Origin of the sequence: Fodinibius salsisoli (assembly GCF_026229185.1) — a bacterium.
Classification (GTDB): domain Bacteria; phylum Bacteroidota; class Rhodothermia; order Balneolales; family Balneolaceae; genus Fodinibius; species Fodinibius salsisoli.
Window position 1 is genome coordinate 514,813 of the sequence record NZ_JAGGJA010000001.1, and the last position, 56,058, is coordinate 570,870.

63 protein-coding genes (2 of these 63 cut by a window edge) are annotated in these 56,058 nt (G+C 45.5%); 37 read left to right on the forward strand and 26 right to left on the reverse strand.

Translation table 11 applies throughout. The annotated features are described in order from the left end of the window. The 6 genes from J6I44_RS02040 to J6I44_RS02065 form a co-directional block, all read right to left on the reverse strand. A protein-coding gene (locus J6I44_RS02040) for a hypothetical protein (RefSeq protein ID WP_265764277.1) crosses the window boundary here: on the reverse strand, positions 1-37 show its start. The gene continues 236 nt to the left of window position 1, outside the view; only the first 37 of its 273 coding nucleotides appear in the window; it begins with the start codon at positions 35-37; its stop codon lies beyond the left edge, outside the window. A 788-nt stretch (positions 38-825) separates the two neighbouring features. Continuing rightward, positions 826-1,539 carry a ribonuclease H-like domain-containing protein gene (locus J6I44_RS02045; RefSeq protein ID WP_265764278.1) on the reverse strand — a complete coding sequence of 238 codons (714 nt, stop codon included), beginning with the start codon at positions 1,537-1,539 and terminating at the stop codon, positions 826-828. 34 nt (positions 1,540-1,573) lie between these two features. Further along, positions 1,574-2,563 carry a Gfo/Idh/MocA family protein gene (locus J6I44_RS02050; protein WP_265764279.1) on the reverse strand — a complete coding sequence of 330 codons (990 nt, stop codon included), beginning with the start codon at positions 2,561-2,563 and terminating at the stop codon, positions 1,574-1,576. Positions 2,564-2,569: 6 nt separating this feature from the next. Beyond that, positions 2,570-3,361 carry a DUF5995 family protein gene (locus tag J6I44_RS02055; protein ID WP_265764280.1) on the reverse strand — a complete coding sequence of 264 codons (792 nt, stop codon included), beginning with the start codon at positions 3,359-3,361 and terminating at the stop codon, positions 2,570-2,572. A gap of 171 nt (positions 3,362-3,532) precedes the next feature. Then, positions 3,533-5,581, reverse strand: coding sequence for a S9 family peptidase (locus J6I44_RS02060; RefSeq protein WP_265764281.1), 2,049 nt, complete (start codon positions 5,579-5,581; stop codon positions 3,533-3,535). A gap of 235 nt (positions 5,582-5,816) precedes the next feature. Then, positions 5,817-7,697, reverse strand: a complete 1,881-nt coding sequence (locus tag J6I44_RS02065; protein WP_265764282.1) for a PAS domain-containing sensor histidine kinase — start codon at positions 7,695-7,697, stop codon at positions 5,817-5,819. A 199-nt stretch (positions 7,698-7,896) separates the two neighbouring features. On the opposite strand from J6I44_RS02065, the gene J6I44_RS02070 reads away from it, so the two are divergent. Continuing rightward, the gene (locus J6I44_RS02070; protein ID WP_265764283.1) at positions 7,897-8,517 is read left to right on the forward strand and encodes an ABC transporter ATP-binding protein; all 621 of its coding nucleotides are present in this window, start codon (positions 7,897-7,899) and stop codon (positions 8,515-8,517) included. Continuing rightward, positions 8,517-9,311, forward strand: a complete 795-nt coding sequence (locus J6I44_RS02075; RefSeq protein ID WP_265764285.1) for an ABC transporter permease — start codon at positions 8,517-8,519, stop codon at positions 9,309-9,311. Before J6I44_RS02070 ends, J6I44_RS02075 begins: the two co-directional genes overlap by 1 nt. A 6-nt stretch (positions 9,312-9,317) precedes the next feature. Here J6I44_RS02075 and J6I44_RS02080 read toward each other — a convergent pair whose 3' ends face one another. Continuing rightward, positions 9,318-9,863, reverse strand: coding sequence for a DUF3124 domain-containing protein (locus J6I44_RS02080; protein WP_265764286.1), 546 nt, complete (start codon positions 9,861-9,863; stop codon positions 9,318-9,320). A 390-nt stretch (positions 9,864-10,253) separates the two neighbouring features. Here J6I44_RS02080 and J6I44_RS02085 point away from each other — a divergent pair, with 390 nt between their 5' ends. The 3 genes from J6I44_RS02085 to J6I44_RS02095 all read left to right on the forward strand — a co-directional run bounded on the left by J6I44_RS02085 (position 10,254) and on the right by J6I44_RS02095 (position 15,410). Next, a complete protein-coding gene (locus J6I44_RS02085) occupies positions 10,254-10,940 on the forward strand; it encodes a response regulator transcription factor (RefSeq protein ID WP_265764287.1) in 687 nt (228 codons plus the stop codon). Next, positions 10,937-12,199: a sensor histidine kinase gene (locus J6I44_RS02090; protein WP_265764288.1), complete on the forward strand. Its 1,263-nt coding sequence runs from the start codon at positions 10,937-10,939 to the stop codon at positions 12,197-12,199. The genes J6I44_RS02085 and J6I44_RS02090 overlap by 4 nt, the downstream gene beginning before the upstream one ends. A gap of 748 nt (positions 12,200-12,947) precedes the next feature. After that, positions 12,948-15,410, forward strand: a complete 2,463-nt coding sequence (locus tag J6I44_RS02095) for a TonB-dependent receptor (RefSeq protein WP_265764289.1) — start codon at positions 12,948-12,950, stop codon at positions 15,408-15,410. Positions 15,411-15,582: 172 nt separating this feature from the next. Here J6I44_RS02095 and gnd read toward each other — a convergent pair whose 3' ends face one another. From gnd to J6I44_RS02110, 3 genes are all read right to left on the reverse strand, one after another. After that, a complete protein-coding gene (gene gnd / locus J6I44_RS02100) occupies positions 15,583-17,010 on the reverse strand; it encodes an NADP-dependent phosphogluconate dehydrogenase (RefSeq protein ID WP_265764290.1) in 1,428 nt (475 codons plus the stop codon). A gap of 72 nt (positions 17,011-17,082) precedes the next feature. Further along, entirely contained in the window at positions 17,083-17,574 is a 492-nt protein-coding gene (locus J6I44_RS02105; RefSeq protein WP_265764421.1) for a gluconokinase, read from the reverse strand. 18 nt (positions 17,575-17,592) lie between these two features. After that, complete coding sequence (locus J6I44_RS02110; protein ID WP_265764291.1) at positions 17,593-18,375, reverse strand: hypothetical protein; 783 nt, start codon at positions 18,373-18,375, stop codon at positions 17,593-17,595. 222 nt (positions 18,376-18,597) lie between these two features. On the opposite strand from J6I44_RS02110, the gene J6I44_RS02115 reads away from it, so the two are divergent. Next, on the forward strand, positions 18,598-19,581 hold the full coding sequence (locus J6I44_RS02115) for a collagen-like domain-containing protein (protein WP_265764292.1): 984 nt from the start codon (positions 18,598-18,600) through the stop codon (positions 19,579-19,581). A gap of 69 nt (positions 19,582-19,650) precedes the next feature. Here the strand turns inward: J6I44_RS02115 and J6I44_RS02120 are convergent, their stop codons facing one another. Beyond that, positions 19,651-20,013, reverse strand: coding sequence for a hypothetical protein (locus J6I44_RS02120; protein ID WP_265764293.1), 363 nt, complete (start codon positions 20,011-20,013; stop codon positions 19,651-19,653). A gap of 85 nt (positions 20,014-20,098) precedes the next feature. On the opposite strand from J6I44_RS02120, the gene J6I44_RS02125 reads away from it, so the two are divergent. Continuing rightward, the gene (locus tag J6I44_RS02125; RefSeq protein ID WP_265764294.1) at positions 20,099-20,302 is read left to right on the forward strand and encodes a hypothetical protein; all 204 of its coding nucleotides are present in this window, start codon (positions 20,099-20,101) and stop codon (positions 20,300-20,302) included. A gap of 22 nt (positions 20,303-20,324) precedes the next feature. On the opposite strand, the gene htpX is transcribed toward J6I44_RS02125, so the two are convergent. Both htpX and J6I44_RS02135 read right to left on the reverse strand, forming a co-directional pair. Further along, complete coding sequence (gene htpX / locus J6I44_RS02130) at positions 20,325-21,191, reverse strand: zinc metalloprotease HtpX (protein ID WP_265764295.1); 867 nt, start codon at positions 21,189-21,191, stop codon at positions 20,325-20,327. A gap of 148 nt (positions 21,192-21,339) precedes the next feature. Further along, entirely contained in the window at positions 21,340-21,930 is a 591-nt protein-coding gene (locus J6I44_RS02135; RefSeq protein ID WP_265764296.1) for a TetR/AcrR family transcriptional regulator, read from the reverse strand. A gap of 310 nt (positions 21,931-22,240) precedes the next feature. Between J6I44_RS02135 and J6I44_RS02140 the strand changes: the two genes are divergently transcribed. The 10 genes from J6I44_RS02140 (at position 22,241) to J6I44_RS02185 (ending at position 31,164) form a co-directional block, all read left to right on the forward strand. Next, a complete protein-coding gene (locus J6I44_RS02140; protein ID WP_265764297.1) occupies positions 22,241-23,506 on the forward strand; it encodes an NfeD family protein in 1,266 nt (421 codons plus the stop codon). A gap of 28 nt (positions 23,507-23,534) precedes the next feature. After that, the gene (locus tag J6I44_RS02145; protein WP_265764298.1) at positions 23,535-24,380 is read left to right on the forward strand and encodes a slipin family protein; all 846 of its coding nucleotides are present in this window, start codon (positions 23,535-23,537) and stop codon (positions 24,378-24,380) included. A gap of 2 nt (positions 24,381-24,382) precedes the next feature. Next, complete coding sequence (locus J6I44_RS02150) at positions 24,383-25,393, forward strand: Vgb family protein (RefSeq protein ID WP_265764299.1); 1,011 nt, start codon at positions 24,383-24,385, stop codon at positions 25,391-25,393. Between the two features lie 800 nt (positions 25,394-26,193). Further along, positions 26,194-26,799 carry a choice-of-anchor V domain-containing protein gene (locus tag J6I44_RS02155; protein ID WP_265764300.1) on the forward strand — a complete coding sequence of 202 codons (606 nt, stop codon included), beginning with the start codon at positions 26,194-26,196 and terminating at the stop codon, positions 26,797-26,799. Between the two features lie 264 nt (positions 26,800-27,063). Beyond that, positions 27,064-27,483: a DoxX family protein gene (locus J6I44_RS02160; RefSeq protein ID WP_265764301.1), complete on the forward strand. Its 420-nt coding sequence runs from the start codon at positions 27,064-27,066 to the stop codon at positions 27,481-27,483. Positions 27,484-27,527: 44 nt separating this feature from the next. Further along, on the forward strand, positions 27,528-28,043 hold the full coding sequence (locus J6I44_RS02165; protein ID WP_265764302.1) for a YdeI/OmpD-associated family protein: 516 nt from the start codon (positions 27,528-27,530) through the stop codon (positions 28,041-28,043). Between the two features lie 18 nt (positions 28,044-28,061). Then, entirely contained in the window at positions 28,062-29,015 is a 954-nt protein-coding gene (locus J6I44_RS02170; protein ID WP_265764303.1) for a helix-turn-helix transcriptional regulator, read from the forward strand. 34 nt (positions 29,016-29,049) lie between these two features. Then, entirely contained in the window at positions 29,050-29,526 is a 477-nt protein-coding gene (locus tag J6I44_RS02175; RefSeq protein WP_265764304.1) for a DUF6157 family protein, read from the forward strand. A gap of 334 nt (positions 29,527-29,860) precedes the next feature. Continuing rightward, positions 29,861-30,355 carry a DinB family protein gene (locus J6I44_RS02180; protein ID WP_265764305.1) on the forward strand — a complete coding sequence of 165 codons (495 nt, stop codon included), beginning with the start codon at positions 29,861-29,863 and terminating at the stop codon, positions 30,353-30,355. Between the two features lie 77 nt (positions 30,356-30,432). Continuing rightward, entirely contained in the window at positions 30,433-31,164 is a 732-nt protein-coding gene (locus J6I44_RS02185) for a DNA alkylation repair protein (RefSeq protein ID WP_265764306.1), read from the forward strand. A 20-nt stretch (positions 31,165-31,184) separates the two neighbouring features. Here the strand turns inward: J6I44_RS02185 and J6I44_RS02190 are convergent, their stop codons facing one another. After that, positions 31,185-31,808, reverse strand: a complete 624-nt coding sequence (locus tag J6I44_RS02190; protein WP_265764307.1) for a CGNR zinc finger domain-containing protein — start codon at positions 31,806-31,808, stop codon at positions 31,185-31,187. Positions 31,809-31,936: 128 nt separating this feature from the next. Between J6I44_RS02190 and J6I44_RS02195 the strand changes: the two genes are divergently transcribed. From J6I44_RS02195 to J6I44_RS02210, 4 genes are all read left to right on the forward strand, one after another. Next, complete coding sequence (locus J6I44_RS02195) at positions 31,937-32,497, forward strand: DinB family protein (protein WP_265764309.1); 561 nt, start codon at positions 31,937-31,939, stop codon at positions 32,495-32,497. 8 nt (positions 32,498-32,505) lie between these two features. Further along, the gene (locus J6I44_RS02200) at positions 32,506-32,841 is read left to right on the forward strand and encodes a hypothetical protein (protein WP_265764310.1); all 336 of its coding nucleotides are present in this window, start codon (positions 32,506-32,508) and stop codon (positions 32,839-32,841) included. A gap of 124 nt (positions 32,842-32,965) precedes the next feature. Continuing rightward, a complete protein-coding gene (locus J6I44_RS02205) occupies positions 32,966-33,793 on the forward strand; it encodes a bifunctional transcriptional activator/DNA repair enzyme AdaA (protein ID WP_265764311.1) in 828 nt (275 codons plus the stop codon). Then, entirely contained in the window at positions 33,786-34,052 is a 267-nt protein-coding gene (locus tag J6I44_RS02210; RefSeq protein ID WP_265764312.1) for an Ada metal-binding domain-containing protein, read from the forward strand. The genes J6I44_RS02205 and J6I44_RS02210 overlap by 8 nt, the downstream gene beginning before the upstream one ends. Positions 34,053-34,480: 428 nt before the next feature. Here J6I44_RS02210 and J6I44_RS02215 read toward each other — a convergent pair whose 3' ends face one another. Beyond that, positions 34,481-34,897, reverse strand: coding sequence for a thiol-disulfide oxidoreductase DCC family protein (locus tag J6I44_RS02215; protein ID WP_265764313.1), 417 nt, complete (start codon positions 34,895-34,897; stop codon positions 34,481-34,483). A gap of 139 nt (positions 34,898-35,036) precedes the next feature. On the opposite strand from J6I44_RS02215, the gene J6I44_RS02220 reads away from it, so the two are divergent. After that, positions 35,037-35,792 carry an SDR family oxidoreductase gene (locus tag J6I44_RS02220; RefSeq protein ID WP_265764314.1) on the forward strand — a complete coding sequence of 252 codons (756 nt, stop codon included), beginning with the start codon at positions 35,037-35,039 and terminating at the stop codon, positions 35,790-35,792. Between the two features lie 120 nt (positions 35,793-35,912). Here J6I44_RS02220 and J6I44_RS02225 read toward each other — a convergent pair whose 3' ends face one another. From J6I44_RS02225 to J6I44_RS02255, 7 genes are all read right to left on the reverse strand, one after another. Next, positions 35,913-36,215 (reverse strand): type II toxin-antitoxin system RelE/ParE family toxin, encoded by a 303-nt coding sequence (locus tag J6I44_RS02225; RefSeq protein ID WP_265764315.1) that lies wholly within the window; start codon positions 36,213-36,215, stop codon positions 35,913-35,915. Continuing rightward, a complete protein-coding gene (locus J6I44_RS02230; RefSeq protein WP_265764316.1) occupies positions 36,216-36,500 on the reverse strand; it encodes a type II toxin-antitoxin system Phd/YefM family antitoxin in 285 nt (94 codons plus the stop codon). A 446-nt stretch (positions 36,501-36,946) separates the two neighbouring features. Continuing rightward, entirely contained in the window at positions 36,947-37,759 is an 813-nt protein-coding gene (locus J6I44_RS02235) for a hypothetical protein (RefSeq protein ID WP_265764317.1), read from the reverse strand. Positions 37,760-37,917: 158 nt separating this feature from the next. Beyond that, on the reverse strand, positions 37,918-38,139 hold the full coding sequence (locus J6I44_RS02240) for a hypothetical protein (RefSeq protein ID WP_265764318.1): 222 nt from the start codon (positions 38,137-38,139) through the stop codon (positions 37,918-37,920). Beyond that, positions 38,129-38,533 carry a hypothetical protein gene (locus J6I44_RS02245; protein ID WP_265764319.1) on the reverse strand — a complete coding sequence of 135 codons (405 nt, stop codon included), beginning with the start codon at positions 38,531-38,533 and terminating at the stop codon, positions 38,129-38,131. The genes J6I44_RS02240 and J6I44_RS02245 overlap by 11 nt, the downstream gene beginning before the upstream one ends. A 77-nt stretch (positions 38,534-38,610) precedes the next feature. After that, positions 38,611-38,775 (reverse strand): hypothetical protein, encoded by a 165-nt coding sequence (locus J6I44_RS02250; RefSeq protein WP_265764320.1) that lies wholly within the window; start codon positions 38,773-38,775, stop codon positions 38,611-38,613. Positions 38,776-39,433: 658 nt separating this feature from the next. Continuing rightward, entirely contained in the window at positions 39,434-40,324 is an 891-nt protein-coding gene (locus J6I44_RS02255; protein ID WP_265764321.1) for a DNA-3-methyladenine glycosylase family protein, read from the reverse strand. Positions 40,325-40,660: 336 nt separating this feature from the next. Here J6I44_RS02255 and J6I44_RS02260 point away from each other — a divergent pair, with 336 nt between their 5' ends. Next, on the forward strand, positions 40,661-41,332 hold the full coding sequence (locus J6I44_RS02260) for an SDR family oxidoreductase (protein WP_265764322.1): 672 nt from the start codon (positions 40,661-40,663) through the stop codon (positions 41,330-41,332). Between the two features lie 28 nt (positions 41,333-41,360). On the opposite strand, the gene J6I44_RS02265 is transcribed toward J6I44_RS02260, so the two are convergent. Both J6I44_RS02265 and J6I44_RS02270 read right to left on the reverse strand, forming a co-directional pair. Next, positions 41,361-42,053, reverse strand: a complete 693-nt coding sequence (locus J6I44_RS02265; protein WP_265764323.1) for a hypothetical protein — start codon at positions 42,051-42,053, stop codon at positions 41,361-41,363. Between the two features lie 10 nt (positions 42,054-42,063). After that, positions 42,064-42,255 (reverse strand): hypothetical protein, encoded by a 192-nt coding sequence (locus J6I44_RS02270; protein WP_265764324.1) that lies wholly within the window; start codon positions 42,253-42,255, stop codon positions 42,064-42,066. A 407-nt stretch (positions 42,256-42,662) separates the two neighbouring features. Here J6I44_RS02270 and J6I44_RS02275 point away from each other — a divergent pair, with 407 nt between their 5' ends. The 7 genes from J6I44_RS02275 (at position 42,663) to J6I44_RS02305 (ending at position 45,701) form a co-directional block, all read left to right on the forward strand. Next, positions 42,663-42,992 (forward strand): ArsR/SmtB family transcription factor, encoded by a 330-nt coding sequence (locus tag J6I44_RS02275; RefSeq protein WP_265764325.1) that lies wholly within the window; start codon positions 42,663-42,665, stop codon positions 42,990-42,992. Then, positions 42,989-43,465 carry an SRPBCC family protein gene (locus J6I44_RS02280; RefSeq protein ID WP_265764326.1) on the forward strand — a complete coding sequence of 159 codons (477 nt, stop codon included), beginning with the start codon at positions 42,989-42,991 and terminating at the stop codon, positions 43,463-43,465. The genes J6I44_RS02275 and J6I44_RS02280 overlap by 4 nt, the downstream gene beginning before the upstream one ends. A 12-nt stretch (positions 43,466-43,477) precedes the next feature. Further along, positions 43,478-43,930 (forward strand): SRPBCC family protein, encoded by a 453-nt coding sequence (locus J6I44_RS02285; protein WP_265764327.1) that lies wholly within the window; start codon positions 43,478-43,480, stop codon positions 43,928-43,930. An 82-nt stretch (positions 43,931-44,012) separates the two neighbouring features. Next, positions 44,013-44,279: a hypothetical protein gene (locus J6I44_RS02290; protein WP_265764328.1), complete on the forward strand. Its 267-nt coding sequence runs from the start codon at positions 44,013-44,015 to the stop codon at positions 44,277-44,279. 47 nt (positions 44,280-44,326) lie between these two features. After that, positions 44,327-44,704, forward strand: coding sequence for a VOC family protein (locus tag J6I44_RS02295; protein ID WP_265764329.1), 378 nt, complete (start codon positions 44,327-44,329; stop codon positions 44,702-44,704). A 12-nt stretch (positions 44,705-44,716) separates the two neighbouring features. Then, positions 44,717-45,145 (forward strand): SRPBCC family protein, encoded by a 429-nt coding sequence (locus J6I44_RS02300; protein WP_265764330.1) that lies wholly within the window; start codon positions 44,717-44,719, stop codon positions 45,143-45,145. Positions 45,146-45,161: 16 nt separating this feature from the next. Then, positions 45,162-45,701 (forward strand): SRPBCC family protein, encoded by a 540-nt coding sequence (locus J6I44_RS02305; protein WP_265764331.1) that lies wholly within the window; start codon positions 45,162-45,164, stop codon positions 45,699-45,701. Positions 45,702-46,366: 665 nt separating this feature from the next. Here the strand turns inward: J6I44_RS02305 and J6I44_RS02310 are convergent. Then, complete coding sequence (locus J6I44_RS02310; RefSeq protein ID WP_265764332.1) at positions 46,367-47,905, reverse strand: SulP family inorganic anion transporter; 1,539 nt, start codon at positions 47,903-47,905, stop codon at positions 46,367-46,369. 327 nt (positions 47,906-48,232) lie between these two features. Here J6I44_RS02310 and trhA point away from each other — a divergent pair, with 327 nt between their 5' ends. The 7 genes from trhA (at position 48,233) to J6I44_RS02345 (ending at position 55,810) form a co-directional block, all read left to right on the forward strand. Then, the gene (gene trhA / locus J6I44_RS02315; RefSeq protein ID WP_265764333.1) at positions 48,233-48,883 is read left to right on the forward strand and encodes a PAQR family membrane homeostasis protein TrhA; all 651 of its coding nucleotides are present in this window, start codon (positions 48,233-48,235) and stop codon (positions 48,881-48,883) included. A gap of 66 nt (positions 48,884-48,949) precedes the next feature. Then, positions 48,950-49,513, forward strand: coding sequence for a Crp/Fnr family transcriptional regulator (locus J6I44_RS02320; protein WP_265764334.1), 564 nt, complete (start codon positions 48,950-48,952; stop codon positions 49,511-49,513). A gap of 74 nt (positions 49,514-49,587) precedes the next feature. Continuing rightward, entirely contained in the window at positions 49,588-50,166 is a 579-nt protein-coding gene (locus tag J6I44_RS02325) for an NAD(P)H-dependent oxidoreductase (RefSeq protein WP_350356667.1), read from the forward strand. Positions 50,167-50,202: 36 nt separating this feature from the next. Beyond that, entirely contained in the window at positions 50,203-50,784 is a 582-nt protein-coding gene (locus J6I44_RS02330) for a Crp/Fnr family transcriptional regulator (RefSeq protein WP_265764336.1), read from the forward strand. Positions 50,785-51,143: 359 nt separating this feature from the next. Beyond that, entirely contained in the window at positions 51,144-51,884 is a 741-nt protein-coding gene (locus J6I44_RS02335) for an SDR family oxidoreductase (protein WP_265764337.1), read from the forward strand. A 424-nt stretch (positions 51,885-52,308) separates the two neighbouring features. Next, the gene (locus J6I44_RS02340; protein WP_265764338.1) at positions 52,309-55,149 is read left to right on the forward strand and encodes a TolB-like translocation protein; all 2,841 of its coding nucleotides are present in this window, start codon (positions 52,309-52,311) and stop codon (positions 55,147-55,149) included. A 52-nt stretch (positions 55,150-55,201) separates the two neighbouring features. After that, positions 55,202-55,810: a DUF2911 domain-containing protein gene (locus J6I44_RS02345; RefSeq protein WP_265764339.1), complete on the forward strand. Its 609-nt coding sequence runs from the start codon at positions 55,202-55,204 to the stop codon at positions 55,808-55,810. Between the two features lie 98 nt (positions 55,811-55,908). On the opposite strand, the gene J6I44_RS02350 is transcribed toward J6I44_RS02345, so the two are convergent. After that, positions 55,909-56,058: the 3' portion of an AtuA-related protein gene (locus J6I44_RS02350; RefSeq protein WP_265764340.1), read on the reverse strand. It continues 201 nt past the right edge of the window; 150 of the gene's 351 nt are visible here — the last part of the coding sequence; its start codon lies off the right edge, out of view; its stop codon occupies positions 55,909-55,911.

The window sequence follows — 56,058 nt, forward strand, 5'->3', positions numbered from 1 at the left end:
CGATTCTAATGTCCGAATCCATCGCGTTCGCATTCACCAGCTCTTGTTCTTTATAACCACTTTTGTGTCGACAAAAGTGGAGCAAAAACGACCGGCTAAGAATACTGTAATCGCTATAACCTTCGAGTGGAATAATTTTGATGGTCCATCACATATGGAAGCTATTCCCTCTGTCTTTACCGGTACAAAATTATTCTGATCACCCTCGGTATCGCACAGTATTCATTATGCCGGCGGTTAGGTCTCTTGGGGTCGAAAGGAGTCTGCTCCTCCAGCCTAACGAATCATGGGCGGAGGGGGAAGGATGATCAGGACCATTTCACACCGGTGCCCTTTCCAAGGCAACCCTATACCGTGATGGACCATTGAAATGATCCCATCCGAGACCGGAGCGTCCCGAATTACTCGGGATCAGCCGGTGATTTTTTGCGTTTCGTTTTTTGGCCAGCCAAAAAATGGAACAAGGGAAATAGCCGTTGCTTATTCTTTTTTCGCCTTTTGCCGCGCCCCGTCCATACGGGGGCTTGGCCCTTCCGAAGGGTCGGAACCAGCAAGCTGGGGCTCGTCGCTTCTTTTCGGTAATGAAAAACAACAATTTATGACAACCGTGCCTTTGGTTTCTCCGGCCTTCGGATTGTGAAGGTGTTGGGTTGCCGGGAGCAACGAGAGTCAGAAAGAATGGAACAGGTAACGGTTATTCCTTCTTCTTTTAACGTGATGGTGGCTGTAGATACTCATCGGATGAGTAACAGGATCTTTTTTATGGGCTGAGCAGTCTCACTCATCCGATGAGTGGTTAGCTTATTTCACAATTGAGAGTCCTCGCTATCCCTCATTATCAAGCCAGCCACTTAATTTTGAGCGGCTCCACGGGTTATCCATCCACGAGGTATCCGGAAGCGGCAGGTCCATGGCCTCTTCAACGGTAAGCCATCCCGAGGGAAGATAAAAAGACGCTTTTTTACCTCTTTGTGTAATCCACTGGAAGGAATTTCGGCGGGCGCTTTTTTCAGCGACATCCAGGGTCAGCCTGCAATCCTGCGCAACATAATCCAGCACTTTTTGATGCGCTCCCTGCTTCCAGAGCAGCGGCGCCCGGGAACCGTCCATTCCCTCCGGTTTGCTTTGGCCTATCGCCTGTGCGGCGGCGTTGAGGCCCACTCCAAATCCCTTTCCGCAAAAGATATGGAACATCATATCCACATGCCGGCGGGCTATCTTTTTGCAATCTGCTATACGGCCGGACTCCTCCGCAAGGATATCAAAATCGAACCCCAGTCCGTTATGCGTAAGAAGGGTATAGCCCGACTTTTGGCGATCCAGCAGCAGATCTACCAGCTGGGATAAGTCAAAACCGGTCATCTTAGCCGCAGGATTATCGTCCCCATCTTTTGAGTAAAATAGTTCGGCTTCGTCGCTGTCGGTTGCCCAAAGTGCCGCACAAGAGATCCCGAGCGGGCGATGGTCATGCAGGTCTGAGTTATCATCCGGCAATATTTTGGCCGTTTCTATATCAAATGCCACGTATTGGTGTTTCATAAAAGGGTACGCCTAAGGTTAGGTGTAAAAGGGGTTAATATTGAATCCAAGCCTCCTCATTACTGCTCTGGACTACGGCATCCACTACCTTCATATTGGCCAGGGCATCGTCCAGGGGAGTGGGCACGGGGGTATCCTCGATGACGGCCTTTGAAAACCGATCGCCCTGCGCCGTATACTGGTTACAGGTCTCAAAACTGATTTCTTCGGTCTCTGAGCCTTTGGTCAGCACTATTGTTGTCGGTCGATCTACCGGCGCATTAAAGGGCATGGGGATCTTGATCTTGCCCTCTGAACCCATAATCGTCACTTTCTGGTGAGGTGCCATCTGCGTGCCACAGGTGAAGGTGGCCGTTCCTCCAGCAAACTGAAGCATGCCGGAAGTAAGCCGGTCGATTCCCAGTGTTGGATCAACCTCCATTGCTCCCGTTACCTTGGTCGGTTCGCTTCCAAAGATAAAACGTGGGACTGAAATGCAGTAGCAACCGATATCCATGAGGCTACCCCCGCCGATATCGGGTTTATTGCGGATATTGTCGGGATCATCGTTGTAATAAGAGAAGAAAGAATGAACCGTTTGAAGGGTTCCCACCACCCCGTTATCCACCAGCTCTTTAACTTTTCTCCACCGCGGATGGTGCCGGTACATAAAGGCTTCCATCACTTTCAGCTTCGGATGTGATGCCGCGGCCTCCTGCAGCCGTTGGGCATCGGCGACATTAAGGCCGAGGGGTTTCTCGCAGAGTACATGCTTGCCGGCCTGCAACGCTTTGATAGACCAGTCCACATGCAGATGGTTGGGCAAGGGATTGTAAATAGCGTCAACTTCAGCAAGGTCCAGCAGCTCTTGGTAAGAGCTCACCGACGTTTCGATACCCAACGCCCCGGCGGCCTCCTGGGCTTTACCAGCGCTGCGCGATGCTATGGCCACGACCTCACTGTATGTTCCCTGCTGCATGGCGGGAATGACTTTTTCAACTCCAATTTTAGCGGTACTTAAAATGCCCCATCGAACTTTCTGCATAATAGGCTATGGATTCTTTTGTTGAATGTTATGAATGACGCTTCCCACATCTTTGGTCTCAAAATAACGGATTACCCCCAGCACCTTCGGCAGGAAAAATCCGGGCGGGTTAGAAACGAGACGCGCCAGGCTGGTCATTTTCTGGTCAACCCCGGCAATGATATCCGCCTTGTGGCTCTGGGGCGCTTCCGTAAGGCGCACCGCAAAATTCCAGGCCTGCCCGCGGGCTTTGTTGATACTAAAATTAATGATGGCTTCGTCGTTATTTTTTCCCATCCAATCTAATAGAAAAACCATTGGGGAGACCCGGCTTATTCGCCCCTGTATTTCATCCACCAGCTCTTCCAACAACTGATTGATAAGCATGAAGTCGGCTTTCAAATCCTGGATGTTTCCATCCCGAGAAAATTCGGCTGCGGCGATCCCCAGATCATAATTGATGTGGGCATTCATGCCGAGTAGGATATACTGGAGAATAAGTTGGTTATCCTTAGCCGGACTAAAAGCCTGCTCCCAGACTTCAGGCACTTCCTCGCCATTACGATACTGCCAGTAGGCCTCAATATATTTTCCCGCAAATGCGACATCAAAGAGCTCCATCCGGTCATTATCATCAAACCGTCCCTCCTCAATGCCTTGCTTAACTTTGGCTGTGGTCCGCCGGTAAACATAGGCGAAAAGAGCGGCCGTACTATTCTCTTTAATACTCAGATCGATGATTTGATCCAGGGCGGCAAGAACATCATCAATGTCAGTGAATTCCGGGGATTCAATGGGGTTATGTAGCTGGTCGGGCATATCCCTGCAAAGACTTAAGAAGTTCTATCCATAATGTGCGATGCTCTGCAAATGGTACGAGGAGTTTACTGATTTAGCAAACGAATTTATGGCTGCCCGGTCCAATTCTATTATTCAGTTTAGAGCCAGAATATTGCCAGGACCTGCATCCAGGGGAATAATAATGTACCCTTACAGTTTTGCCTGTACCGGCACCGCCTCGCTTTCAAATTCCGTATCCGGGCGCTCCTCCGATTCTCCCTTTATGTATTTATTAAACCAGCGCATCATTCGCTGATTATAATCATACCGGGCCGTGGCATTTTTATTGCCATGCCCCTCACCAGGGTAGAGCACCAGGCGAACCGGGGTGTTGGTCCGTGTTTTGATATGCCGGTAAAGCTCATAAGACTGGCCGGGATCGACCCGGGTATCCTCTTTTCCCGCAGCTATGAGAAGGGGTGTTTCTGTTTCTCCCGCATGGTAGATAGGGCTCCGGCGCAAGAAGAAACCATAGTCTTCCCAGATTCGTTTTCGGGAATGGACCAGGTACAGTTCCTCGGGAATATCGCTGGTTCCCCATTTTGAAATATTGTTACTCACGCCCACGAACATGACCCCAGCCGCAAAATGATCAGTATATTTTGTTGAGAGCCAGCCCGTAGCGTATCCGCCGTAGGATCCACCCGTTACACCAACTTTGGAAGAATCCACGAGGCCGCCTTTTACCAATTCATCAACACCTGCTACGATATCATCAAATTCCTTTCCGGCAGGATCGCCCTGGCTGCTTTTGGCAAAGGTTTCTCCCCGGCCCGTGCTGCCGCGATAGTTGGGATAGAATACAAAATAGTTCTGGGCTGCCCCCACCTGGCCGGGCTCAGAATAACTGGTCACCCATCCATTGTTATAATGACTTTCAGGGCCTCCGTGCACTACTGTAATCAACGGGTATTGCTGCTCTTTCTGATGATCAAGGGGGAAGACAAGAATACCCTGGAGCTCCGTTCCATCGTCGGTCGTCCAGCTAACCGGTTGCTGACGGGTTATGTCCACTTCCTTTAACCAGCTATTATTATACGTCAACCGCTCTAACTTGCTGTTTTGCGGCTGGAAGTAGTAGAGCTCTGACGGATGGGCGGACGAGTCTGCAATGAAAACAGCCGCTCCATTGGAGGCCCGGTCATAGGCCGACAAATTTGAACCACCCCGGTCAATAATTGTTGTCCGGTTGGTGCCGTCGGCATTTACATATCCATAGGTTGACCATACGCCCTCGCTCGACAGGTAGGAGAGGGTGCTGTTATCGACCCATTGAAACTGCTCAAACTTCCCGTTGTAGTGGGGTTGAAGCTGTGTGGGAGCTCCTCCCTGGGCAGAAGCAATCAGCAAACGACCGGCGATGGGATCATGTACATCCGACCCGGCCAACATAGCCAGCTTTGTGCCATCCGGGCTCCAGGCCACCTTTCCCAACTTTGCCTTATGGTCGACGGTAGCCAGAATATTTTCTCCCTGGCGGTCAACAACTGCAATTTTCTGATTCATGAAATAGTCGTCAATAAGCGGACTGGGGGCTATGGCAATCGCCAGCTTATCGCCGGCAGGGTTCCAGTGCACTTGGTATATCGATCCTTCTGCCTGCAGTTGAGTTGGATCATTTCCCTCCGCTACATTTGTAACAAATCCTCTGCGCTGCTTCAAATTTTCTTCATAAATCTCCGGTTCATAGGGCAGAACAGAGGCCTCTTCCTGAGCTGTGTCGGGGGCCATAAACGCTAAATGATCGCCATCCGGGGCCCACGTATATCCAACGATATCGGTTGGAAAAGAGAGAATACGCCGGGCCTCGCCACCAGACATGGCTATTTCAAATAACCCTGTGGTTTCATCTTCTTCGCGTTTACTTAAAAAGGTAATCGTTTTTTTCTTGGGCCGGAATGCAATGTTTCCAACATCCAGTGTTGTTATAAAAGCAGAAGCTTCCTGGGTATCCAGGTTATACAAATAGAGACTACTCTCAACCGGCTTATTTTTCTTCCGTGGATCGGCTGGTCGGCTTAATGTGTAAGCCGCTTTCGTTCCCGATGGGGATAATACGACATCCTCAACTTGCTGCAGCTGTGCCAGCTGCAGAGGCGTTAATCCTTCTTTACCGGACTGTGCAAATAGTAGGCTGGGAATGAGAAAAAATAGCGCTACCGTTCCCATAAAAGCCTTACGATTAATCGAATCTATCATAACAATGAATTTTATTCTTGGGTAAAACCGTCCAAAAACCTTATAAAACCGTACAAAATCCTATATGTTTTAACTGCGATAGGTCAGTTTTGTTGTTCTAATATATAACTGATCCGTTAAGATAAAAATTTCGGTGGGCCTTCCATAACCTCTTCTTTTAGACTGGTTGGGCACAGGCTATTCTAAAAATGCTGCTCAGACCACATAAGTCGCTCATACAGCCGCCTTCAAGAAGTTATTGGTCAATTTCGAATGTTATTTCAAAATTGCTTCCTCCATTTGTTGATACACTCAATTCACCATTGAGTTGCTGAATAAGGGTATTAATTAGCGTCATGCCCAGTGATGACTCTGTGTGGATATCAAAATCATCGGCTAACCCACTGCCATTGTCTTTAACAACAAGGTGCAGGTTCTCATCTTTTCTCTTCAACACGGTCCATATTTGTCCTTCTTGTTGGTCCTTGAAGGCATGTTTAAAACAGTTTGTAATCAGCTCGTTAAGTATCAACCCACAGGGAATAGCCTGCCCAACGGTCAACGTCACGGGGTCCATATCGTATTGCATCCTGATATTTTTGTTAAAGTTGGCCATTGAGCTTACAATCCGCTCCACCAAATCTTTGATATACTGATCGATGGCTATCTCAGAAAAGGAGTCTGAGCTATATAATTTTTCATGCACCATAGCTATCGACTGGATGCGAGCCTGACTTTCGCGCAGCTTATTCAACAGTTTTTCATCCTCTGTATTGAAAACCTGCATCTCCAGAAGACCGGATATAATGGCCAGGTTGTTCTTTACGCGATGGTGAATCTCTGCAAGCAGGGTCTCTTTTTCCTTCAGCGACTTAAAGATGGCATTTTCATATTCCTTGTGTGTTGTATTATCTCGCACATAGGCTACAATACGCTTTTTCTCGCCGATATTGTACAGCTGGGTATGAACTTCCGTGGGTACCTGCGTACCATCTTTCTTCCGATATATTCGCTCCCATACTTCATCTCCCGTTATGTGCTCTTCTGAAAAAGCTTCCGGATGTTCAGATCGATATTCTTCCGGCACAAGTTTTTTGGCATTCATCCCAACCAGTTCCTCACGGCTGTATCCGGAGAGCTGGCAGGCCCGCTTATTGCAATCAAGGATCGTACCATCAAGGCCAACTTCAAAAATGGCATCGAAAGAAAGTTCGGTAATAGCCCGGTACCGCTGCTCACTCTCTTCTAACTTCTGCTCGGCTTCTTTTCGTTGAGTGATATCCCGATTGATGCCTACCCAGTAATTATACTCTTCCCTGGCCGTTAAAAATGGAGCCATATCCAGTTCCACCCAGTAGGGGGTGCCATCCTTTTTGTAATTAATAAATTCTTCTCTCAGAGAGCTGCTGGCTAACAGTTGCTCTTCAATCCGATTGACTATTATCGGTGAGGTTTCTGTACCGTGTAAAAATTTGGGCTCCTCCCCAAGCACCTCCTCAGCCTGGTAGCCGGTAAACTCTTCAAAAGCCCTGTTCACAAATACAATTTCCGAATTGAGCGGATTATCCTTGGGGGCCTTGGTTATGACAACCATATCATTCAAATTGTCGATAGCCAGTTTTTGCAACTGCATCGTTTGGCGCTGCTCTTTAAGCGTAGTGCTTGCTTCTTCCAAACTCGAGGTGCGTTTCTTTATCCGCTCTTCGAGCGTCTTATTTAGTTCTTTAAGCTTCGTTTCTGCTTCTTTCTGGAGCGTTATTTCTCGGGATGAGCCCACCACCGATTCAGGCTCTCCATCATGGTCAACCGTAAGCTTAACCTCATCCTGCAGCCAAATATAGTGGCCTTCCTTATGCTTAAAGCGGAACTCTATAACCGTAAATGTTGACCTGCCCAGTTCATTATACCCCTTGATTACTTTATCCCGGTCGTTCTTGTGGATGCGATCAAGCCAAAGGTTATCATCGGCTTTGAACGCCTCTTCTTTAAAACCCAGTACCTGCTCTACATTGGGACTCATGTACCGTACCGGGAAATGTCCTCCAAAATCACAACGGTAAAATATGGTAGAGCTCCCCTGCATTATCTCCACAAAAGTAAAGGCCGCCTCTTTCCCTAAATCGTGATTTTCCGACATAATCTTCCTTAACAGCAAAATGGTTAATTAGTAATAGCTTGTTAGCAAGAAATAGAATAATACGGAGTATTGCATAAAGATTATACAATTTGTTTCCATCTTTTATGGAACATATTACTTTCCAACTACTGCAACTTTTGCATACAGAAAAGATCAATGCCATATTTTAGCCTATATGTTCCAATAAAAAATTAAAAGCATGACTCAACAACCGCTAATATCCTGCACGAATCTCCATTTTAGTTTTGGAGAGGAGCCCATCTTACGGGATCTGTCTTTCGACATTCCCCGGGGGCAGCATACGATTCTTAAAGGAGAGTCTGGAGCCGGAAAGACCACACTGCTCAAGCTCTTTTTGGGGTTTGAGAAACCTACACGCGGCACTATCCGTTTTTTTGACGATATGGACACCCCTGACATACGAAGTTCCTCAGCCTGGTTGCCACAAGATTTGGATTTGGGATCCGGCACCGTCGAAGAGCTCATCCGGAAGCCCTTTACCTTTAGGCTCAATGAATCTAATCGGCCGGACCGAGAACAGTGCCTTTCCACCTTCTCTCAGCTGGGGCTCGCTGACCACACCCTTGGGAAATCGTTTCAGTCCCTTTCCACCGGGCAGCGGCAACGGGTGGGGATCGCCCTCTGCCATTTGCTCGACAAGCCGCTCCTGCTGCTGGATGAACCCACTTCGGCCCTCGACAGCCTTTCCAAACAACGAATTACAAACCTTCTGCTGGCAAACACAAGCAAAACAGTGGTATCTACATCCCACGACCCCTTTTGGCTTGATCATGCCGACTATACTGTTTCTTTAGACTAATGGATATTATAGACCTTTCCTGGCTTCAGCTGGCTACCGCCTTTGTCATTCTTCTGCTTCCCGCTTACATCCTCTGGAAGTACCAGACCGGCCTCAACAAAAAGCTACTCACCGCTTCTGTACGTATGGTGCTGCAGCTGCTTTTCGTCGGTTATTACCTGGAGTACCTGTTCCTGTATGATAATCCCTGGGTTAATGCCGGCTGGATTATGATAATGGTAATAATTGCAGATTTTGCAACCATAGACCGCAGCGAACTTCGTCGCAAATGGTCGCTACTGGTGCCTATCTTTGGGGCCACCTTCTTAGGTATTGTAGTGATTGATCTGTTTTTTCTACAGGTAGTTATACAGTTGCCTAAATTTTTAGCGGCACAATATACCATTCCCATTACCGGCATGGTATTAGGCAACTGCCTGCGAAGTAACGTAATCGGGATTAATGCGTTCTATTACAGCCTGAACGAACATGAAGAGCGTTACCAGTTTTATCTTGCCTGCGGGGCATCAAAAACAGAAGCATTACAATCGTTTATAAGCGAGGCCCTGAAGAAATCCGCTAACCCCACACTGGCTTCTATGGCAACCATCGGGCTGGTTTCGCTGCCCGGCATGATGACGGGACAGATACTGAGCGGCAGCTCTCCTCTCATTGCCATTAAATATCAAATTATGATCATGGTGGCTATTTTCTCTGGAACTATCCTGTCCGTTTTCCTGGGCATCCGCTTCACGAACTACTTTGTATTCAAGGATACGGATATGCTTGATAAGTCGATCTTAAAGGACCATTAATGCTAGTTAATACTCTTCTATAACACGACCCTCGCTTATGAATGAAATACCCTGCTGCTGAGAAGTACTTATCATCACCGCTTCAACAATGGGCGGGTTCACCTCGTTTTCCGCGATCCAACGAACCAGGAAGTTTGCACCAACGCCCCCCCGCAAATCACGTTCTTCAACGACAAAAGAAGTAGAAGACAAGGGTTCCAACTGTATTGATTCTTCCAAATAGTGCTGAATCAATTGTCCACCGGAATCATAATAAGCGACTTTTCTAAGCCGGAGCGTACGGAAAGGATCGACATTACGAATACTCAGCGTGGCCGTCAAGTTGAACGTCTTTTGCCGATCTTGTTGATAAATATGCGAATATACCGGTATATAGATAAGCTGGCCCATACTACTGCTTGCCCGCTCATAGGTACTGGAATCGGGCAGACCAGCAGAGGGTACAAACGTTGAGTCGGGTGGAGTATCCCGTTCCCCACCCCTTTGGGGCGACTCGTTGGTGCACCCTATAAACAGGAGCCCACACATTGCGATAAACCAATAAGGCTTCATGATATCCAGTTTTTAAGATCATTGACAGATCATCAATATAACCAAAGCTTATCAAAGAGCTAATGGTCTTCCTGAACTGATCCAAAAGAATATAGCTGAATAGTTGTTTTAAAGCCTTGGCTTCGATACAATAAATACCTAACGTTCAAGGGCTGGACTTTAAATACCTTTAGGGATGCACTTGAATTTATTGTAAATGCATGACGGCTAATTAAGGAATCCAACCAGAATATTTTAACGGGTTGGCCCAGATTGCAACCTTGAACCAGGCGAGGCAGGCAAGACCTGACATAAAACTATCATCTATTTTATCATTGCTATGGATTACAATTATAAAATGCATTTCCAAACTTCAGTTTTGCTTCAAAATCATTTTTTATGTTCTGAGTTATGAAACTTTTGATCATTGAAGATAATGAAGAGCTCCTGCAGAATATCCGAACCTATTTGAAACGGGAAGGATATATCTGTGAGTTTGCCCAAAACTACCGAGAGGCTTTTGATAAAGTGATGTCGTACACCTACGATGTGGTGCTCATCGATATTATGATTCCCGGTGGGTCTGGCCTGCAAGTGCTGCGCGAGTTGCGGTCCGTGAATCCCCAGGCCGGCACAATCATTATTTCAGCCAAAAATGCTTTGGATGACAAAGTGAAAGGGCTGGAGCTGGGGGCTGATGACTATATCACCAAGCCCTTTCAACTGCCTGAGCTGCATGCCCGCATCAAGGCAGTCAACCGACGGAATCAGCGAGACGGGCAGGAGATCCTGAATATCAACGAAATAGCTATTGATACGGATTCCATGGAAGTCACGATTGATGATTCCATCGTCGACCTCACCCCCAAGGAGTATGACCTGTTGCTTTACTTTGCTTCCAACAAAAACCGGGTACTCTCCAAGCAGACCATCGCTGAGCACCTGTGGGGCGATTATGTCGACCACCTCACCAATCTTGATTTTGTCTACCAGCATATAAAAAACCTGCGTAAAAAGTTGGAATCCGCAGGCGCTCAAAATTATATTGAGAGCGTATATGGCATCGGTTATAAATTTAAGGTCCCCCGACAAGTATGAAGCTCATCACCAAATTTATATTCATTTACCTTATTGTCACGGTTATCGTGCTGGGCATCGGGGGCTACCTTTCCTACTTCATTATTAAGGGCGAGGTAGACAAGGAGATGAAATGGCGTTTCATGGATCGCATCGACCGGGTTACCTATCTGCTGGAACAGGGCAAAAGCTTTAAGCTGGAAAAGATGCAAGACCCCGAAGGCCGCAATCTGATTGTACGCCCACTGCCGCATGTTGTAGAACCCGAAATCAACTTTAAGGATACCCTGGTATGGCACGATCGCCTGCAGCAAATGGAAACCAACCTGAAGGTATCGGCCTTCCGCACGGTAGAAGACACCAGCTACTACATTTCTACCCACGGCGCGCTGGTTGAGAGCGACGACATCACTGAAGCGGTAACACAGATCCTGCTGTGGATATTGGGGATGCAGCTTATAGGGGCCATTGGCTTAGGATTTATTATCCCCGGGCGCCTCTTTAAACCGTTCCGTGAAACACTGGATCGTATCAAGAACTTTAGTATTCAAAACAAACAGCCCATCCGTGCCAAGGAGACGAATGTGGAGGAGTTCAACGACCTGAATCACTTTGTCGAAGAGATGACCCGGAAGGCGGTGGCTGACTATATCAATCTGAAGGAGTTTGCTGAAAACGCCTCACACGAGCTACAAACACCGCTCGCCATTACCCAGGGTAAGCTGGAGCTGCTTACCGAAACGGACCTCTCCCCAGAGCAGTACAAGTATGTGGAGGCCAGCCAGCGATCCATCAAGAAACTGTCGCGCCTGAGCGAATCACTCGCCCTGCTGACCAAAATTGAAAACCATGAGTTTACGAATAAAGATAAGGTCAACTTCACCAAACTGATTACCGAGAGCACCCGGGCTTTTGAAGAGTTCATCATGCTTAATGGCCTGGAGGTAAACACTGATCTCGAGGAGGGGGTAACTCTCAACATACATCCGGTCTTAGCAGATATCATGTGGACCAACCTGTTCCAAAATGCTATCAAGCATAATATTGAAAACGGCCAAATCGATATTACGTTAACAAACGAGCAGCTCAAGATTACCAATACGGGTCAAGAGCTCGAAGTTGATCCCGACAAGCTTTTTGGACGCTTTAAGAAAGCGGAGCAGGGGATGGCCTCTATCGGTCTCGGGCTTTCCATCATACAACGTATTGTGGATCAAAACGACTACACCATTTCCTATGAGAATGACGGGAAGTGGCATTCAATCACCATTCGGTTTTAGCCTAATGGCAGGAGTAAGTAGATAACAACAGCTGCAATTCCATTTTTGGGCATGCAACTCATCGGATGAGTGAAAGTATTCAGCTCATGAGATAAGGTCCTGTTACTTATCCGATGAGTATTTTGACTACCTCCGGCCTCAATGCCCCCTAACCTCCTGAAGGAGGGACCTGAATAATGCCCCCGGATTCGTTTCTCCGGGATCATATTCCCTATAAAATATCTTGTGACAATGCTCTGCGTTGTCACAGGATTATGCAATCCTTTTCCGACGCGGGATAAATTCCCGCGCTATGGATGTATTGGCAATCCAATGCATTTACAATTCTGAGGCTGGAAAGAGTTCTATCTGATAAACTAAAGTTCCATCGGCCTTAAATTTGTTGGCTAAGAGCGCGAAAGGGTGGAGTGCGACCGTATAAATTCACCCCGGTTTGATTTTAACACAAGGTTAAAACAGTAAAAGGACCATTGAATTTATACAGCATGAAGGCCATGAGCGCCGCCAAGAAATTTCCAGTACAGCCTACGTAGCTATGCTACTTCGGCGTAGTGGGCCCCAAACAAGAGCATCCCTGTATCTTTATTCCACAGCTCGGCCCCACTAAAATGTAAATTTTTGTTATAACGGTGCTATAAGCCGAACTCTTTAAATTTGCTTCAGATTTCATACAACGTTAGCACAAGATCCTCTGTTACGTTAATACCGAAGCAAAAAGTCAACGCATACTAATATTATTTACGCTACGATGAAGAAGTTACTATCGCTATTGATCGGCACCTTTATGATTACATCAATGGCAATCGCCCAGGATGATGGAATAATCACCGGAGAAGTATATGACCAGCAGGGCGATCCCGTCCCTTCCGCCTCTGTATCGGTTTATGATTCTACACAGTCGGAGGTTATAACCGGGGCGCCGACCGAGGGCGACGGCTCCTTTACTGTAGACGTTGACCCTGGAAAATACGTCATCAAAATAACGTTTGTTTCTTTTGCTCCCTATACCGAGACGGTCTCTGTTGGGGCGGGAGAAACCCAGGATTTGGGCGAGATAACGCTACAGGCTACTTCAGAGGAGTTGGATGAAGTGGTAGTACGCGCTGAAAGCTCGCAGATGGAGATGAATTTTGACAAGCGAGTGTTCAATGTAGGCCAGGATATCACCAGTCTCGGCGGATCAGCCATTAACGTTTTAAATAATGTGCCTTCTATCGCTACTGATATTGATGGCAATATCAGCTTGCGGGGCAATGAGTCGGTTCGCGTCCTCATCAATGGCAAACCCTCGAGCATGGTCAGCGGCGATGTAGATGCCTTGCGGAGCATCCCCTCCACAATGATTAAGGAAGTGGAAATTATAACGAACCCCTCATCCAAATACGCAGCCGAAGGGTCCGGTGGAATCATTAATATTATTCTTACTGATGACCGCGAGCTTGGCCTTAACGGTAGTGCCAGTGTAGGCGGCGGATATCCAGAGGAGTATGAGGGATCGATTAACCTGAATTATCGAACCGAAAATGTCAACTGGTTTACAAACATCGGAGCCGACTTTCGATCCGAGCCGGAGTCGGGTAGTTCCTTTCAGCGATTCTCAGGACCCGACACCCAGTACATGTACCGTGAGCAAACGGATGCCCAGGAAGCAGAAATTGATGGCGACTTCCGTGTAGGGGCCGATTTCTACCTCTCTGATAACGAAATATTGACGGCCAGCAGTTATATCAGCCTTGAGCAGGAGACCAACAATGAAGATATGACTTATACCGACTGGGCCTATTCGGATTGGACCTACAACGGAGACAATTTTGAAGGAAATCCCATGAACTATATAAGCGGTTCACCGGAAGAAATTACCCTGCGTGATACCGAAGAAGAAGCCCATGAGCGTAACTTCGACTTCAACCTCGATTACGAAAATAAGATCGACGGTGATGATCATAAGTTTGAAGCCGACGCCAGCTTTGATATCAGCCGCGAAAATGCGGATACGGATATCAACGAAATAGTCCGAGAAGGGGCTGCAGCTCCGCTCCAGCAGCGGGCTGAGGATAATGAAGAAGAAATGGATTTTCGAATTAACGCCGACTATCAGCGTCCCCTCGGCGAAAACGGCAAGCTGGAAGCCGGCCTCCGTACCGACACCGAGTGGATGGATACGGGCTACAGTGCGGCCACGCTGGTTGATGGCGTATGGGAAGAAGAGCCGGCCTATACCCAAAACTTCCTGTATCGTGAGAATGTGAATGCGGCCTTCCTGATTCTTGGTGGCGAGTTTGGCGATTTCTCGGGACAGGTGGGTTTACGAGCTGAAAACACGAATATCAAAACAGAAATCAAACAGACGGGCGACGTCAATGAACAGAATTATATTGGCTTGTTTCCCAGTGTGTTCCTCAACTATGCCTTTAATGATCAACAATCAGTGCAGGTAAGTTATAGTCGCCGGCTGCGCCGCCCATGGTCTCGCTCTCTGTTGCCAGGCATCGATTTTGATGATAACCGAAGTCAATATACCGGAAATCCTAACCTGACGCCGGAGTACAGTAATTCGTATGAGGCAGGCTACCTGCACTACTGGGGATCCGGCTCTCTGCTAACCAGTTTTTACTATCGGTACCGAACAGATGTTATTGAACGTATTACCGAGCAGGAGAACGGGGTTCAATTCATACGTCCCATCAACTTTGCCCGCGAACGAGCGTGGGGTATTGAGTTTTCAGCCGACCAGGAAATTGGCGATATCTTTACCCTCAATGGAAGTGCAAACCTCTTTAAGTCTGATATGGACGGAACATATGAGAGTCAGGATGTGACTCGTATTTTCAGCAGTTCTTCCGATAACTTCCAGGCACGGATGCGGCTTCGTTGGGAGATTTTTGATGGCCTCAATTACCAGGCCTCTATGCGGTATCGGGGACCAAGTTCCACCCCCCAGGGTAGTCGCGAGGGCATGACCATGACCGATACCGGCATCTCTTATGATGTGCTTGATGAACGTGCCAAAATCACTTTTAATGTCCGCGACGTCTTTGATGCTCAGAACTTTGACCATACGGTGAATACGGATGGGAATCCCAACACAGATTATTTTACCCAGCGTCAGTTTAGCTGGTCAACACGCTCTTTTTCACTAAACTTCCAGTACTTCTTCGGCAGAGAGCAAGAACGAAGCCGAGGTGGAGGCGGACCGGGCGGTGATTATTAGGAAAGAAGCTTATTTCCATAAGATGGCACCTTAAATCCCGTGCCATTTTCCCTTAGAGGCCACAGGTTTGGAAGAATCTGTGGCCTATTTTTATAAATGTATTGATGCCTCGGCATTAACCTGAAAGGGTTCAGGATAGTGCCCAAAAAACGTCCATTAGCCCATCCATTTATCACTCCTCCCACTGGGTATGAAACATCTTGCCCCGGGGCTGGTCGACCCGTTCATACTGATGGGCTCCAAAAAAGTCGCGTTGCGCCTGTATAAGATTTGCTGGCAGTCGCCCTGTCCGCAGACCGTCATAATGAGAAAGCGCCGCGGCCATCGCCGGTACCGGGATACCGGATTGCACACCGAAGGCCACCGCAGAACGCCAATCTTGCTGACCGCTGGCCAGTATCTTTTGGAATACAGGAGCCATAAACAGGTGCGGTAGCTTCCCATTTTCACAGAACGCATCTGCTATCGGATGCAATAGTGCTGACCGGATAATACATCCCCCTTGCCATGTTTCAGCGACCTCTTGGAAAGATATATTCCATCCAAATTCTTGATTGGCTGCTTTTAACAACCAAAACCCTTCCGCAAAGGCAACCAGGCTACCGGCCAGCAGTGCCTGTTGTAGTTGCTCCAACTTTAATTTTGGATCCGCTACGGCCCCCTCATTCTTAATGGCTTTGGAGGCTTCCTCCCTCAAGTCTTTAAAGCTGGATATGGTTCGGGCGTATACTGCTTCAGTAATCATCGGAAGCGGAATACCCAGCTCCAAAGCCGTCAACGCGGTCCATCGGCCGGTTCCTTTTTGGCCAGCCTTGTCGAGGATATTATCAAGCACTAGTTCTTTCGGATTTTCTTCATCGCCTACTGTAAAAATCTTTGCCGTAATATCGAGCAGGTAACTTTCTAACAAATCGTTATTCCAGGCATGGAAGGTGTCGGCCATTTCACTATTGGTTAGCGCCAATCCCTCACTCATGATCTGGTAACACTCTGCAAGTAGCTGCATGATGGCATATTCAATTCCATTATGCACCATCTTCACAAAATGCCCTGCGCCTTCGTTACCCATCCAAGAGCAGCAAGGGTTGCCATCTTCGTTTTTTGCGGCCGCGGCTTCTAACATCGGCTGAACAACTGCCCAGGCATTGGCGTCTCCCCCAGGCATTAACGAGGGACCATAACGCGCTCCCTTTTCGCCTCCTGAGACCCCCATCCCCACATATTGAATGCCATGCTCGGCTGCGGCCGCCATCCGGCGATTTGTATCCGCATAGTGCGTATTACCACCATCTATGATGATATCTCCTGCATCAAGCAGTGGGGTTAGCTGATTGATCACGCTATCTACCGGTGCGCCCGCCTTGACCATCAGCAAAACTTTTCGGGGGCGGTCCAGCGACTGGATAAAAGACTCCGCTTCCTGAAAGCCTTGAATATTTGTTTCAGCCGCAGGGCCCGACAGAAACGCATCAACCAAATTTTCTTCGCCGGGCAAATCCAGGTTATAGACGGAAACCTGAAAGTTATGGTCATTAAAGTTCAAGGCTAAATTTCGCCCCATGACTCCAAGGCCGTAAATACCGATGTCTGATTTTTTCATAGCGTAATAATCTTCAAATTATGTCAACGGATCGTTCTTACTGCTCAATGTCTATATAAAACTTTCGGGATGCTAATGCTGTTCCTTCATTTGGATTTGCGCAATAATATCATCTACGATTTCGCCAGGTGGTTGGTCTATAGAAACGGTTATGGCCTCCCGGGGCTCTTCCAAGGCTTCAAATTGGGATTGAAGCAACTCTTCCGGCATAAAATGGTCTGACCTCTCGGCCAATCGACTGGCTATAAGCGAGAGGGTGCCCTTCAGATAAATAAAAGAGGCCTCTTCTTGAGAGGTGAGCGTAGCTCGATACTTTTGCTTCAGGGCTGAGCATGCCAGTACCGCTCCCCCGGACTGCTGCCACTCTTTAACGTTCTTAGCTAAATATTCGAGCCAGGGCCGTCGGTCATTATCATTCAACGGTTGACCGGAGGCCATTTTTTGAATATTAGCTTCCGGATGGAAGTTATCACCATCAAAAAAGGGCAGGTCCATGCGCTTAGCTAATTTTTGGCCAACGAGTGTTTTGCCCGCGCCGGAAACTCCCATCATTATATATACCATCACGTTATTAATTGTTTTTTAAGTACTGGAATCCAAATGCCTCCAATTGTTATTTTTATCAAACAGCTGGCTATTAACTACCTCCATAATGCGACAGGAATTCACAATTCCTCCGCAGTACGATGGCTCCTGAGCAATGGTCATACCATCTATTCGGGGTAACAGGTATTTAAAGAACTTATTCTCATAATCAATTACAGCTTTGATTTCCTGGGCCGAATACGGCTCAAAGGTATCAGGATAAACGATATTTCCCTTGCCATGAATAAAGTAGTCCAGGTCGACATCCAGAAAGATATTTTTATCCTTCCGCTGCTGTAAATAGTTTTCCAGCTGATTCAATTCCCTAAATTCCCGGATCGTATGGCGGTGGCCGTTCCGGTCGGTAAAGGTGTGTTGCATAGAATCAGCGGAATTTTTTAGCAAGATAATATCACCTACAAGGTTTAACCAGGCCGCGCACAAAATATGTCCATCGTTGGTCTGATCAAACTTTTTCCATACATATTGAGCTACTTCCGAAAGATTTGCTGAGTTTAGCCTGTCCAGTCCTTCTTTCTGTTCGGCCGTAGGCGGAGCGAGGTCCCGATGCCAGTCTATGGTTACCAGTGTGGGTGCCTCTTGCTGTAGCCAGCTATGGCTTTGAAGAACCCGCGTCCATTTCATCCAGAAAAAAAAGGCAAACCGGTGCTCCATCATTATGGCTTTCTCGATGGCCCGATGATGTCCCGCGGGATGGGGGATCGTTTCTCGGAATGTACCAGGCGGATCGAAGTTTTCAGGGTCAATAATTTGGGGCATAGTACTTCCTGTATCCTATTGAATTAGACCTCATATCGCAAGTCGCACCCATAAATTAGGAGGAATACCGACAATCTCAACCCTGAAGTTATTCAGATCATGTTCTTTATCGTTCCCTATGTGACCTATTCCTGATTTTTGACACGTATACTATTAATGAAGGAGGGAATAGAGTGCCTTCCCTTGGATGTATCAATCTTTAATTAAAAAGAAAAAATTGTTATGGAAACTATAAAAAAGAGAGCGAGCGAATATATCATTCTTAGAAAGCTACTACTTCTTGCACTTCCTCTGGCTTTAATACTGGGTACTATCGCAGGTTGTGAAGGTCCCGCGGGGTCGGATGGCCCGCAAGGACCACAGGGTGAGCAGGGCCCCGAAGGGCCTATAGGGCCAGCTGGTGAAAATGGCAGTATTATCCATGCCGGTACCGGCGCCCCTGCTTCGGATATTGGCGAAATAGATGACTATTATTTAGATCAGGACACCGGGGAGCTGTATGGCCCTAAAACAAATAATGGCTGGGGAACCCCCATTAGCCTGCAAGGTCCCAAAGGAGACCAGGGCGACCAAGGACCACAGGGTGATCAGGGGCCACAAGGACCTGAAGGGCCTAAGGGCGATGATGGTGCCGACGGACAAGATGGTGAAGATGGAAGCCAGATTCACTCGGGCACCGGCGCTCCTGCAGCATCACTGGGCGTAGAGGGCGACTACTACCTTGACAAATCCAACTTCCAGCTTTACGGCCCAAAAACCAACAGTGGCTGGGGTTCACCTCTTGATCTCAAGGGAACCGCAAACGTTATGTACTCTGCCTGGACGAACCTGGATTCCGCTGTACGCGATACCACTATCGACGGAAGCGACATGCAAGTGGGCCATATTGATGCTCCACAGATCTCCCAGGAGATCCTGGATCAAGGTACTATCAATGTCTACATGAACTTTTCCGGCGATATATACCCCTTGCCTTATACCAGCTATGCCGGCGGCGACGCAAATGTCATGGACTTCTTACCAAGGTTGAATAGACTGTATATCACCCGATTTACCCTGGATAACAGCGCCAGCGTTGGCTTTGCCAGCAGCCTCGAATACCGGTTTGTCATCATCCCGGGCAGCGTTGCAGTCAAACAAAAGCTCTCCCGAGAGCATATAAAGCAGATGTCGTACCAAGAAATCCAACAACGATTTGGCAGGTAAGGCTAGCCAACCATTTATCTGATAAATTTGTACCTTGATGGCTGCTGCCTCAATGGCAGTGGCCATTTTTTATAGCTCCCTCTCTTTGTGAGCTGAAACAACCTTAAGTGTGCTAACATCCAGTTCTACCTGCTTATGGGCCCCATCTAAAGCCGCTTCAGTCAGTTCTGCTATTACTTCCAGATATGCGGCAGCAGACTTATTGCCATCACGACATTTTCTGTAAATATTATGAAACTCATACTTAAGCTTCTGCCAATGGATAGAGTTTTTGGGAGCACGCCTCTGGATATATTGGGCCAGCTTACGCTCAAAGATTGGCTGAAAATAGTTACCCTTGCACGCAGAGTGGTACATGTGTTTGATATCTTTTACAAGTCGGTAGCCCATCAGGGAGAAAAATAACTTCCACAGGTGTCCCCGTGGTGTCATCCCTGCCAAAAATAGTTAGGGTTCAAAAAGACCAACATTGTGCTTATCTTCATCTAACAAAAAGTTAAAAATAACGACTTCTGTTTTGGTTGACTCTTATAAGCTGGGCTCCATTGAGGTAGAAATTACGGAAACTGATCACCCCAATAAATTACAAGTGGTCTGTAATGACGGTACCTATCGATCTGAATTTACCGTCCGAAAATATGAGTATAAGAACTATAGAAGACATATGAATCAGCGTATCAAAAATGCGTATAAAGAGCAGCATAACGCTGAAGAAGAATAGCAAGGCACCAAGTCTCCTCTTTTTATTTAAACTGATACTCGCCGGTTCGCTCCATATACAGCAGACGACTAACCCGATCTTCAGTATCTGGATGAGTCGCAAATAGACTCATCAGTTTTCCACCGCTAAAGGGGTTGACGGGAAACATATGGGATGTCGACCGCATCGCCGATTCCGAAACCCGCATCGGCACTTCTTCGGCCGCCTTTTGGATACGTTGTAATGCTGATGCCAAATGTTGGGGATTACCTGAAATCTCCGCGCCCTCCCGATCAGCTTCATATTCACGCGTCCGGCTGATGGCGGCTTTCAGCATCATTGCGGCGATAGGGGCTGTGATAAGAACGATCAACGCAACCAGGGGATTACTTCCCCGCTCGCTATTCCCCATTGGAATAAAATAAGCAAATTGAGCCAGTAAGCTCAGCGCGCTTACGACGGTAGTGACAATAGTCTGTGTTAGGATATCACGATTTTTAATATGAGCCAGCTCATGAGCTGTAACCCCACGCAACTCATTCCGGTTTAGTGTCTGCAGAATTCCCTGCGTAAATGCCACAGCCGCATGCTCTGGATTTCGTCCCGTTGCAAAGGCGTTCGGCTGTTGTTGCGGAATGATATACAATTTGGGCATCGGCAAATCTGCCCGTTCCACCAACTCGCTAACCATACGATACAGTTGAGGGTGCGACTGCTGGTCAATAAGTTGGGCATCATACATCCGCAATACCATTTTATCAGACTGCCAGTAGCTAAAAACGTTCATGCCCATGGCAACAATAAAGGCAATGATCAAACCTGTTGTACCTCCCAGAAGCTGTCCTACTATCATCAACAGGACAGCCACAAGTGTCATTAAAAATACCGTACGCAATCCATTTCTATTCATAATTTCACCCACCAAGTTATGCTCACTTAGAAAGTATTAAATTCATTATACGTTCAAATTGTGGCAAGGTTTCTTATAGTTAACGCATAAGAATTTTTATTCATCTGTATACAACAACAATATTTGCGGAGAGCACCGTTTTGCATTGCTAAGCTGTTAACCAGTTTAGAACAGTATCCAGAACAATACCCTTTCGTTTGCTGATATCACCATCAACCTCTACACCAAGTAATGAACGATTGATTGCTGAAGATAAGGACGGGTAATAACAGAGTGAAAAGATATTGAGCAGTAGCTGCTCCGGCTGTACGGAGCTAACCATATAGTTAGAAGCTGCTTCTTCCAGCTGTTTCGTGAATGAGCCTTTTTCGAGAGTAACGTGCTCATCAAAGATCGGGAGGAGCCATTCGGTATTTCGATCGCTTTCTGTTAAGACAAATCCCAGGACCTCAGACTCCGATTGTGCCTTTTCCATACATACGGTAACCAGCTGGTCAATTTTTTTGAAAAGGGGGATGTCTTTTTCCAACGTTTCAGATAATCCACTAAACATGAGCTCCACAGAACGGCTATATACCTGCTCAAACAGCTCTTTCTTGGTATTAAAGTAATAGTGGATCATAGCTTTGGTAACGCCAATCTGATCTGCGATCTTTTGAAGACGAGCCCCTTCATAACCATGAGCCAAAAATTCTCGGCGCGCGGCTTCTATAATTTCCGTTCTTGTATCCTCAGCCATAAAACTAATTAATTAGTTAACCTTATATATAATTAAAATAAAGCCGGCCTGACATTAAGTCAAGCTATACTAACCAAGAAATTTATTGATGAAATAATCGATGGTTATCCTTTCTTAGATCCCCTGAAGACTCGCAGGCCCATCAACCAATACTTTACCAGCCTAACTTTATCCGACAACCGTAATACTGGGTTCTTAGGGGGGCGTTAAAAATTAAAATTTAATCTCTACTACCTATTGTTTCCAAGGTGCTTTTTAATATCTTACCTATATGAAGCGGTTGGCTATAGTCATATCATTTTTACTTCTAATGGCTGAACCAGGTTTGACTCAGCCAGATAGTACTTCTATGGGCCTGGCCGACTCTTCATCTGTGGCAATGATCTCCGTCAGAGGAACCATCTCACCTACTACAACCAACTATATCAACCGAGGTATTCGTGAAGCCAACGAGCTGGGTGCCGAGTGCCTGATTATTCAGTTAGATACGCCCGGTGGCTTGCTGGAGTCGACGAAGAATATTGTTCAGGCCTTCTTGGAATCAGATGATATGCCGGTAGTTGTATATGTGGCCCCTGAAGGAGCACGGGCGGCCAGTGCGGGCACCTTTATCACCATGGCGGCCCATATTGCTGTGATGGCTCCGACCACGACCATCGGGGCGGCCTCGCCGGTACAAATGGGGGGCGGGCAGGTCGACTCGGTAATGAAAAAGAAAATTTTCAACTACTCGGAGAGTTTTATTGAAAGTATTGCCAACCGGCGCGATCGTAATGCTGAATGGGCTAAATCAGCAGTAAGAGACGGAGAGTCAATCACGGACGCGGAAGCCCTGGAGCTAAATGTCATTGATTTTATAGCGGCCGATCGGGAAGAGCTGTTAGCCGGGATCGATGGCCGTGTGGTCAATGGAGATACCTTGCAAACCCGTAATGCCACCATCACAGAAATTCCAACCAACCTGGCTGAAAATCTCTTGGGCTTTATTATGCGTCCGGAAGTTATGCTCATCCTCACTATGATTGCCATTTATGGTATCATTGGAGAAGTAACGAATCCGGGGGCTATTGTACCCGGCATGGCCGGCGTTATTGCGCTTATTCTGGTGCTCTATGCTTCTGCCTCTATGCCCATCAATATTGCCGGCTTTGCGCTGATTGGACTGGCTATTGTACTGTTTGTAGCAGAGGCCTTTACGCCGACCTTTGGCATCCTAATCGCGGGGGGAGCCGTATCTTTCTTCCTCGGGGCCCTGATGCTTTTTCAGGATCTTCCACAATCAATGGAGCTATCATGGGCTTGGCTCGTTCCGGCGACGGTGCTAACGACACTCTTTTTTGTCTGGATTGTCACTGAGGGCATCCGTGTACAGTTTGCCAATAATATTACCGGCAAGGAATCGATGATCGGCAAACAGGGAGAAGTTATTGAACCTATCGACGGCAATAGTGGACGCATTTTTGTAAATGGCGAATATTGGAATGCTATAAGTGATGAAAAGATTACAGAAGGAGAAGCCTGCGAAATTATACAGATCGATGGACTTACTGCAAAAGTGAAACGTTCCTCTTCATGAGGCCAACTGTAACATAACCTATAACGCTATGGAAAATGGGAATGAACTTGTAAACTCAATCACTTGGATCATAACCATTGCTGTTCTGGCAGCCATCCTGTTGCCTCAGATGTTTAAGATATTGCGGGAATATGAACGCGCCGTAGTCTTCAGGCTGGGTAAATATAAAAGCACCAAGGGGCCGGGCTTAATTGTGCTGATTCCCTTTATTGATAAGATTGAGCGGGTAGATTTGCGCGTGCTTACCATCAATGTGGACAAACAAGAGGTGATCACTAAAGATAACGTTACTGTAAACGTGGATGCTATCACCTTTTTCAGGGTCATAGATGCAGAAGAGGCTGTCATCCAGGTAGAGCGCTACATCCATGCAACCTCCATGCTGGCTCAAACGACACTCCGAAGTATCGTCGGACAGGTTGAGCTGGATGAACTGCTGGCCAACCGTGACAAGGTGAATAAGAATATCCAGGAAATTATTGATCGCCAGACTGATCCCTGGGGCATCAAAGTGGTTTCCGTGGAAGTACGGGACGTGGTGCTGCCCGAAAACATGAAGCGTGCCATGGCGCGACAAGCTGAAACCGAACGTGACCGGCGGGCCAAAGTCATTAATGCCCAAGGGGAATACCAGGCCGCCGAGCGACTGGTGGATGCCGCCAAGATGATGGAAAAAGCCCCCATGGCACTGCAGCTTCGCTTCCTGCAGACCATGAATGAAGTAGCCGAAGAAAACAGCACTTTTGCCTTACTTCCGCTGCCGATGGAATTTATGGAATCATTCAAGGGGATAAGCAATATGAATATCCCACAGGCGCCCAATATTGATCCGGATAACGGTAATAGTGATGACAATGATCAAGAAAACACCTAACTATGAAAAAACTACTCGCCATCCTGACTGTTGCCGCCCTTTTTACTTCGGCTTTTGTGGTGACTGACCAACCGATTACCAATACTGTTGATGTTTCGATAACCGAGTGGGAAGTCCCGTGGGAAGAAAGCCGGCCGCGCGATCCATATGTGGCACCCGACGGACATATCTGGTTCGTCGGCCAGCGCACGCACTACGTAGCGGAGTTTAATCCCGAAACTGAAGAGTTTCAAAAGTTTGACCTTGACGACGGGGCCGGTCCCCATACCGTCATTGTGGATGATGAAGGCACGCCTTGGTATGCGGGGAACCGTGCCAACCACATCGGCACCGTAAATCCCAAAACCGGAGATATTACCAAACATATGATGCCCGATGATAACAGCGCCCGGGATCCTCATACCATGGCCTTTAACAGCGAGGGCGATATCTGGTTTACCTCGCAGGGGGCCAATTCAGTTGGCAAGCTGGATGTTGAGACTGGAGAACCCCAGATTCTCGACGTTCCCACCGACCATGCGCGTCCCTATGGACTCATTATGGATCAAAATATGGAGCGGCCCTGGATTGCCCTGTTTGGCACCCACAAGCTGGCCACCGTAGATCCGGAAACCATGGAGCTCAAAGAAATTGACCTTCCCAACCAGGAATCTCGTCCGCGCCGGCTCGCCCAGACCTCCGACGGTATGATCTGGTATGGAGACTACAGCCGCGGGTACATTGGCCGATACAATCCAGAAGACGGATCGTTTGACGAATGGCCCATGCCTTCCGGCGAGCAATCACGTCCCTATGCGGTAACGGTGGACGATGAAGATCGTGTCTGGCTGGTAGAGACCGGCGTGCAGCCCAATATGTTTGTCGGCTTCGACACCGATGCCAAAGAGTTTGTCAGCTCTACGGCCATTGAAAGCGGGGGCGGCACCGTACGACATATGGTCTATCATCAGCTGACCCAGTCCATCTGGTTCGGCACCGACACGAATTATCTCGGTCGTGCCCGGATTCAATAAAAAACTTTTATCTACATAATAACCTGATCCAAGTTTGAAACGTGGACCAGCCGTGTCATTTCAAGCCTTTTCGAGAGATCGTCTACTATTCAAGCACGTTGCCTGGAGTTTAGAAGATCTCTCGTTCCACTCGAGATGACTGTGTGAGGTAAGTATAAGGGGGCAGCCATAGACTGTGGTGCTAGAAACGCCTCACACCGTTGTCATTTCGAACAAGCGCAAGCGTAGTGAGAAATCTTCTACTGTTTGGGCACTTGCCTCGAGAACTGAGGATTTCTCCCGGTGGCCAAGATGACCTAAACTGGTGCAAGTTTGAGGCTTGGACCAGTCGTATTTTTTATTTGGATATGCTCCTTGATCCGAATAACCAACAACTCAGCCGTGGTATCTCCCACCCTCCTTATTGATGCGTTACCTCCAACTTATAAGGTTCCGGTGTCTGACCTTACTATACAAGCCGCTTCTCCTTATAAGGACTCCCAAAAAGTTATATTAATGAGTCTCTGTGTCTCATAGGAATGAGTACTGAAGACTCATTCCTATGAGATTCTAAAAGTCATACTAGTGAGTGTCCGGGACTCATACGAATGAGATTTAAAAAGTCACTAGAATAACTTTTCGATTCTCATTCGTATGACTTTTAGGCTGAGTAGTAAGGAGGGAGACCTTCAACAACCATGAAAGCAGGCCTTATAACTATAAGACTTTGTAAGGAGTGGCTTCAGTTGGATAAACCAGCTGCAATTCAATAGAAAAAATGTATTTTAACATAAAACGGAACTATCTAATGCCCCGTTGCCATGTATAAACTTGTACTGCTTCCGTTCTTCACCTTGATCGCAGGCTTTTTATTTGGTCCCAGTCCCAACCAGTCCATACCGAAGCACCAGCGGGGTACACAGTCCTACCCCGAACACTTAACCGGCGCGTTCACCGGTGGATTCGGAGAAGAAACCTGCCGCAGCTGCCACTTCGACTATGACTTAAACCCTGATGGTGGCAGCCTCTCGGTTGCCGGCATACCGAAGACTATTGATGCTGGCCAATCGCTCACTATTACCATTACCGTGGATCGCAAAAAGTTGGGGAAGGGCGGCTTTCAACTATCAGCCCGCTATCCAGATGGCCGCCAAGCTGGTCGCTTTGAGATTGAAGGCAATAGCCGCATTATGGCAACCTCATCTATTCCGGATTCACTGCAATATGTGCAGCATTCAAAAGCTGGTACGAAGCCGACGGCCCAAAGCGAAGCCCGCTGGCAGATTAACTGGAAAGCCCCTAAAACGGTCTCTGATACTATAATATTTAATATTGCAGTTAATGCCGCCAACGGTGACCAGTCGGAGTTCGGGGATTTTATTTATGCCCAAGAAATTACGGTGGCTCATAGAGATGGAAAGAAATGATCCCCCATTATTATCGTAGGGGAACCTTACCTGGTCCAACTTTGAAACTTGGACCAGAAGTGGGATGAGTAACAGTTGTTGTTATTACGTCCACAGCATGGCTAAACTCCCTTTTCTATTGTTAGCTGCTTTCACATACCCACCATTACTGCCAGCCGCTGATTTAGCTAATCGCTTTCATCATAATAAGTTAATAGCTTTCACTGGATTTATTCCCCTGAAAGTTGTTTTATTATCACTAACCCTCAACTTAACATATCTCCTATGCTTAAAAGTTTAAAGTCCTCTACACTAAGCGAATTTGTTGACGCCAAAACCTCCGCTGCAATTTTTCGGATTTTCATAGCATTCTTTATGATTTACTTGCACGGTTTTGGCAAAGTGATGAATGTATTAAGTGGATTTGGTGATGATTTTCAATTTTTAAACTTTCTTGGCCTCGGTCCCGAAATATCCTTCACACTAGCTGCCCTCGCCGAAGGAGTTTTTGCCTTCTTTATATTGATTGGGTTTTGGACACGGTTGTCCTCACTTATCCTAATAATAAATATGGCAGTAGCAATCTTTATGTTTCATATTCCACGTGGAGATGCATTCGGAGACTTCGAGATAGCAGCACTTTATCTCCTCGCTTTTGTAATTATCTTTTTAATGGGGCCCGGCAAGTTCGCTGTGGACAAGTAACAAGAAACTCCCTATAGCTTTTAACCAGTTAGTTAACTGCTGTAATGTCCAGGGATGTCACCTTTTTTGCCGATTCAGCCGCCTTTAGGAACTGGCTTAAAGCAAACCATGATTCAAAAGAGGTGCTCTGGGTAGGGCTTTATAAGGTAAGTTCCGGGAAAAGGAGCATCCGCTGGGAAGAGGCTGTCCGCGAGGCGCTCTGTTATGGCTGGATTGACGGACTTCGTAAATCTATTGACGAACAGAGCTATAAAATTCGCTTTACTCCGCGAAGACCCAAAAGTCACTGGAGTAAAAAGAACATCCGGATGGTGGAAGAGCTCAAGGAAGAAGGACGGATGCGACCTCCCGGGGGACAGCTTTCGGCGGAGTATAAAGCAAAGATTAAAGCCAATGAAAAGGCCTGGCAATTTTTGCAGGAACTGGCTCCGGGCTATACGCAGACGTCCATTCATTGGGTAATGAGCGCCAAAAGAGAAGAAACCCGGCAACGTCGGCTGAAAGTGCTGATTGAATCTTGTGAGCAAGGCAAAAAAATTCCCCTGCTCCGTCGTACATAAATTCAACTAAATACTCTTATGAATCGCACCGACCGGCTTACGGCTATGATTATTTACCTGCAGGGGCGGAGCCGTGTTACAGTTAAAGATCTCTCCGAGCGGTACGGCATCAGCAGCCGCACCGTGTATCGGGACTTACGTGCGCTGCAGGAGGCGGGTGTACCGATTGGGTCAGAAGAAGGAAAGGGCTATTTTATTGTCAAGGGATACCATCTGCCGCCCGTTATGTTCGACAAAGACGAAGTGGCTGCGCTGCTGGCGGGAGAACGCCTTATGGAGAAATGGAGTGAAACAAAGTTAAGCCAATCCTATTCGGCTGCACTGGATAAAATACGTTCGGTACTCCACAGTCGGGAAAAAGAATACCTCGATACCTTAGACCAGCATATTAAAACGTTTTCCTATGCCGATGAACGACAAGTTGAAACGGATTACCGCATCTTCGTCTTCCTGCAGGATGCGGTGGTGAACAAAGAAGTGGTTGCCATTGAATACTATTCGCCCTACAAAGATCAGTACACCCAGCGCGATGTAGAGCCGCTTGGGCTGCTGATTCGTGGGAATTACTGGTACCTCGCGGGCTGGTGTCGGCTGCGGACCGACTATCGAATGTTCCGTGTCGATCGGATAGAAAACTATAAGAAGACTGGCAAAAAGCTGGCCGATGCTCCTGAGCATACTTTGCAAGAGTTTTCGGAACAGAGCCTGCGCGAGGAACAAGACCTGGAAGAAGTAGTGGTGCAGTTCGATGAAGAGATGATTCGCTATCTGGGAGATCAAAAACATTACCGGGGCTGGGTGTCCGAAGAAAAGGTAGACGGAGGAGTTCAAATGACCTTCCTGACCTCTTCGATAGAATATTTTGCCCGCTGGCTGCTGATGTGGGGTAATGGCGTTACCGTCCACCAGCCCAAAGAACTAAAGGAGCGTGTCTGCGAGCTGAGTAAAGAACTGTACCAGCATCATAGATAAAAACAGACCTGACAGGTCTCGGTAAAACCTTAAGATGATTGACGCAGTGCTATCAGTACCGGGTACTACCTTTACAGATAAATCGCAATTAGACCTTGATGTGATGGGAACTACTAATTATTTCAACACTTTTATTGAAGTGGCCGAGGACTGTCCGGTAGATAAAGCTGAAGTTCCACCCGAACGCAGCCGTAAGACCAAAGTACGCATGCAGTATGAGCTCATTTCGGAGAACCCTTACGAATATACGTCCGATGATTTGATCTTCCATATTTATGCCAAAAGGCACAACATTTCCGACTCCCAAAGGGAAGTAGAGCGGGAAGCCTACTTTTCCAAAGGACGGGCCTGCCTCCGGTCTTCTTCTATCGGAAAACGATACGGCTGGGGTATCCACTATGATGAGGATGGCAAAATGGCACTGTATGGTGTGGAGTCTGAAAAGTATGATGAGCTTGCAAAAGATAAAAACCTGGATCACCTGAAAGCAATGCGATCAAGCAGATCATAGGGCTGGCCCACTGCTAGGCATGAGGGCTTATTCTGGGTGCAATAATCGGCGTAGCAACCGCGTCTTGCTATGCCAACGCGGGGCTTCATCAGGGAACTTCCTAAAAGAGGAATCCTATTATAGTCTGATCAAACGCTCAAATCATTTCGGGGTAGGTCGGACATCTTGTCCGAATTCTTACGACTTGCAAAAATAAAACTGGCCGGACAGGATGTCCGGCCTACATGGCAGTTCAAACGCCTTTAATTAATTCCACACCCATTGACATAGGGTTGTCATAAGCCTGCTTATATTAGGATTGAATCACATTTTTAATCCTAAAATAGAGACTACTATGGAACTGATCCCTATCTTCAAAAAAGAACTAAGGCAGGAAGCAGAGACGACCCGGAAGTTTTTTCCGCTTGTGCCCGACGACAAATTTGACTGGAAACCGCATGAAAAAAGCATGTCCCTCAAAGAGTTAGCCGTCCACGTTGCAGAAATACCGGGCTGGATCGAATCGGCCCTTAGTAAAGATGTACTGGATTTCGCCGATGGATATGAACCAACACCGGTAGAAAACACGGACGATCTGCTCGAACTGCTGGAGACATCTATCCAGAAATCTAACACAGCGCTTGATGAAGCCAATGAAGACGACTTACTGCCCGACTGGACCATGAAAAACGGAGACCAGGTGCTTATGGTGATGCCCAAACACGAGGTAATTCGTCATTCCCTGAGTCAATTAACGCATCATCGCGCGCAACTGGGCGTGTATCTGCGCCTGTTGGATATCCCCATTCCCGGCAGCTACGGTCCCAGTGCCGATGAACAAAGCTTTTAATCAGTTTTGCAAAGCTCCTATTAAAATTAGGTCCCGCCAGTTCTATATTCTGGTGGGACTTTCAATAATAAATGCTCATGGCTTATAAAAAACCTACTGATTACTTCGATGAAGCGTTAGCTCAGCTTTTAGCTGAAAAATTAAAACCTCTTTACCCAGATTTCGATGACAGCGCCTTCGTTAATAGCATCAAGGCAGGCTGTATAGATAAACGTTTAAAAGAACGCGTGGCTTTAATTGCTGAACAGCTGCACCGTTTTTTACCGGATGATTACCAGGCATCGACCGAAATACTCACTAACATTTTAGGACCTGAAAATAAAAAGGGAACGGGCATGTTTTCTGAATTTTATTGGGTTATGCCTATAGCATCCTATGTTGAACAATACGGCCTGGATCACTTTCAAACTTCTATGGACCTAATAGAAGAGGTAACCAAACGCAATACAGGAGAATATGCCATTCGACCATTTATCCGAAAGTACCCGGAACAAACACTCTTGCAGATGAACAAATGGGCACAAGCCAACAATTTTCACCTTCGGCGGCTTGCCTCCGAAGGGCTTCGCCCCAAACTGCCGTGGGCTACCAAATTAGACCTGTTTATTGATCAGCCCAAGCCTGTTTTTGATATCTTAACACTGTTACAGGCCGATCCTGTCCGCTACGTGCAAAAATCGGTAGCCAATCATATCACCGACTACTTGAAAGTAAACCGATCAGCGGCACAACAGCTTATTTCCGACTGGGAGTCCTCAGAAAACCAACACACTAAATGGATCCTGAAGTATGCCCAACGAAAGCTATAAGAAAAGATTAACTTGTTTCGTTAATCTTCTTTCTTCTTTTTATGCCGATGGTAATACCGCTTTGCCTTTACATTACTGCCACAATTCTCCATGCTGCACCATTTACGACTTTTGTTTTTACTCTGATCGTAAAACAGCCAGCCACAGGCCCCACACTCTTTTACGCGATCCAGATCATCCGAAACAAGCAGATCATAGGCCGATTTGAGGATGGGGTATGAAAGATATCTAAAATTATCCTTCTCCAACCATTTATGCTGTACATTCAAATCCTCACCTTTTATTTGCAGAGCCAGACCACTCGTCGCTTCACTTAACAACTTATTGAACTTGCCTTGAGTCTCATCATTCGGGACCCGGTTCTGCGCAATTGCAAGAAATAGATTGTATAAAACTTCTCTTGCCTCTAATACCTGCCGCAACGCGGCGCTCGACTTTTCAGGATCATCATCTGCCAGAGAAGTAAGCTTCTCCCGCTCAGGAGAAGACAGGATTTCTAATTTAACAGACCACTCCAATAGATCATTGTAGCTGGACAGGTATTCAAAAGGTTCTTCCACCGTACGATCGTGCACGGTATTAACAAAATTTAAACACAACTTTCCTCCATCAAGAGGAAGACTTTCAATTGTTCGCTCTTCCATATCCTTATTTCTTTAACATTGCCATTTCTAAAGTAATGTTTTTTACCAGTAAAATAAATTTTGGAGGTAATATCATAGCTTTCTATATTTTTACTACTAAAACTTATTATACCAGTAAAACTATCGCTATGAAATGTTCACACTTAGATTTGATCAGCAAGAGGTTAACACTGATTTATAATGGGGATGCTTGGTATGGGCCTTCTATTGAGGAAACCCTAACTTCGTTTAATGGTGACTATATTTTTGATTCGCCCAAAGAGGGAAGGCATTCTATTGGAGAACTTGTCGCTCACATGCTAGCTTGGAGAGAATTCGCTGAACGACGGCTGCAAAACGATCAGTCGTACCTTCCCAAACAAGAAGAAACGTTTAACTGGCAGCGCTTTGCCGACAACAGAAAAAAAGCCTGGGGGGCTATGTTGGACCAACTGGATATGAGTCAGCAAATGCTCTTACGGCTGTTAGGCGACTATGATGACTCTATTCTTAAGGAAAAAGTAGCAGGAAAACCCTACTCCTTTTCTTACCTGTTGAATGGCATCATACAGCACGACATCTATCATCTTGGTCAAATCGTGTACCTCCAGAAAATGCTTACACAAGGTGTAGATGACTGTCCCGATATAACTCTTATGGGATATGATCATGACATCTTTCCCTTTGAACACCTGGCCCTGCAAAAATAATTGATCTTATGATGAATCAATCTAACGCCAAAATAGCTCGTACCTGGCACGGTGCGGTACCAGAAGAGCATGCCGATGCTTACTACAATTATTTGTTACAAACAGGACTGGCAGATTATAAATCAATCGAAGGAAATTGCGGGGTTTATGTATTACGACGTTCTGAAAAACAGAAAGGGGAGGTTCATTTTCTCCTGATTACTTTGTGGGATTCATATCAGTCGATCAAAGAATTTGCCGACGAACCAATTAACAAAGCCCGCTACTATCCTAAAGATAAGGAGTACCTGCTAACTCTTAACCCTTTCGTCAAACACTATGAATTTTTGCAGATAGCAAAGTAAAAACCAAGGTAGTATCTCAATAAGCGACATCCCTGGAAAAGCAATACAGATATGCCGCAAGAATCGGATTTTCTTCCACCTCTCGCATTGCTACCTTGCTATCAAAATAAAGAAACCATAAGCCATGATTGATTATCAACGCGTAGCCAAAGCTATTACTTACATCAACGAGTACTCCGCCGAGCAGCCAAATCTGGATGATGTTGCAGAGGCCGTGCATCTCAGCCCCTACCACTTCCACCGGATGTTTAAGGAGTGGGCCGGTGTCACGCCGAAGGAGTTTTTGCAGTTTATCAGTTTGAATCATGCCAAAAAGCTGTTGAATAAGAACCAAACCATCGAAGAAGCGACCTTTCACACCGGGCTTTCCAGCAGCAGCCGGTTACATGACCTGTTTGTCAACATCGAAGGCATGACCCCCGGAGAATTTAAGAACGAAGGTGAAAACCTTAGCATCCGTTACCATTTTACTCAAACCCCTTTTGGAGATATGCTGGCAGCCTCCACGGGCAAAGGTCTCTCTAACCTCATGTTTGTAGCAAATAGGGATACAGGACTACAAACGCTCCAAAATACCTGGACAAATGCGGACCTTGCCGAGGGTGAAGACATCCACATAAAAAATATAGAAAGAGTTTTTGCCGATGACTGGGAGAACCTGGACGAAGTAAAACTACATATCCAGGGCACCGACTTTCAGCTCAAAGTGTGGGAAGCCCTGCTGAAAATCCCGTCCGGTCAACTGGCAGCCTATTCGGATGTTGCCGAAGCTATTGGTAAGCCCAGGGCTTCAAGGGCCGTGGGTACCGCACTGGCTCGTAATCCTGTAGCTTACCTGATTCCCTGTCATCGGGTAATCAAGAAGGTGGGCGGCATTGGTGAATATCGCTGGGGCAGTACCCGAAAAACAGCCATTATCGGATGGGAGGCAGCCCAAACATCTGATGATTAGACAGATTGAGCTAGGCCAAACAGCCGCTATTCAGAAACGAAACATCCGGTCTCTTATCAAAGGTGGAAAAATCACCCTGGCCGGGAACCGCAATCTTAAAATCTATGGGCGATTGGATTGCAGTTCTGGAAAACGGATGAATCCTGAGAACCGGGTGTTTTTCAAATCCGAAGAGGAGGCTAAAGAGCAAGGCTATCGTCCCTGCGGGCACTGCATGCGGGAACAGTATCACGAATGGAAGAAACGTAAGCAGGGTTAGTTACCTAATCTTTTACTGCTTAAACACTATTATCATTATGTACTAACGCGTTGAGGGATTAAACCATAGCCTTTTAGGCCAACCACCCCTGCCCCCTCCTTGCATAAGGAGGGGAAAAGTTGTCACCTGGAGTTTCTCCCCTTAGCAAGGGGAGATCAAAGCCTGTCCCGACCACTGTCGGGGAGGGGTTGTTTGATCATAAAGACCCTATTTCAATCCCTAAACAGGTTATGTACTATTAAAAAACTGATTTGATTCAACAAAATAGATCAATCCTCCTACGGAGGGCTACTACGTAGCATTCCACAGGACCTGTCCTCCTTCTCTATACTTTTCAAAAAACAATATACCTCCCTTATCCGATGACTGACTTTGTCATCGGATGAATAGCACCAGGCTACTAATAATGATGCATTTTCTGCTCTAACTTAGTCCTCATCCAAAAACTTTGCCTTCAATTCCGGCGTAGGAACCATGCAGCTTTCTCGCTTGCCAAACCACCGGTAGCGGTTCTTGGCAATCCCATCATACATCCAGTCGCGAATGAAGGCTGGCAGTATAACCAATCCATATAAAAGCGGGTAGCCGCCGGAAAGATGCCGTGCAATGCGAAGTGCCGCTGATGACTTCGTGTAGTAGCTGTCGCCTTCGATCAGAATAATGCTATCCACCTCTTCGGTATCAACTTTATAGCTGTCGGTAAGTTTTTTGCCAACCTCCGACTGAAGGGCCGCGTACCTGAAACGGTCCTTCTTATCGCGCTTGATGATGAAGGTGACCGCACCGTTACAAAGATTGCAGACACCGTCGAACAGGATGATTTTTTGGCCTTGGTCCAATTCCATAGCTCCAAAGGTACATAATTATCAAATGGGAATACTAATACCCACTCAATAAGTATTCCGCAAGAATCGGGTGTTAGAATTTGCCCAAAGCAGCGAGATTACGAGCTCTACGAAATGCTGAATTTAAGAAATAAACAAAATGGAAACACAAGGTAAAGCAGTACTCATTACCGGTGGAACAAGCGGCATAGGATTAGCTACTGCCCGGTTATATATCGAGAAAGGAGCGAAAGTTATCATCACGGGACGATACCGGGAAACGATTGATGAAACGGTGGAACAATTGGGACCCGGGGCTCACGGGCTGGTTTCGGATGCGGGCAAAATGGGCGATATTCGCAACCTGAAACAACAGGTTAAGGAGATTACTCCTCATGTCGATGTTCTTTTTGCGAACGCCGGCTATGGACAATTTGCACCTGTTGAAGCCGTCACCGAAGAGCATGTTAATGAACTTTTTGATGTGCTTGTTAAAGGAACCTTCTTTACCGTGCAACAGATTTTACCCATCATGAAGGAGGGAAGCTCCATTATCCTCAATACCTCGGTGGTTACCGAGTCCGGATTACCCAACATGGCCATTTACTCGGCAGCTAAATCAGCCGTTCAATCGTTTATTAAAACCATGGCCGCCGAATGCACCGCCCGTAATATCAGGGTCAATGGCGTTAGTCCGGGGTATATTGAAACCAATATTTGGGATAAAACAGGTCTTTCGCCTGAACAAATTGACGAGGCGATAGAAACGACCATCCCGACGATTCCCTTCAAGCGTTTTGGTGACCCTGAGGAGGTTGCCGAAGCCGTTTATTTCCTGTCTTCTGAGGCGGCTTCCTACATCCACGGGACAGAAATTATGGTAGATGGAGGTTTTTCAAATATTGTTGCGGGCTAACGACATTGCGGACTACTTCGCCGAAGTAGCACGGCCTACGCAGCCAAGTTGCTTCGGCGTAGTGGGCCTTTAGCGCAGGAGGGAGGCCTGTCCGCGTTAATGCGCTGGTTAGAGCAACCTTTATTCAGGCTTAATCTCAGATTCGTCTTCATCTTGCCTGGCGTGACGAATAGTTAAAATATGAATGTGATCCTTATTGATTTCATAGATGATCAAATAATTAGACTGAACCACAAGCTGTCGTACCATTTCATCATTTAGGGCTGGAACCATCTGGCCAGAGCGAGGATGCTTTTTCAAATGCTGGACACGCTTTTCAAACTCTTCAACCAGCGCCAATGCAGCATCTACATTATCTTTCGAAATGTAGTCGACAATTTCATCAATTTTTCGTTGAGAAGTAGGAGACCAGACGATTCGCATTTATACATTCCCCAATCGTTCTTTTAATGAATTCATCACTTCTTCATGCTCGGTACCTTTGCCATCTTCAATTTCTTGACGTGCCTGGTTGATTTCCTGAAGCAATTCGATAGTATTGATCATTTGCTCATAATCACCCACATCAAGCAATACGGCCGAGCTTTTCCCATGCTGAGTAATCACAAGGGGACGGTGTTCCGTTTTAATTTTTTCAATCATTGAGGCCGCATTGGCCCGAAATTCGGACAACGGCTGAATATCTTTATCAAGTTGGACACGTTTCATAAGGCTATAAATTGTGTTAATAAGTGACTTTTAAATAGTACAAATAAAAGTACAAACTAACAACGAGCGAAATGCGAAAAGGTGGCTCTAACGACATTGCGGACTACTACGCTGAAGTAGCACGGCTACGTAGGCTGTATATAAGCTGCACGCGAATGAATGTTGATTTGTTAAATAATGAACGATGAGTTAAAAAGCCAAAAGTAGACATTGGCCTGCTCACCGAAGCTTTGTTTTTAAAGCGTAGGAGAGCGAGGTGCGTCCCCTTAATGTTATTTAGGTTTTGGTAATACCATCGGCGGGAGGGCTGATTCAAGCGTTAGGCTCGGAGCCTGATGCGCGGGCTAGCCTGTCTCCCGCCGTGCTGGTATTGTTAAATATGAAAGACGTTGTCGGGCATCTCAAGTCGGTAGGGTAGTCTAATAAATGCGCGGGTTAGGTAAACTTTAACCTAAAAGGCCAAAATTAAGATCGACTATCAATTTTGATAGTTCAATATTTTCTTTTTCAGCAAATTCAAGTAAAGTAATGGGAATGCCCCAACCGTTTATTTTAAGAATTTCTACCTCAGGCTTATCATCAATATTTGTGTAAGGCATTGATGTTAAATCATACCGATTTAATATTCTAATATGCTTTAGCAACTCCTCAGAACTTGTTTTTGTGACCTCCTCCAATTCTTCTGGATTTACGACATAATCAAAAAAATCTTCTTCATATCTTTCAATCATAATAGTGTAAACTCTTCTAGAATTCTCAGGTACATCACTCAAAACTTCGAAGAAATCTCGAATATCTCTTTCGGTGACTTCTAACTGCTCTTCTTTTAAATTCCAATTTAAACTATCACTGATTGTTGATAGGTCACTAGGAGGTTTCTTATCAATTTTTTTGGTTTTGTCTGTTATACTATCGAAGATCTTATCTTCAACATTGGTGTACCTTTCTTCATGTGTAGCTTTGATTTTTTTAAGTCTTTCTACGGGATATTCTTTAACATCATTAGTTACCTGATGGTGTGTATAACACATTAACATCAAGTTATCGAAATGTCGTCGATCTTCATTTGATTGATCAGGGTTAAATCTTTCTCCACCTGGTAAGGCAGCTTCAATATGACAGAGTTGACCAATGAAAACACCATTGTCGTCCATCATTACTTCTTTACAATCTGGATGAGCGCACTGATTACCAGACTTAAGAAAAAGTTCTCGTAAAGTGTCTTTTTTAGGTTCTAGCCTTTTGGGTTTTTCAGCCATATTGAATGGTTGATTTTAGTTTACCTAACGACCTTGCGCATAAGGGGCGTGCAAAACGCCGCTGAATTTGTTTTAAAATGTACTACGGAACTGACAAAATAGAAACCGGCAGCCAACGGCGAGGCACGTCCCACTTAATGCGCGGGTTAGCAAGCTGATTATTTTTTTGAAAGTTCAATTTTAGATATTTGCTCTAAAGAAATGTCATCCCTTTTTAATAACAAAAATTCTGAATTTAAAACAGTTTGGTTATTAATTTTCTGTCCATTTTTTAGAGTTACATCAACAATTTGATAACCCATACCTGTTTCTGGTAATTTAGATAAATATTCAATCTGCTCCTTATCTAACTTGATTTTATTAGGCTTATCATTGGCCATAGGGTTTTTGGTTGTAATATGTGTTTTTGCTAGTTCCTTTTTCAAAATATGCTTCTATTCCACCTCCAGCGTGACCGAAAGCTGGTTGTACGATACCTCTTTGTAGTTCATCTTTCCTTTCAGGTTGAATATAAAATGCCCATTCAATGTCTTCATCATTTGGAAGGGCATATCTATCAATTGGGTCATCATCATAAGTTAAACAGGTTAGATAATCGTTATGAGTAGTTGTGTATGAACCCGGTAAAAGCTTTTTATTTTTTTCGTCAATTCTTCTATCATTTTCATAAGCCGAGATTCGAACAAATATTTCTTTACCATCGGCATTTTCCTTAGGATTATCAGTCGCTCCATTACCTCCTTTATGCCTGCCTTTGTCATCCTTTTCTTCCATTATAACGCGTCGTGAAATACCGAGCTCAGATATGTTAACTACAGAAGCGGTTTCAAATGAAATATAAGAAGCCTTATTTAATGTTTTTTATATCCCTCTTCAATTATTTTCTTTCTTCTTTGAAAAAAACTTTCGTCAAAACTTACGGCTAATAATGTATTATAGACTAGGAACCTTTCTTTTCTTTTTCCCTCTTCGATTACTGCATCAATGATTTGATAACCAATTCCAGTTTCAGGCATCTTTAGAAGATTATAACTTGATGAAAAATGTAGTCGATTGATCATAATGATTTATTGGATAATTAGTATTTGCAAGCTTGCTAACCTATACTTATGTCAAACAGCCAACGACATAATGATATTATCGTGCAAGGCCATAGTTTGCTCAAAATCCCGCTGAAACACAAAAAACGCATTACTTTGGGATATTATCATGCCTCGCGCCCCTCTTTTTATGACATAACAGGTTGACATAATATTCTTTTATGGGGACCCTCCAGGCTTGTCAGCCAACCGCCTGTTATGGAATTCCGTTGAAAGGTAATAGGTGATCGTCGCCTCCAGGAGACCACCACTGCTTGCATGGTTGGTGGAAATAAAAGAACTTGGCAATACCGGTTAATGACAAGTTCAGCTATGCTCTTACGAATACTTTTATTCGCTTTTGTGACTGCTTTATGCCAAGCAGCAGAGACTCCCAAATAAAGAAATCCATCTAACCTTAGAAGACTGTATAGTTGTAGCACAGAGAACCTCAGAGAAGGCACAGAGGTACGCAAAGTTCCATTTATTCTTCCTGGCCCTCCGTGTTTGCTCGGTGTAGCTCTGTGATATAACCAACTTGATGCTGACACCATTGACAGGACAATAAATAAATTAGCTTTATAGAAACAGCTTATCAACTTAACGTTCGCCACAGATAGATGTTCAAGTACGATTCCCAGCCGGCAAAGGGTTCAAAAAAGGAATCAATTTCTTCTTTCGTCGGTTTTCGGTCCAACTCCAGTAAGGTAGAAACCGCACTCTGCAGGCCCGTATCGCCATAAGTAATGCAATCGGATTGCTGCAACGATTTCATCAGTACGTAGTTGGCGGTCCACGGACCCACACCCCTGATTTTCGTCAGCCGCTTGAGTCTCTGATCACTGCCTGCAAGCGCCTCTATATCGTGCTTCGACAGCTTGTCCCCAGCAAACTGCCGGGCAATGCCGATGATATACTCGGCTTTTCGACGGGAGAACTGCTTCTCCCGGAGCTCATCTACTGTTAATGTCGCTAAAACCTCCGGATCCGGAAAAAAGAAGTGTTGCTCCGATTTATAAGTGGTGGAAGTCCCGTACGTCTCCACCAGTCGCCGTTTCAACCGGTAAGCAAAGGTCAAATTAATCTGTTGGCCGATGACACACCAACAGAGAGCTTCAAACAGATCGGGGATCCCCATGAGCCGAAGGCCATGATACTTGCTGCTCATCTTCGAAAGCTGCTGATGTTGGTTCAGCAAACGGTAGAACGGCTGTAGATCTCTCTCCAGATCGAACCAGTGGGTTATATATTGTTTTATCGTTGCCGGAGATAATGTTCCCGTGAGCAGCCTGGCTTTTAAAGCATCTGCTGTTTCTGAAATTTCGATCAGCCCTTTTTCTCCATTGATGCGCAGAGGTTTTAACACCTGTTGCCCGGCAAGAGTATAGAGACAGTCATCATAACCCCGATCCAGGAAGTGCAGACATTCGGAAAACGAAAAAATGTTGGGCTTGGGAAGTAAAATATGCTTGCTCGTTGAATTCATAGCTCTAATGATAACAGAAATAGCAAATAAATGGACACCCAAATCTTGCTATATTGCTTTAACTTGAGGAAAACCAGGACCGCAAACAATGGCATCGATTTGTCCCTCCTTGAGGAGGTCGCCGACGCTTCAAAGCTTTAGCGACGTAGCGGTGGCCAAATTTCTGTGAATAAACAGAATTTAGGCGGGAGGTGTTTTACCGGTTCCAATGCTTTGAACACCCCTCCCGCCTGAAGGCGTATCCCCTCAAGGGGAGATTTATCGTCTTCATATCAAACGTTTGTAAGCTTACTTCAGTTATAGAACCCAATAACTTCAAGGAAACAGTTATCATTCATGGATTTATCCAACAAAACTGCTATTGTAACCGGGGCCAGTCGAGGCATCGGTCGTTCTATTACCCAAGCTTTACTTGATGAAGGCGTTACTGTGGCCGGATGGAGCCGCTCGAAGCCCGAAAATCTTGGTCATAATCATTTTCACTATATCGAAGCGGATCTCACTCAACAGCAATCCGTTGAAAAAGCATTTGAAAAAACCACCAACGCTGTAGGTGATGACATCTCCATCCTGATTAACAATGCCGGCGTGGGTTATAAAGGCGATTTGCATGCAATGCCTCCGGAAAAATGGCGCTACCTCTTCGACCTGAATGTCCACGGCATTTTCTATGTAAGCCGACTGGTGATTCCACAGATGAAAGACCGGCAGGAGGGACACATCATTAACATTTCCTCCGGTGCGGGCACCAACGGTATTGCGGGTATGAGCTGCTATTCGGCCACCAAACATGCCGTAGTGGGACTCACCCGGTCGTTGCACCAGGAGCTTCGTGATGACGGTATTAAAGTAACCTGCCTGTCGCCCGGCTCGGTAGATACCGGCTTTTCGGATTCCCAGAAAAATAAGCTGCAACCCGATGAGCTGGCGCAGTCAGCCGTTCACATTTTAGAATGTTCCCAAAACTTTCACTATACGGATGTACAGGTTCGCCCTTTACAGCCATAGAAGACATAAAATCAGGGATCTGCTGTGGTTAACTTAGTCTGAATGCCCGGCTTGCCTTTTGGAAGCCACCTTCATCTACTTCAACGGGTGGTCTGATGGTGGTAAGTGTGCTGCACTCACTGTTATCGTCACTTTCGATAAGTAACCAGCCCAGTCCTTCTTCTGTAGGATCAGACAGAATGCCTTCAACTTTTATCGTTTCAATGCCATGAGGACAACTTAACGCCAAGGGGCTTCCTTCTACCGTTCGAATCCCTGCCACATTATCCCCGGCAAGGGCTTCAAATGAAATGGTCTGCCCCCCAGGTGCATCATCACAACATTCTACAAAAACCTCATATTCAAAAGTCCCGTCCTCATTTGCTTGTACGGGATCCGGTTCATCATCCGCCCGAAAGCCAGGTTTCCCAAGCAATACGAGGACTGAATCATGTGAATTGGGATAATCATTCCCATCGATACGGCGGACAAATTCATATTCAACTTCCCCACCTGCACAGGCCTCCGACAGCTGTCCTGTAATCACGACTTCCCGCTCTTCACCTGCCCCCAGGTTAAACTGGTTGTCATCAATTTGAACTTGCTGTACATCGGCTGAAGTATTTAAAATACCAAATCGTAGCCGCACTTCATCGTCCCAATGATGTTTTACAAGCAGTTCAATACGAAATGAATGATCGCAAAATCTTGTTACCGTTTCACGAAGAATACTAATATCCATAACTCCCCCTCTATTTAATTTGAGGATACCAACCTTCTCTATTTTTCCTGCTGATATCCCTTGTGCTACTATCGCTATTGAGTCCCAAAAAACGTAATTCATCCTTTTTAGACTCCTCTGCCTGCATCAACCGGTACAGATAAGCAGTATTTTGAGCATCTTTTATTGGTGAAGGCTTTCCAAAACTCCTATATCTTGTCATTCTGAACTCGTTTCAGAATCTCAATGACCTTTGGCTGCCTTTTAAAGGAGATCCTGAACTAAATTCAGGATGACAAGCTCGGTTTTGCAAAACCTTCTTGGTAATACCGACCAGTGCAAACCCCTATAAAAAAGAGTAATCAGAATATGATTAAAAAAACAACCTCCCGGCTTCTACGGAAGAGGAGATACTCCATCCTAAATTACAAACAAACGCCTTTGCCAGTTATTCCTTTGTGTCATTCCGAACACATGTAAGGGATCTCAAATGCGTTAGAGGCCGTACTTGCTACCTAAGGATTGCTTGTATCAACGCTTATTTTTTGAGAAGACTGAAAAAATAATTGCGTAACCGATAAGTTACGCATATATTAGTAACTGAACAGTTACATAAATTTTATTTTTCATATGCAGCGAGATGTATTCCAGGCCATAGCAGATCCTACGCGCCGGGCTATCATAGATTTACTGGCCGAACAGCAGCTTCCGGTTAAGCAGGTAGCCAGCAATTTTGATATGTCGCGACCCGCAGTATCCAAGCATTTAAAAATTCTGGACGAATGTGGGCTCGTCGTAATTCGCAAAAAAGGCCGCAAACGGCTGTACCGATCAGATCCACGCAAGCTGCAAGAAGTAGCAGAGTGGGCAAGCAGGTATAAGAAGTTTTGGACTCAAAAACTGGATGCGTTAGAAATGCTACTCAATGAAGAAAGCCAATCAAAAGAGGAGAAGTTATGACATCGTACTCACAGCCAATAGCTAAAGCGCAAATGTTGATCCGTAAACCGGCTCATGACGTATTTGAAGCTTTGGTGGATCCGGATATCACCTCCAAATTTTGGTTTACCAAGGGAAGCGGTCGCCTGGAGGAGGGGAAAAGCGTCACCTGGGAGTGGGGGCAGTTTGATGTTCAGGCCGCCATTTGGGTTACAACCATTGTGCACGACCAACAGATCTCTTTTGAATGGCCAGCCGGCGTTGAAACCGATAACCATCGAACGGTGGATATCATGCTTGAAGCTAAATCCAAAGACACTACGTTTGTAAAGGTCAATGAAAAGGGGTTTGATATGGATGACGAAGCGGCCATCCAGCACATTGTGGGACAAACAGAAGGCTGGGCGCTGGTCCTTTCCGCTCTTAAAGCTTATCTGGAACACGGCACAAACTTAAACCTGATTAGCGACCACCATCCTGATGCCATAAAATAAATATATATCATTATGACCCATCAGACCCAGAAGGAAAAACCAAGGGTAAAGGTAGAAAAAGAATTTAATGTACCCGCTCAACAAGTCTTTGATGCCTGGCTGGAACCCGACATGCTCAGTAAATGGATGTTTGGTCCGGATGTACGCGAAGAAGAAGTTGTAAGTTTACACACAGATGCCATAGAAGGCGGCACTTTCTCATTTGTCGTCCGCCGAGATGGTGAAGAACTCGATCATCGTGGAACGTATCGAGAAGTAGAACGCCCGCACCGGCTGGTTTTTACCTGGGGCGTGGACCAGGAAGCCGGCGATGAAAGCGTGGTCACCATCAACATTAAGTCTACCGCTACCGGCTGTCATCTTACACTGGTTCACGTGATGGATCCAAAATGGGCCGACTATGCAGAGCGTACGCGAGAGGGCTGGACTTATATGCTGGGTAAGTTGGACACAATTTTAAAATAGTATTCAGGACCTGCCAGGTTTTTAAAACCTGGCAGGTCTTGATGATATATTGCAGACCCAAACTAAAAATCATCCGCTTATCATGCCGCACGTACTTAACAAAATGACCGGTGTTAAATTTGAAGATATCCAAAAACAATTGAATACCGATGCTGCTTCTCATGCTGAACACGGCATGTACCTGGAACATCTTTGGAGAAATGCAGATGAACCTGATGAGATCTTTTTTCTCTTCCGGGTTGAGGATCTGGACTACTGCAAGAACTTAATGCAGAAAATCTATCGGGAAGCTCGTGAGAAAGATCCCGACATAAGGCTGCCTGACAAAATATTTCTTGAGGAAGAATAAAGGCGGTCCGTTATAAATAATCAATCAAAACACATACCACTATTTTCATGAAAATACAGCTCACCAGCGTACACGTCGATGACCCCATCAAAGCCTTTGAATTCTATACCCAAGTTCTGGGCTTTAAGGAACATATGTACATGCCCGATGCGTATGTAGCTATCGTTGTTTCGCCAGAAGAGCCTGAGGGAACAGCTTTGCTCCTGGAACCCAGCGACAATCCAATAGCCCAAAAATACAAAGAGGGGTTATACAGAGAAGGTATCCCGGCCATCGTATTTAGCGTGCCAGATATCAAAAAGGAATATGAACGGCTGAAAGAACAGGGAGTTAAATTTAAAAAGGAGCCCACACAGACCGACTGGGGCTGGGAAGCCGTGTTTGACGATACTTGCGGCAACTATATTCAGCTGGCACAGGCTTAAAACATGTAAACTATGGCAAATATTGAAATCACTAACTATTTAAATGTCTCTCCGCAAGTGGTATATCAGGCTCTTACAAGCACGAAAGGGCTCTCTGAAACGTGGACGCAGCAATGTAATGTTGCAGAGGAAAAAGGAGGCATCAATGTGTTTGAATTTGGCGATGAGAGTCCAACTAAATTCCGGATTGAGGAGCTCATAACCAATAAAAAAATACGCTGGCTCTGCATCGAATCTGATCCTGAATGGGTTGGAACGACCGTAACTTTTGAGCTGGAAGAGAAAAACGGCCAGACGTCTGTAACTCTTAAACAAAAGAATTGGAAAGAAATGACAGAATTCTACCGATGGTGTAACTATAACTGGGGATTTTTTCTATATAGCTTAAAACAGTATTGTGAAGAAGGAAAAGGCATCCCCTTTCAGGAACGTAACTTTTAATACAGAAGGAAAAAACATGGATAATTACGGCATATTTACGGAACCGGGGACCATTCAGTTTGAACGATTGCTGCCGGGACCCATCGACCGCGTGTGGGAGTACCTTACGGATGCAGATAAACGAGGTCAATGGCTGGCTGCAGGAGAAATGGAATTACGTAAAGGAGGGAAAGTAGAACTCATTTTCAACCATGACAATATCACCCCGTACGATGAAAAGCCTCCCGAAAAATATGCGGAGCATGCCGGGGAAAGCAGGCTTGAGGGCAAAATTGTACAGATCGATCCTCCCCGGTTACTGAGTTATACGTGGGAGGAACCCTCTGCGGCAGATTCTATAGTTACTTTTGAGCTGGAACCAGAAGGAGAGCAGGTACGCCTAACCCTGACCCATCGCAGACTGGGCGACGACCATGATATCCTGATTAGTGTAGCGGGTGGATGGCATACGCATCTCGGCATTTTGATAGATAAGCTCAATGGTCAAGATCCTAAACCTTTCTGGAAGGTCCACATGCAAATGGAAGAAGAGTATTTGAAGAGGATTTCTGAATAGCCATATCTATTCAATCACCGCTTCCCTTATAAGTTTAAAGGGATATAGAACGGTCCAGATCATTATCGCGGAAATTAATTCCCGCGCTGCTGATAAAGAGTAATCAGCAAACATATAATGGATGCCCCTGAGGCAGAGACATCGGGAAATTCTTTGATCAAAATAAGCTTTAGCTTCTTTAAACGTTTATTCAATCTTCCTCAACTACGTTAAAACTTTGTAGAGTAGGCTAGCTAAATCCCTCTTACCGCCGAATTTCTCGGGACACGCAAAAGGGAATTTATAGGCAACCAATTTAATAAGGGAGTTCTTCCTTGGAGAAGGAAGTCAGAAGGATTGAATAATCGGTAGAGATACTAACATTTTTTCAATTCCCCTAAATCCCCTTTCTCCAAAGGGGACTTTTGATCTAAAGTCCCATAAATTAAGGCGTTCCACCTTGCCTGTCCCCAAACCACTCAGCGGGAAAAGGAGGTCAGGCCCCGTGGAATGCCATCATGGCCCCGCCTTGCGGGATTCCACAAGGACAGGAGGATTGACCTTCTTCTGAATTATTTAGCTCAATATGCTTCTTCTCTAAACGAGTACATACCCTATTTACTTAACTTTATAAACAGTAAAATTAAAAGATTACTTACCCACCATTAACCATTAAAAATGTGCCTTTACGCCAACTCATCCGAAACCAGCTTGTACTTGGGATCTTCCCAATAATTCACATCGATAATAGCTTCAGCATTATCGAGCATAGCCCGACAGTCCGAGCTCAGATGCTTTAAATGGACTTTTTTTCCTACTTTGGCGTACCGCTCGGTAACCTTATTCAAGGCTTCAATAGCCGAGTGATCTACTACGCGTGACTCTTCAAAGTCGATAATAACCTCATCCGGATCGTCAAGCACTTTAAACTTTTCCTGAAAGAGTCCTACTGATCCAAAGAAAAGGGGACCGTAGATTTCATAGTGTTTGATGCCATCATCATCAATACGCTTGCGGGCACGAATACGCAAGGCATTCTCCCAAGCAAACTTCAGGGCTGAAATCACTACACCAATCAGTACGGCAACAGCCAGATTATGGAATATGACCGTTACCAGGGCTACGGTAATCATAACGAGGAAATCGGTCAACGGAACATTACGGAACATTCGGAGACTGGCCCATTCAAAGGTTCCTATAGCGACCATAAACATCAGTCCAACAAGGGCCGCCATGGGTACCTGTTCAATCAGTGAGGCTCCGACCAGTACAAAGAGCAGTAACGCTACAGCAGCAACAATACCTGATATTCGATTACGACCACCGGAGCTCACGTTAATAATACTTTGACCAATCATCGCACAACCGCCCATACCTCCAAACAGCCCACAGACAAAGTTTGCAAGCCCCTGGGCAACACATTCTTTATTTCCACGTCCACGAGTTTCGGTCATTTCATCAACTACGGTCAGCGTCAGTAAGCTCTCGATGAGCCCTACCAGTGCCATAATGAGCGAATAGGGGAAGACAATCATCAGGGTTTCCAGGTTAAATGGAATTTCCGGGATATGAAAGGACGGCAGGCCACCGGAAATAGAGGCAATATCTCCTACCGTTTTTGTAGGAATTTCAAAGCCGATGATGATAGCAGATACTCCAATAATAGCCGCAAGCGAGGCCGGCACAGCTTTTGTAAGCTTGGGCAAATAGTGGATAATGGCCATTGTCAGCAGTACAAAGCCGAGCATAATCCAGAGGGGAGTTCCTGTCAACCACTGCATGGTTCCATTAGCCGCCTCAAACTTGAACTGTTCAAACTGGGCCATAAAAATGACGATAGCCAACCCGTTGACAAATCCGTACATCACTGCATGAGGAACCAGGCGAATAAACTTACCTAATCGCAGTGCCCCGATTATGACTTGAATGACTCCCATGAGTACCACAGCTGCAAACAGGTATTCCACGCCATGGCGGGCCACCAAGCTGATAATGACTACAGCAATAGCTCCCGTCGCGCCGGATATCATCCCCGGCCGCCCACCCAGTACAGCCGTAATTAATCCAATAAAAAAAGCGGAATATAAACCGACGAGTGGGCTCACTCCCGCAATGAGGGAAAAGGCTACCGCTTCCGGCACCAGTGCCAGCGACACCGTCAATCCGGATAACACTTCGTTTTTAAGGTTAAATTCGTAATTCTTTAGTTGATCGAGAAAAACCATTTTGCTGTTAAAAAATTAAATGAACATTATTCTGCTTTCCCTGCTTTTGATCCTCAACTTCTAAGCAGATCCTGCGCACGATTTTTATGTAAATATGTGAAGGAGAAAGTCCTAAAAAGATGGGGCGATTTTAGGCGAGCAAAAATAAGGATATTTATAGACAGATCCTATGTTTAACCGAAATAAAAATACTTCTCATTATTCTCTGGATAAGACGCAAATTAGCCGATAAAAAATTGCGCAATATTATTAAAAATAATCCCACAAAACTATTCTGAAAGAAATAGCGTTAGGGAGATTCCATACCTAAGATCAGAATTTTATCTAATGAAAAATATACAGCGATTTCTCCGGGAACCGGTCAACAGCATCACGCACGGGGCAGGAGCACTTGGAGCATTTATTGGTCTCGGCTTCCTCCTTTATGAAGCCTTAACCAGGGTATCCATCAGTCATCTTATTGCCTTTTCCATTTTTGGCCTTAGCATGATCCTCCTATATACGGCAAGTGCACTGTATCATGCGCTGCACGTAAAAGAAAAGACGCTTCGGCTACTTCGCAAGCTGGACCACAGCATGATATACGTGCTCATTGCCGGCACCTACACCCCGGTCTGCCTGTTGGCCTTTGAAGGCACCTGGAAATGGGGCCTCTTTATCACCGTTTGGACGCTGGCTACCATTGGTATTATCAAGAAGTTTCTCTGGATGGATGCCCCTCGATGGCTTTCAACGGGATTCTACCTGGGCATGGGCTGGATGGCCGTTTTTATATTTCCAATGCTCCTTGACAAATTACCGCTGGCTTTTCTTATCTGGATAGCGATTGGCGGCATCGCCTACTCGGTGGGAGCCATTATTTATGGTGTTGAAAAGCCGAATCCTATTCCCAACTGGTTTGGTCATCACGAGATTTGGCACCTCTTTGTACTGGCGGGTACTTTCTCTCATTTCTGGGCAATATATTCGTATTTGTAAGTTATAGTGCAAAAAGGATTTACCAAACCCTCTTCTAATTTATTAGCTGACGTTATAATTTATAGTATGCATGATTTTTTAAAGTCTCTCGGTATTCTTACAGATCTGGAAATTGAGGAACTAAGTACTTATTCACATCCCCGCACACTTGAAAAGAATGAGTTTTTAATCCGGGAAGATAGCATTTGCCAAGAAGTAGCCTTTATCAAAAAAGGGATAATGCGCTCTTTTTATACCGATGAAAATGGAGAGGAAATCACCTATTGTATCACCTTCAGCAAGAACTTTATGACCGCCTACTCCTCTCTCATTACTGGTAATCCTACTCCAGAAAACATTCAGGCGATCACCCAAACGGAATTACGTATTATTAGGAATGGTGATATCCAAAAGCTAACTGACAAGAGCGCCAATTGGCTAAAATTGCAAAAGTTCTTTGCAGAACAAGAATATTTGGAGCTTGAAAAAAGGATCTTCGCCTTCCAGAAGGAAAATGCACGGCAGCGATATATTGATTTAATGCAAGAACATCCCAAATATATTCAACAAATACCTCTTCAGTACTTAGCTTCTTATCTTGGAATTTCTCAGCGCCATTTAAGCCGTATTAGAAAAGACCTCGCTTTTTAGACATTTGTCCTATAAAAAAGCGGCCCTTCTTTCTACTTTTCTGGCCAATTTTAACGCTCATGGAAAAGAAAAGCATGAAAGAGATTGTCATCATTAACGGACATCCGAATACAAACAGTTTCAATACGGCCCTTGCAGAACGGTACAAAGAAGGGGCGGAGCAGTCGGGATCAACAGTCCAACAAATTATAGTTGCAGACTTAGCTTTTGATCCCAACTTACAATATGGATACAACCGGCGAATAGAATTAGAGCCTGATCTGCGAGAGGCTTGGAAAAAAATTAAAGCTGCCGATCACCTGGTATGGGTTCATCCGGTATGGTGGGGCGGATTTCCTGCCATTTTAAAGGGCTTTATCGACCGGCTTTTTCTTCCCGGAAGAGCCTTTCGTTATCGGGATGATTCAGTGTGGTGGGATCGCTTGCTGACCGGTATATCAGCCCGTATTATTACAACCATTGATCAACCCGCCTGGTATTATCGGTTAATTTATGGAAGTCCAAGTGTTAAGTCTCTTAAAAGAAGTGTTTTAAAATTTTGTGGAGTCAGTCCGGTATCAGTAAACTATATTGGAAGTATCAGGGATTCTAATGAAAAAGACCGTAAGAAATGGTTGAAAAAGGTGTACCATCTGGGAGTAAATCTAAAGTAGACCATTAACCTATAATTTTTCTTTAAAATAATAACCATGAATGATGCGACGTGTTTTAGCGATTTTATCTCTTCGATCGTTGAGCTACCCGACCGACAAAAAGAAGGGTTCCAAGCACTGATTTCGACGAAACAAATAACCCAGGGCGAAAATTTTATTCGCACCGGACAGTACCCTAAAACCATTGGCTTCGTTAAAAAAGGATTATTCCGATATTTTTATACCAGCAAGGAGGGTAAAATTTATACCAAGGGATTTTTTGATCAACATTCCGTACTGAGTGCTTACGATGCTATCCTGGAAGAAACAACAGCCTATTACACTATCGAGGCTCTGGAAGATGCTGTTGTTGAAATCGTGGATTACGATAAGTTTCAGCAACTTTTCGATGAAGATCCGTGCTGGAATACATTTTTAGTTGCGCTGCTCCAAAAGGGATACCTGGCAAAAGTAACCAGAGAGCGTGAGTTTTTACTGCTGGATGCCGAACAGCGATACCAAAAGTTTTTAGCACGCTATCCCAATCTTGAATCCAGGGTTAAACAGCAGATCATTGCTTCGTATCTGGGTATTGCTCCCGAATCCCTGAGCCGCATCCGAAAAAATATGGATAGTTAAATGTGGTTTGAATTTAAATGATGTACCAAGTTATTTGCTTTAGAAAAATTTTTAGTTGATACCCCTCTGTAAAAGTCCATTCAGATTACATAGTAATTCCGTCAATCCTCCTGTCCTCCTTCGCCAAGGAGGAACTCCAAAATTCCATATTAAGTCATGTTCTGTACAGACTCCGAATAAGTCCCTCTTAGAAAAGAGGGATTTAGGGAGATTGACCATACTGTCATAATTTAGCTGATCTTTTTTAAATCCAATTGGCTTACTTTTGAAAATTAATAAGCCGGGTTAACATAGATCAATGCGATCTTATGTTAGGGCAACTATTTTGGTCCATAACCTAAAATAAGAGATAAAAAATTATGGCCCCTACAAACAATACGATCCTCATTACAGGTGGTAGTTCCGGCATTGGATTAGAACTGGCTAAACAATTCATCCAGAAACAGAATAACGTTCTTATCTGTGGTAGATCTCTTGATAAGCTGGAGGCTGCCCAGCGACAGCTACCGGATCTCGATTATTTACAGTGTGATATATCTGATAAAGAGGGGTGCAAAAAATTAGTGCAGTGGGTAGAGCAGCAGCATCCTTCTTGTAATATACTCATCAATAATGCTGCCATTGTACACATGGAGCATTTTGCTGAGGATAACCTCATTGTAGAAAAGGCAGAGGCCGAAATACAAACGAATTTAATGGGCCCCATCAGGCTTACGAAACTCTTTCTGCCCATACTTAGAAGTAATGACAAGCCCAACATCATCAATATTACTACGGGACTGGTTTATGTACCCCGCGTTAAATATCCATTCTATAATGCCACCAAAGCGGCCTTGCATTCCTTCACACAGGTCTTGCGAGCCCAACTTACAAATTCTCCCATAAGTGTAACAGAGGTTCTTTTCCCCGCAGTGGATACGCCCTGGCACGAGGGCAGTCCTCCTGATATAGCGATCTCTGCGGAGCAGGCGGTTAATAAAATGCTCAAAGGCCTTGGCAGTGACAAAAAGGAAATCCGGGTAGGAAAAGTGGGACTGCTCTATACTCTTTCTCGCATTGCGCCCAACTTTGCTTTTAAAAAACTGAATAACCTTTCTTAGAGAGGGTAAATAACGCGTTCTTCGGTTAAAGTTGATTGGACCAAAGAGGTACATATATATGGCTAAGGCCTTTGGTTAAGCTCTTCTTGACCCACTCCTATCCTCTCCCTACTGGTAGGGAGAGGGACCTTTGTATCTACTGTATTGCCAACGTGACGTCTCTTCCCCTGCTTGTAGGAGAAGAACAAAGCCTGTCCCGAAAACTATCGGGAATGGGGTCAACAATGAAATACTCATAAGGGCCAAATGACTTAATGAGCCATTCCAATTCTAGCTGTATAACGCGTTTAATAACCAATTGGAGACTTCAATTATGCTAAAAAATTGATTCAATATTTCTTAGATTGCCGTCAATCTGATTGGAAATTTTAAAGACAGTATGCGGACCTATTTACTTTTACTGCTTTTTTTAGGAACTACATTTGTGGCAGAAGCACAATTCTATCCCACCCAATACCGGCCGCCCAATCAAAACTGGCAGCAGTTGCAGACGCCGCATTTTAACATCATCTTTGCAGAAGGGGATGATTCCTCAGCTGTACAAATGGGCCGAATTCTTGAACAACAGTATCCATTGGCGCAACAGCTGGTAGGCGGGGAGCTCCGGAACTTTCCGGTTATTCTTAACAGTTATAATGACCGTTCTAATGGATTTGTTACGCCCTTTCATTTTCGATCAGAAATAGAGCTGCCGCCCATCAAAGGGAAAGCTATTAATCCTAAAAGCGGCAATTGGCTGCAGGCTGTTGGTCCCCATGAGCTGGTACACGCCCTGCAGTTCAGCAATCTCGGAGGTATTAATTTTCCCGCTTTTCTCAGCCTTTTCGGTCCCGATCTGGCTCGATCTTTTCACGGCGCCATTCCATCGGGTATAACAGAGGGGTTAGCAGTGCATCATGAAACAGAGCAGGTAGCTCCTGAGGGTGGCCGTGGCAACTATCCCTTTTTCACTAACCAGTTTAACTCCGTTCTTGAAAGTCCTCAACGCTGGTCCATGGGACAGATGGTGCAGGTGTCATCCAACAGTCGCCCTTTCGACCGCCACTACATCGGTGGCTATGAATTCACTTCCTGGTTGCAAGGTCGCTATGGTCCCAATACTACCCGCCAAGCCTTAGATTTCTATATGGATTTTCCCTTCCTGGGGTATGGCATCGCTCTGCGCCACGCGACGGGCAACTGGCCCGGCCAGCTTTACGATGAGTTTACGGAAGACAAACAACGGCAGTTAAATCAGAGATCCAACTACCAGTCAACGGTACAAACGCTTGACATTCCTCATAAAGGGCGAGAGATCCGACGCCCCAAATGGCTCTCTGATTCTACCCTCGTCTTTTATGGCTCCTTTTACAATGGCCGACCCGGATTCTACCAATATGACCTCCAAACGGAGTCAATTAACCAATTAGTTACTACAAATTCTGTGGGTGATTACCAATATGACCTTTCGCAGGATCGTAAAATCCTGCTTTATAGTTATTATCAGTCCGATCCCATCTATGATAATACAGCCACTTCCGAATTGATTGAGTTCCACCTTAATTGCAACGAGAAACATCAGATTACGAGCAGAGGACGTCTTTATGCGCCGGTATATCAGGCCAATAAAAAGTTGGCGTTACAAAGTCGACCTGCTTCTTCGGCTCTGGTCTCGGTAAAAGAGGAGGGAGACAATCCATCTATAACTAAAAAGTTTTCTTCCCCCGATTATGAAATTACGGCAGTGTCTGTTCATCCCGATGATTCTTACTTAGCCATTGTAGCCAATAAAGGAGGTCACCAGGGGTTATGGCTCGTACAGGCTAATAATATTGATGCCATTGCTAACAGGCCGCCCGACCTTTCCTTCCAAAGAGGCTCTGTTTTCGATCCCGAGTGGCATCCCGACGGCCATAAGTTACTGTTCAGCAGCAATTTTTCGGGCACCCATCAGCTTTATGAGTATAACCTTGCGCAAGATTCGATTTATCAGCTCACCAACTCCAGGTATAATGCGTTTGAAGGGGCATACAGCCCAAACGGCTCGCAAATTGCCTTTATTCAACAAGTCAACAATGAGCGGTTGCCGGCCGTCATTAATTTCTCAAAAATAAGGCCAGAACGTATAGATACATCACTGTGGAAGCCAACCGGAGCAAAAGTAGCGTTTATGCAGCAGCCGGTTATTTCGGATAGTATGATGGCTGCCTCACAAAGCTGGAAAGTGGAGTCTTACCGCTCTGGATTTAGCTGGATTAAACCCCGCGTCGTGTTACCGGTGATAGAAGACTTTTCGGCCACGGATTCGTATCGCTGGGGAGTAGAACTTCACAGCAACGATGTTTTGCAAAGCCAGGCCTACTCCGCAGAATTTTCTTACCTGGAAGACCGATTCTGGTACGATCTGACCTATCAAAATAAACAGTTTTTCCCGGGTTTTAAGATCCAGCTCTATAGCGATCCGGATTACTTTAGCTTTGTAGATGATGAACTGAGCTCTCCGTTGACACTCCTTCGCCAGCGCAGAGATATTGCTTTAAGCATGCCCTTCGATATCCAATTGAATCAGAATATCTATTCTACTTCCTTTTCCTTTGAACCGGAACTCCGATATTCACAGCTTCGTTTTTTTGAAACGGGCGGAGGGTCCAATGCATCTAACTTTGCCTACAGTACGGTTACAAATCTGACGACACAATTCAACTACCGGCTGCAGCAGAATATCCGGGACGTACAGCCCAATGCCGGGATTATCCTCTTTTCTGAACTGGAACATTATTGGAAAGCCTCTGATTTGCAACTTCTAACCAGAAACGAAGATATCAGCCTTTCACTACAACAGCCCACCGCTTTACAGGGAGGGATTTGGGGTTATATCTCTCCTTTTAAACGCTGGAATCAGTCGCTGCGCATAGGTATCGAAGGACTCACCCAATCCGGATTGGTATTTGATAATCAAAACCTGGTTTCGGAGGCTTTTTCCGAAGCTGTTTTTATTACTTCCAACAATCTGGTTCGTTTGAGCAGCCGATACACCATACCACTTACCTATCCAGATGACGGGGGATTTCTGCTCCCTCTCTATTTAAGCAATATCTACCTGGCAGCTTTCTCAGATACGGTAGCAGATCCTACCAACGCCAACTGGTACCAGCAGTCTCGAACCGTCTTTGGGCTGGAACTTCGCAGCCGATTTAGACTATCAAACTTATCCTTCGATATTGGTGTTGGGTTTGGATATGAACCTACCCGCAATCTGCATCAATTTTATGTAGGCGGTTTTTAAGAGACGTATTTGTTGGTATATTCCAACATTCATCAAAAAACATTCTTTTACTATGATATCCTGTTTTAGACTTTCATCAATCCTTTTTCTTGCCATCCTTTTTTTAGTAAGCAGCTGTAGTGAGCCTGAAACTGAAGAAATCACTGAAAGCTGGCGTAAAAGTCCTATAGCTATAGCCCGGATACTTCATCAGCCTACGGATACCTATATGAAAATTATCTACGGCCAACCGTATAAACGGGGACGTAAAATTTTTGGAGAATTAGTTCCCTATAACGAGGTCTGGCGCACGGGCGCAAATGAGGCAACCGAACTCACAACTACACAGGATATTCTCTGGGCCGGTAAAAAGCTTAAAGCCGGAACCTATGCTCTTTTCTGTATCCCCAGAGAAAATGATCCCTGGACTATCATCCTAAACAGCCAGCTTGGCCAGTGGGGAGCCTTCGACTATCAATCCACTGATGATGAACTGCGTGTGGATATTCCTTCAACTAAAACTGAATCTTCTACTGAGGCCTTTACTATCGAATTTGCCAAGTTAGATGGTGATTCTACACAGGTTGTTATGGGATGGAATAAAACCGAGGTTTCGATCCCCGTACAATTTATAGAATCAGACTCATCAGAAGAGGAGAGTAGTCCTTTAGAAGAAGATTGAAGTTAGCTAGTCCTTAGATCAAATCGATAAGTACCCATCGGCTAAAAACACACACCAAGTAGCTAAAAAGTTTCTCGCTTACTTAATGTCTCCTGCTTTTATCCACTTTTACATACTTTTTGGAGTAGTTCTTCCGGCACATCTATTTCAAGTCTGAGCAGGGTAAAGGCATGTGTTTTTCCCTGGGCATCGAGTTTTAGAGAAACGGTGCCCCCGCCACCCAAGCTGTCATGTAAGACAAAGTTAAG

What these genes read in the sequence shown, in the direction of transcription:
- J6I44_RS02060 (WP_265764281.1), bottom strand. Translation starts at nt 5,581, where the DNA reads ATGATAGATTCGATTAATCGTAAGGCTTTTATGGGAACGGTAGCGCTA.
- J6I44_RS02075 (WP_265764285.1), top strand. Translation starts at nt 8,517, where the DNA reads ATGGATATTATAGACCTTTCCTGGCTTCAGCTGGCTACCGCCTTTGTC.
- J6I44_RS02225 (WP_265764315.1), bottom strand. Translation starts at nt 36,215, where the DNA reads ATGCGAATCGTCTGGTCTCCTACTTCTCAACGAAAAATTGATGAAATT.
- J6I44_RS02330 (WP_265764336.1), top strand. Translation starts at nt 50,203, where the DNA reads ATGAATGATGCGACGTGTTTTAGCGATTTTATCTCTTCGATCGTTGAG.
- J6I44_RS02160 (WP_265764301.1), top strand. Translation starts at nt 27,064, where the DNA reads ATGCTTAAAAGTTTAAAGTCCTCTACACTAAGCGAATTTGTTGACGCC.
- J6I44_RS02070 (WP_265764283.1), top strand. Translation starts at nt 7,897, where the DNA reads ATGACTCAACAACCGCTAATATCCTGCACGAATCTCCATTTTAGTTTT.
- J6I44_RS02305 (WP_265764331.1), top strand. Translation starts at nt 45,162, where the DNA reads ATGGATAATTACGGCATATTTACGGAACCGGGGACCATTCAGTTTGAA.
- J6I44_RS02150 (WP_265764299.1), top strand. Translation starts at nt 24,383, where the DNA reads ATGAAAAAACTACTCGCCATCCTGACTGTTGCCGCCCTTTTTACTTCG.
- J6I44_RS02235 (WP_265764317.1), bottom strand. Translation starts at nt 37,759, where the DNA reads ATGGCTGAAAAACCCAAAAGGCTAGAACCTAAAAAAGACACTTTACGA.
- J6I44_RS02185 (WP_265764306.1), top strand. Translation starts at nt 30,433, where the DNA reads ATGGCTTATAAAAAACCTACTGATTACTTCGATGAAGCGTTAGCTCAG.
- J6I44_RS02105 (WP_265764421.1), bottom strand. Translation starts at nt 17,574, where the DNA reads ATGGTATATATAATGATGGGAGTTTCCGGCGCGGGCAAAACACTCGTT.
- J6I44_RS02260 (WP_265764322.1), top strand. Translation starts at nt 40,661, where the DNA reads ATGGATTTATCCAACAAAACTGCTATTGTAACCGGGGCCAGTCGAGGC.
- J6I44_RS02050 (WP_265764279.1), bottom strand. Translation starts at nt 2,563, where the DNA reads ATGCAGAAAGTTCGATGGGGCATTTTAAGTACCGCTAAAATTGGAGTT.
- J6I44_RS02080 (WP_265764286.1), bottom strand. Translation starts at nt 9,863, where the DNA reads ATGAAGCCTTATTGGTTTATCGCAATGTGTGGGCTCCTGTTTATAGGG.
- J6I44_RS02320 (WP_265764334.1), top strand. Translation starts at nt 48,950, where the DNA reads ATGCATGATTTTTTAAAGTCTCTCGGTATTCTTACAGATCTGGAAATT.
- J6I44_RS02085 (WP_265764287.1), top strand. Translation starts at nt 10,254, where the DNA reads ATGAAACTTTTGATCATTGAAGATAATGAAGAGCTCCTGCAGAATATC.
- J6I44_RS02280 (WP_265764326.1), top strand. Translation starts at nt 42,989, where the DNA reads ATGACATCGTACTCACAGCCAATAGCTAAAGCGCAAATGTTGATCCGT.
- J6I44_RS02135 (WP_265764296.1), bottom strand. Translation starts at nt 21,930, where the DNA reads ATGGCTGAGGATACAAGAACGGAAATTATAGAAGCCGCGCGCCGAGAA.
- J6I44_RS02090 (WP_265764288.1), top strand. Translation starts at nt 10,937, where the DNA reads ATGAAGCTCATCACCAAATTTATATTCATTTACCTTATTGTCACGGTT.
- J6I44_RS02240 (WP_265764318.1), bottom strand. Translation starts at nt 38,139, where the DNA reads ATGGCCAATGATAAGCCTAATAAAATCAAGTTAGATAAGGAGCAGATT.
- J6I44_RS02290 (WP_265764328.1), top strand. Translation starts at nt 44,013, where the DNA reads ATGCCGCACGTACTTAACAAAATGACCGGTGTTAAATTTGAAGATATC.
- J6I44_RS02175 (WP_265764304.1), top strand. Translation starts at nt 29,050, where the DNA reads ATGATTGACGCAGTGCTATCAGTACCGGGTACTACCTTTACAGATAAA.
- J6I44_RS02190 (WP_265764307.1), bottom strand. Translation starts at nt 31,808, where the DNA reads ATGGAAGAGCGAACAATTGAAAGTCTTCCTCTTGATGGAGGAAAGTTG.
- J6I44_RS02195 (WP_265764309.1), top strand. Translation starts at nt 31,937, where the DNA reads ATGAAATGTTCACACTTAGATTTGATCAGCAAGAGGTTAACACTGATT.
- gnd (WP_265764290.1), bottom strand. Translation starts at nt 17,010, where the DNA reads ATGAAAAAATCAGACATCGGTATTTACGGCCTTGGAGTCATGGGGCGA.
- J6I44_RS02285 (WP_265764327.1), top strand. Translation starts at nt 43,478, where the DNA reads ATGACCCATCAGACCCAGAAGGAAAAACCAAGGGTAAAGGTAGAAAAA.
- htpX (WP_265764295.1), bottom strand. Translation starts at nt 21,191, where the DNA reads ATGAATAGAAATGGATTGCGTACGGTATTTTTAATGACACTTGTGGCT.
- J6I44_RS02210 (WP_265764312.1), top strand. Translation starts at nt 33,786, where the DNA reads ATGATTAGACAGATTGAGCTAGGCCAAACAGCCGCTATTCAGAAACGA.
- J6I44_RS02345 (WP_265764339.1), top strand. Translation starts at nt 55,202, where the DNA reads ATGATATCCTGTTTTAGACTTTCATCAATCCTTTTTCTTGCCATCCTT.
- J6I44_RS02140 (WP_265764297.1), top strand. Translation starts at nt 22,241, where the DNA reads ATGGCTGAACCAGGTTTGACTCAGCCAGATAGTACTTCTATGGGCCTG.
- J6I44_RS02215 (WP_265764313.1), bottom strand. Translation starts at nt 34,897, where the DNA reads ATGGAATTGGACCAAGGCCAAAAAATCATCCTGTTCGACGGTGTCTGC.
- J6I44_RS02230 (WP_265764316.1), bottom strand. Translation starts at nt 36,500, where the DNA reads ATGAAACGTGTCCAACTTGATAAAGATATTCAGCCGTTGTCCGAATTT.
- J6I44_RS02270 (WP_265764324.1), bottom strand. Translation starts at nt 42,255, where the DNA reads ATGACAAGATATAGGAGTTTTGGAAAGCCTTCACCAATAAAAGATGCT.
- J6I44_RS02115 (WP_265764292.1), top strand. Translation starts at nt 18,598, where the DNA reads ATGGAAACTATAAAAAAGAGAGCGAGCGAATATATCATTCTTAGAAAG.
- J6I44_RS02180 (WP_265764305.1), top strand. Translation starts at nt 29,861, where the DNA reads ATGGAACTGATCCCTATCTTCAAAAAAGAACTAAGGCAGGAAGCAGAG.
- J6I44_RS02335 (WP_265764337.1), top strand. Translation starts at nt 51,144, where the DNA reads ATGGCCCCTACAAACAATACGATCCTCATTACAGGTGGTAGTTCCGGC.
- J6I44_RS02310 (WP_265764332.1), bottom strand. Translation starts at nt 47,905, where the DNA reads ATGGTTTTTCTCGATCAACTAAAGAATTACGAATTTAACCTTAAAAAC.
- J6I44_RS02145 (WP_265764298.1), top strand. Translation starts at nt 23,535, where the DNA reads ATGGAAAATGGGAATGAACTTGTAAACTCAATCACTTGGATCATAACC.
- J6I44_RS02200 (WP_265764310.1), top strand. Translation starts at nt 32,506, where the DNA reads ATGATGAATCAATCTAACGCCAAAATAGCTCGTACCTGGCACGGTGCG.
- J6I44_RS02095 (WP_265764289.1), top strand. Translation starts at nt 12,948, where the DNA reads ATGAAGAAGTTACTATCGCTATTGATCGGCACCTTTATGATTACATCA.
- J6I44_RS02275 (WP_265764325.1), top strand. Translation starts at nt 42,663, where the DNA reads ATGCAGCGAGATGTATTCCAGGCCATAGCAGATCCTACGCGCCGGGCT.
- J6I44_RS02170 (WP_265764303.1), top strand. Translation starts at nt 28,062, where the DNA reads ATGAATCGCACCGACCGGCTTACGGCTATGATTATTTACCTGCAGGGG.
- J6I44_RS02250 (WP_265764320.1), bottom strand. Translation starts at nt 38,775, where the DNA reads ATGCCTGAAACTGGAATTGGTTATCAAATCATTGATGCAGTAATCGAA.
- J6I44_RS02110 (WP_265764291.1), bottom strand. Translation starts at nt 18,375, where the DNA reads ATGCCCCAAATTATTGACCCTGAAAACTTCGATCCGCCTGGTACATTC.
- J6I44_RS02300 (WP_265764330.1), top strand. Translation starts at nt 44,717, where the DNA reads ATGGCAAATATTGAAATCACTAACTATTTAAATGTCTCTCCGCAAGTG.
- trhA (WP_265764333.1), top strand. Translation starts at nt 48,233, where the DNA reads ATGAAAAATATACAGCGATTTCTCCGGGAACCGGTCAACAGCATCACG.
- J6I44_RS02045 (WP_265764278.1), bottom strand. Translation starts at nt 1,539, where the DNA reads ATGAAACACCAATACGTGGCATTTGATATAGAAACGGCCAAAATATTG.
- J6I44_RS02055 (WP_265764280.1), bottom strand. Translation starts at nt 3,361, where the DNA reads ATGCCCGACCAGCTACATAACCCCATTGAATCCCCGGAATTCACTGAC.
- J6I44_RS02325 (WP_350356667.1), top strand. Translation starts at nt 49,588, where the DNA reads ATGAAAGAGATTGTCATCATTAACGGACATCCGAATACAAACAGTTTC.
- J6I44_RS02295 (WP_265764329.1), top strand. Translation starts at nt 44,327, where the DNA reads ATGAAAATACAGCTCACCAGCGTACACGTCGATGACCCCATCAAAGCC.
- J6I44_RS02245 (WP_265764319.1), bottom strand. Translation starts at nt 38,533, where the DNA reads ATGGAAGAAAAGGATGACAAAGGCAGGCATAAAGGAGGTAATGGAGCG.
- J6I44_RS02205 (WP_265764311.1), top strand. Translation starts at nt 32,966, where the DNA reads ATGATTGATTATCAACGCGTAGCCAAAGCTATTACTTACATCAACGAG.
- J6I44_RS02165 (WP_265764302.1), top strand. Translation starts at nt 27,528, where the DNA reads ATGTCCAGGGATGTCACCTTTTTTGCCGATTCAGCCGCCTTTAGGAAC.
- J6I44_RS02255 (WP_265764321.1), bottom strand. Translation starts at nt 40,324, where the DNA reads ATGAATTCAACGAGCAAGCATATTTTACTTCCCAAGCCCAACATTTTT.
- J6I44_RS02120 (WP_265764293.1), bottom strand. Translation starts at nt 20,013, where the DNA reads ATGACACCACGGGGACACCTGTGGAAGTTATTTTTCTCCCTGATGGGC.
- J6I44_RS02220 (WP_265764314.1), top strand. Translation starts at nt 35,037, where the DNA reads ATGGAAACACAAGGTAAAGCAGTACTCATTACCGGTGGAACAAGCGGC.
- J6I44_RS02155 (WP_265764300.1), top strand. Translation starts at nt 26,194, where the DNA reads ATGTATAAACTTGTACTGCTTCCGTTCTTCACCTTGATCGCAGGCTTT.
- J6I44_RS02265 (WP_265764323.1), bottom strand. Translation starts at nt 42,053, where the DNA reads ATGGATATTAGTATTCTTCGTGAAACGGTAACAAGATTTTGCGATCAT.
- J6I44_RS02065 (WP_265764282.1), bottom strand. Translation starts at nt 7,697, where the DNA reads ATGTCGGAAAATCACGATTTAGGGAAAGAGGCGGCCTTTACTTTTGTG.